We start from the raw sequence: 57,671 nt of genomic DNA on the forward strand, positions 1-57,671 counted from the left end.
TAAGGTGTAAACTTAGGAACCGCCGTATACCGAACGGTACGTACGGTGGTGTGGAAGGTCGGCTACTCAACTAATGAGTAACCTCCTATCCGATTTATGCAAGGGGTTTTGTAATGGGAAGAGTTAATTATGGATGATCGATAAAATTGAAAGTTTAAAAAAGGAAGATTATGACACGGGTTTACGGGCTACATTAGAGAATCTGCTGCTTTTACTGAATGACAAATTGTATATATTGGAAAAAGATAGAGCATGATGCGGCATCCTTTAACCAAGCTATAACCTTTTTTTTCTCCGTACTATTGTAAAATAAAGGGTGTGTATAAAGGAAAGAGGTGGGTGCGAGAGAAGCGGTTTAAGAAAGGAATCATGTTATTCATTGTATGCAGTCTTGTGATCTCTTCCGTGCTGATGGACGGTGCGCCGAAAGTGCAGGCGGACACCGACACCTTTTCCGGCGGAGACGGCAGCGCGGAAAATCCGTATCAAATTGGCACAGCCGGGCAACTGAACGAGGTACGCAATCATCTGGACGCTCATTTCAGGCTGGTCGCTGATCTTGATCTCAGTGACTATGCGGATGGTGAGGGCTGGGAACCGATTGGGACGGGGGATGCTCCTTTTACCGGAACCTTGCACGGCGGCGGGCACACGATTGCCAACCTGACAATTAACAGAGACGAGGATTATCAAGGTCTATTCGGCTATGTGGAGGGGGGAACCATCCGGAATCTGATCTTGGCAGAGGCCAGCGTCGACACGATGACAGACGATGATCCGGTGGGCAAGACGTATGTCGGGTTGTTAGCCGGAAGAATAAGCAGTGCGGGAAGTGTCGCCAATGTGGACGTGTCGGGGGACGTGAGCGGACATGAACATGTCGGCGGGCTGATCGGCTCTCTCGGAGAGGATGGCCGCGTTAGCCATGCGACCGCAGATGTCGAAGTGAGGGGCTGGGAAAACTTTACCGGCGGGCTGATTGGTAATAATGCCGGTGAGGTCTCCTATTCCCGCGCCTTTGGGAAGGTCGAAGGGAGAATCAGTCCTGTCCCCTCGATGGGAGGCCTTGGTGTAACGGGAGGTTTGATCGGTCGGAATCAGGTGGATGGGCGCGTTTCGGATTCCTATGCTACGGGTGACGTGTACGTACATGGTGTTAATATAGCGAACGGTGGGCTGATCGGTAGGAACGATGGAGAAGTGACGCGGTCCTACGCAACCGGTGATATCCTCAGTGAATCTCACGCCGGCGGGCTGATTGGCCAAAACGAAGGAAGCGTGACCGATGTGTATGCGACAGGATCATTGACAGATTCTTTATACTATGCTAGCGGCCTGATTTCTTTAAATAGAGGAACAGTGTTACGTGCCTATGCCACTGGGGAGGTAGCTGGAAGCTCTGTTAGCGGCCTGGCAGCCAACTTCGGCGGGTCGATTGAGCATTCCTTCTATTTTCAGGCATGGGATAATGGGCATGGTACGCATGTGAGTGAGGAGGACATGAAACAGAAAGAGACTTATACAGAGGCAGACTGGGATTTTGAGACGGTTTGGGCGCTGGATGAGGGTTACAACGACGGTTTTCCCCATTTGCGTGTCGCTGTGACGTATGATGGCAATGGGCACACGGGCGGTGTGCTCCCGACGGACGGCAAACGTTACGCCATGGGAGAGTCAGTCACTGTACAGGGTCACGATGATCTGGTGAGAGAGGGCTATACGTTCGATGGTTGGACGACCAGCATGGATGGGAGCGGAACGGTTTATAGGGAAGGAGATACGTTCCCGATTACGGAGCATACGGTGCTGTATGCGCAATGGTCGGACGTGGTTTCCGAAGTAGACAGCCTGACCGATATTCGTGTCGGAGCTGGAACGGCGTTAGCTGATATTGGGTTGCCACAAGAGGTGGAAGTGACCTTAGCGAGCGGAAGTACGATGAAGCTGGCTGTCACGTGGGATGACGGTGATCCAGAATATGATCGGCACCGTGCCGGAACATATACGTTTACGGGCACATTGGATCTGCCAGAAGGAGTAGAAAACCCGGATCATCTCACGGCGATGGTGGATGTTCGCGTCGAGCGAGGCAGTGACGGAGGTGGCGGCAGCAGTGGAGGCGGTGGTTCTCCTAGTCCTGCCCCGAGACCAACTACCGAGGAAGTTCCCGTCGTGGTGGATGGAGTGGAAGATGCTAAAGAGCTGTCGGAGTTGTTCGTGATTCGGACGACAGAACCGAATGGAACGAGTAGCGATGAGCTGGAGCTGTCGGAGGCGTTCATCGCCTCATTGCTAGAACAAAGGGATCATTCTGAGCCGATTCGCTTTCTTCTACCAGATGGAAAAGATGTGTCCCAGGTGACCATCACGGTGACAGAAGGGGCGGGGGCATTGTTAGAGGAAGCGAATGTCGATGTGGAGTTCATTACGTCCTATCTGGGCATTTTTCTCCCTTCTTCCTCGATGGCGGATTTCACTGAAGACCTTCGTTTTGAGCTAAAGCCAATGCAGGAGGAAGAGCTTATGGAACAAGTGAGGAAGAAAGCTTTGCAGGAGGGCGTCAGCGATGATCCAGACGTCAAGCTTCTCTTCATGCCGGTGACGGTGACGACGAATGTTCAAGGACGTAGCGTCGGCCTGACGCTGCCGGTACCGGAAGTGGCCGAGGCAAACCGGGAAGACATTGTCGTATTTATCGAACATAGTGATGGAGAACAGCTGCTTGTTCCGGCGAGCTTCGTCCCTTATGCGGGGGAGGAGGCGGAAGAAGCGCTCACCTTTGAGGTCGATAAGTTCAGCACCTTCACAGCCGTCCAGCTGGCAGGCTGGTCGGAGCGCATTGTGGATGAGCAAGAGAAGGTGAAGCCGCCGTATATTGAAGGCTATCCCGATGGGACATTCCGCCCGAATGAAGCGGTCACGAGGGCGCAAATGGCGGCGATGCTCGGCCGGCATCTCGGTATAGATGAAAAAAGTGGAGGTACAGGGTACATCGACGTTTCTGACACTCATTGGGCATACGAGGAAATTGCCGTGGTCGAGCGGGAAGGGATTATGCACGGGCATACAAACGGTCAATTCCGTCCCGAGGAAGCAATCAGCCGGGCGCAAATGGCCGTGATCGCCTATCGCTGGCTGACAGAGCGAGAGATAGAGTGCTGCCAGGAAGCGGCGGACGGAGACGGTGCCCCGTACCGGGATGTAGACCCGAACCATTGGGCGAAGGAAGAGATTGAAGCAATCCGCGAGTGGGGACTGATGGAAGGATTCGGCGACAATTCCTTCCTCCCGGCGGAGACGTTGACAAGAGCCCAAGCCGTCACAGTGTTGAACCGTCTCTTTGAGCGGGATACGACCGACGTCGGTACGACTCCGAGCTTTTCTGATGTGCCAGTGAGCCATTGGGCATTCAATAACATTGAAGCGGCTGCAAGGAATGAATAAACAACTGGCATCTGTTTGTAGACAGAGCGAGTTTATCCGCTTGTTCAGTGAAACGTGTTTAAAAAGTTTATTGTAGAACGAAGAAACAGAAAAAGGGAGTGCTCAAAGGAAAACAGCTTTGGGCGCTTCCTTTTTTGAATGAATTGGAGGGGCAGCCTCATTTACGCCGAGACTCGCTCCGTGAAAGGCTTTAGCGTTATTTCTTTAGAAATGATTGGCAGTTCTTTGAACTTATCCTCTATCTTTGTTAAAATGATGATGTTGAAAAAACATAACTGGTACAAGCTGGACATAAGGTAATGATAGACAGCAGGCAGGATGTAACGTTGGTGTGGAAAATAGGCATTACACGTTTAGTGGTGTGGTGCTTTTTGTTTTCAAGAGCTGAGGAGAAGCGGTTTTTGAAACGGAATGGGAGTTGGTGAAGGTGAAAAGAAAACAGTCGTTGATTGTATGTGTTGCTTTAGTGGCCCTGGGGGCGTATCTCTTTTTCTTTCTGTCTGATCAAGGTGGAATGTCAAATGCGGTCTCGCCAACCGGTGGCAGTGAGGAAGCAGCTAGTTCTGTTGAGCTAACAGACAAAGAACTGCTTGAGAAATTTGAAAAGGCGCTGACAATTATTCAGGAACAGTATGTCGAGGAAGTAAGTGATCAGCAATTAATCGAGGGTGCAATTGAGGGGATGCTGCGGACGCTTGAAGATCCTTACTCTGTCTATATGGATCAGGAGACAGCCAATCAATTTGTTGAGTCACTTGGTTCTCATTTTGAAGGAATTGGCGCCGAAGTGAGCATGACAGACGGAAAGGTGACGATTGTCGCGCCATTCCGGGAATCTCCGGCTGAACGGGCCGGATTGCAGCCAAATGACAAGATTATTGAAATTGACGGTGAGTCAATTGAAGGTCTTTCCTTGTATGAGGCTGTATTAAAAATCCGCGGTGAGCAGGGGACGACGGTTCGGCTGACGATTGAACGGGCCGGTTCAAGTGAACTGATCGAGGTGCCGGTTGAACGTGATGAAATTCCGATTGAAACAGTCCGCTCGGAAATCATTGAACAGAACGGAAAGAAAGTCGGTCTGCTTGAAATCACTTCTTTTTCCGAGGATACAGCGGAACGCTTTAAGGAAAGTTTAAGCAGTCTTGAAGCGGAAGGAATTGATGGACTGCTGATTGATGTACGCGGGAATCCGGGCGGTTACTTGGATGCGGTCGAAGAAATTGGTGACTTGGTCATTCCGAATGAACAGCCGATTGTGCAAATTGAAAACCGTAATGGGGAGAAAGTTCGCTATGTGTCTTCTCTCAAGGAACCGAAGCCATATCCGATTGTCGGGATTACGGATGGCGCTTCTGCCTCGGCATCAGAAATTCTGGCGGCAGCCTTAATTGAAGGGGGCGGTTATGACGTTGTCGGAGAAACAACCTTTGGAAAAGGAACGGTTCAGCAGACGATCCGTTTAGGAGATGGCAGTGAGCTAAAGCTTTCTTTATTCAGATGGCTGACAAGTGATGGGAATGATATTAACGGCGAAGGGGTTAAGCCTACTGTTGAAGTGCGACAGCCGGACTATTTTTATACAACTCCTTTGACGCTGGAAGAACCGTTGACTGCGGATATGATGAATGAGCAAATCAAGAGCGCCCAGATCATGCTGAAAGGTCTAGGCTTTGAAACTGGGCGAACGGACGGCTATTTTGATGGGCAGACAAAGCAGGCAGTCCTCGCTTTTCAACAGACGCATGAGCTAGAAGCGACGGGTGATTTAACGAAAGAAACAGCCGATTTGCTGCAGCAGCAGATTTTAGAAAATGTACGGGAGCGTGAAAATGATCGCCAGCTCCAAACAGCAATTGAATTAGTGCTGGAGCAGGCTGGCACTTCACGATAATCGTGCAAATGACTTATCGGCTATTAAAGGAAGACAGACAGTCTTTGTCGAAATAAGAAGGAGATATAATAAAAGCCTTCGAAGAATTGACAATGGCTGGTTCACTACTCGCCTAGAGAGGAGAACCTTACTCCTCTCTAGGCTTTTAAAAGATGGAGCAACTTTTTTGGTGTAAAAAACGATACAGCTGGTTTCTTATTTACGATTCAGAAGGCTGAAGGAGAACCGACTATGATGGACATAATGAGCAGCTTGGGTTGGCTCATCCTTTCGTTTCTAGCTAACCCACTTTTATATCTTGGTTTTATCATCATTGCTTTCATATCTGCTGGCAGGGTGAAGCGGGAACGCGAATCTTTTCATACGCGCGTCTATTCGAAACGTGCGGATTGGACAATCCCATTACTTCCAGCTTTGCTTATGGGAGTCGCGCTTTCCCTCATTACCGGCTTAGTCGGCGTTGTCGTGACGATCGAATGGCTGCTTTTGGTGGCGGCTCTATACGTACTCACCGCATTGACTTGCCAGCTGCGCTGGATCAGCCCGGCTTTCGTGCTCGGCCTGTGCCTTCTTTTCTACGGGATGGAACCGTGGCTCGGCGAAAGTTCGATGCTTGCCGGCGTTTATGAACGAATTACGCTCATTCCTCTTTTCGCTCTAGCCGGCTTAGCGTCCTTATTTGTTATAGCAGAAGGGATTCTGATTCGGACGAATGGGGCGCGCTTTTCTTCGCCGAAGCTACGAAGAAGCAAGCGGGGGAAATGGGTCGGTTTCCATGAGGCAAAGCGGCTTTGGGTCGTACCGGTTCTCTTTTTTATCCCTGATGGACTTCTCCCTTCCTTTTCTTATTGGCCTGTGCTGCAAATCGGCGATGGAGGCTGGCAACCTGTTCTTCTTCCACTTTTATTCGGCTTTCAACAGCGGATAAAGGCGACATTGCCGCATATTCCAATTAGGCAGCACGGCAACCGGCTATTCTTTTTCGGTCTCATTTTAGGCGGCCTTGCAGCGGCGAGCTACTACAGCCCGTATGTGGCGGTTGTCCTTGGTGCTGCGGTCATCGCCGGTCGTGAGCTGATCTGGCTTCTGGCAAAGGAAAAGGACGAAAAACAGCCTGATTTCTTCTCGGCGAAAGAAAAAGGCTGTGTCGTTCTTGGCGTTCTTCCTGGCAGTCCGGCTGAGAAAATGAATCTTGAAATTGGAGAAATCATTGTAAAAGTAAACGGACAGCCGGTTTCAACCGATGAGAACTTTTATGAGGCTCTCCAGCAAAACTCGGCTTTTTGTAAGCTGGAGATTCTTACCCATGAAGGAGAGCTTCGCTTTGCTCAAGGCGCGATCTATGATGGCGGACACCACCAGCTCGGTGTCCTGCTCGTAAAAGACGACATCCAGCTTCAGGATTCTATTATTTAAGGCGTGTTCTTCGAGTTATGAAAACGGACGTTTTTCAGTGGCCTCACCGAAGCAGCCCTTCTTTTTCTGTGGAAATCAAACAGAAAGGAAGAGCTGCTTTTTTCTTTTTTTGACAAAGTCCTCCCCTCAATGAGTCGAAATTTGGATAAATTTAGAGACTTAAGCACTATTGTGGCAAAGAATTATGTTGAAAAATCTCGGAACCTTTTGTTTTTCTTTGAAAATGATGGTATGTTAATAGAAAAAGTGAAACTTTTCTGATAGGAGAGAAGTCACTGGTACAACTGATGGGGAGATACCTGAACGCACGGAGGTGACATTTGACTTCGGTGAGGGGGAGTAGGGTCAACAAATCGCAAGGAAAAAGGAATGGGTGAAGTGACGAATGGATAAGATGTCTATTTTAGGCGTAATAGTTGGTGTAGCAGCTGTGATAATTAGTATGGTCTTTAAAGGGACCAGCTTGATGGTCCTGATTAACCCAGCTGCTATAACGATTATTTTAGTTGGGACGGCGGCGGCGATTTTAATCGGTTTTCCGTCGGAGGATGTAAAGCGGATTCCAAAGCTATTTAAAGTGATTTTTCAAAGACAGCAGATTCCAAACACGTCTGAACTGATTACGCTATTTGTGAGTCTTAGCGCAATGGCGCGAAAAGAAGGGCTGCTCGCCCTGGAAAATGAAATTGAGCAAATTGAGGAACCGTTTTTAAAGCAGGGAATGAAGATGGTGGTTGATGGGTTGGACCCGGATTTCATTCGCGATACGATGGAGGTCGAGCTTGAAGTGATGGAAGAGCGTCATGCCTCGGGGGCGGCGATTTTCACTCAGGCAGGGACGTATGCGCCGACTCTCGGTGTTCTCGGCGCCGTGATGGGCTTAATTGCTGCTCTCGGTGATTTGAATGATATTGAGGCGCTCGGCTACGCGATTTCGGCGGCATTTGTCGCTACGCTGTTCGGTATTTTTACGGGCTATGTGCTTTGGCATCCATTTGCGAATAAATTAAAGCGTAAATCGAAGCTGGAGTTAACGCAGAAAAGTTTGATGATTGAAGGTGTTCTCTCTATTCAGGCCGGGATTTCGCCACGTGCTTTGGAAGACAAGCTGCTCGTGTACTTGTCATTGGATGAAAAAGCAAAACGGGGAGAAGCAGTCAACCAGGGGGAGAGTGTAAATGGCTAAAAGGCGAAAAAAGCATCATGAAGAGCATATTGATGAGACGTGGCTGATTCCGTATGCGGACATGCTGACATTGCTTCTCGCTCTTTTCATCGTCTTATTTGCTGTCAGTTCGGTTGATGCGGAAAGGTATGAACAGATGATGATTACGTTCAATGAAACCTTTCAAGGAGGAAGAGGCTTGCTGGAGCAGCCTGTCCCGTCACCTGTTAACTCCGGGATGGAAGAAGTAAGGCAGGGGGTTTCCGGAGAAGAAGGTCGGGCTGTGTCAACGGAACGGCGGGAACTGGAAGAGCTGAAGCGGCAAATTGATCTCTACATAGAAGAAAACGACCTCAGCTCGGAGCTGCAAACGAGCTTGTCGGCGGACGGTCTGCTGTTGACGATTCTTGACCAGGCTCTGTTTCATTCCGGCAGCGCGGAAATTCGTGAGGATGCGCTCAATGTGGTCGAGCAAATTTCAGATTTGCTTATTTCAGATCCACCGCGCCGCATTGTCGTCGCCGGTCATACGGATAACGTGCCGATTCAAAATGCAAAGTACCGGTCCAATTGGGATTTAAGTGCTGATAGAGCGTTGAATTTCACGAAAATCCTGCTTGAGAATGAAGAGCTTGATCCAAGCCTGTTAAGCGCCACCGGCTATAGTGAATACCAGCCGGTTGCCTCGAATGATACGCCGGAGGGCAGAGAGAGAAACCGCAGGGTGGAAGTGTTAATCCTGCCGAATGAAAGTCTTAGTGAGAGGTAAAAGAAGGCGAAGTATGGTACGATAGAAAGCGGATCGTGTAAACGAACTGAGTAAGAGGTAAAGGGGTAGGACAAACGAATGATCGATGTAGGACTGGCACTTTTCGCCCCGTTTCTCTTAATGGTTGTGGTGACCCGGATAACGTTTAGTTTGCTGGGAGCTTGTATCGTGACTTTTATGGTGCTCTTTGTCGTCCTTGACAGCCATGCCCAGCCGTGGCCAATCATGATTCTGACACTGCTGTCATTTGCCGGGGGCTTTGCCGTAGCGAAAAAAAGGTTGAAACGAATACAAGGAATGTAGAAGCAAGCCTAAAACAAAAGGGTGATAGTTCCCTTTTGTTTTAGGCTATTTTAATAGGTAAGAATGTTACGCGGATGGCGTAAAGACTCCTCGCTTCATGGCTTCACCCGCCACCCACTCATAATGAAGCTGCAGAAAAAGTATGATTTTCACTTTTTCAGCAGCTTCTATTTGAAAATCCTGACAAAAAAATAAGCACATTCGTTCGCTTTGTTTGTGTTTTTTTAAAGTGGCTATGGTATAATTATGTTTGTTCTCATAGAGGAATCTGTTTTCTTTTAAGAGGAAAAGGAAAGGAAAATAACGATATTGTTTAAAGATTCGGCAACAGTGCTATGCTGAGAAGATAGAGATTCGGAGGAGGTTATATCGTTGGAGCGATCGTTTGAACTTGTGTCCCCGTATGAGCCGCAGGGTGATCAGCCCCGGGCGATTGCGGAAATCGTTGAAGGGCTGCAAAGAGGCGAAAGGCATCAAACTTTACTCGGTGCGACGGGGACAGGGAAGACGTTTACGATGTCGAATGTGATCCAGGCAGTGAATAAACCAACGCTTGTGATGGCTCATAATAAAACACTTGCCGGGCAGCTTTACAGTGAGTTTAAAGAATTCTTCCCGAATAATGCAGTTGAATACTTTGTCAGTTATTACGATTACTATCAGCCGGAGGCCTATGTGCCAAGCTCTGATACGTTTATAGAAAAGGATGCCAGCATCAATGATGAAATTGATAAGCTGCGTCACTCGGCGACAAGCGCCTTATTTGAGCGGAGAGATGTGATTATTATCGCCAGTGTCTCGTGCATTTACGGGTTAGGGTCGCCGGAAGAATATCGTGATCTCGTCGTCTCTCTCCGCGTCGGAATGGAGATGGACCGCAATGAGCTTTTGCGTAATCTCGTCGATATCCAATATGATCGAAATGACATCAACTTCGTCCGCGGAACTTTCCGCGTTCGCGGCGATGTTGTTGAGATCTTTCCCGCCTCTCGCGATGAACAGTGCATCCGGGTCGAGTTTTTTGGTGATGAAATTGACCGGATGACCGAAGTCGATGCTCTGACGGGCGAGATTAAGGGAGAGCGTAATCATGTCGCGATTTTCCCGGCTTCCCACTTCGTTACGCGGGAAGAAAAGCTGAAAAAAGCAATCGCCAATATCGAAGTCGAGCTGGAGGAAAGACTGAAGGAGCTGAAGGACCAAGGGAAGCTGTTGGAGGCACAGCGGCTTGAACAGCGTACGCGCTATGATCTTGAGATGATGAGTGAAATGGGTTTTTGCTCAGGGATTGAGAATTACTCCCGCCATCTTACATTGCGTGAAGCCGGTGCAACGCCGTACACGTTGCTCGATTTCTTTCCTGACGACTTTCTCCTTATCGCCGACGAGTCTCATGTCACCTTGCCACAGGTGCGCGGGATGTTTAACGGAGACAGGGCGAGGAAACAGGTTTTAGTCGATCACGGCTTCCGTCTGCCTTCCGCCCTGGATAATCGTCCGCTCCGGTTTGAAGAGTTTGAAGCGAAAGTCCATCAGGCTGTTTATGTCTCGGCGACTCCGGGTCCTTACGAGCTGGAGCATACACCGAAAATGGTCGAGCAGATCATCCGGCCGACAGGATTGCTTGATCCGACGATTGATGTCAGACCGATCGAAGGACAAATAGATGATTTGATTGAGGAAATTCACTTGCGCACAGCGCGTAATGAACGGGTGCTTGTGACAACGTTAACAAAGAAAATGTCGGAAGACTTAACCGATTATTTGAAAGAAATCGGCATCCGGGTCCGCTATCTTCACTCGGAAGTGAAGACGCTTGAGCGGATTGAAATTATTCGTCAGCTCCGGCTCGGCTCGTTTGACGTGCTGGTCGGAATTAACCTGTTGCGGGAAGGGCTTGATATTCCTGAAGTATCGCTCGTCGCGATTCTTGACGCGGACAAGGAAGGCTTTCTCCGGGCCGAGCGTTCCCTCATTCAAACGATTGGACGGGCGGCGCGAAATGAAAACGGTCATGTCATCATGTATGCCGATAAAATCACGAATTCGATGCGGATTGCCATCGATGAGACGGCGAGACGCCGGACCATTCAGGAAGAGCATAATCGCAAGCACGGCATTACGCCGAAAACGATTCAGAAGAGCATCCCGGATGTGATTCAGGCGACAATGGTCGCGGAGGATGCAGAAGCAAAAAGCTATGGCGCACCAGCTGCAGCCTCATTAAGCAAAAAAGACAGAAAAGCAATGATCGAACGAATGGAACAGGAAATGAAAGAAGCAGCGCGTAATCTTAATTTTGAACGGGCGGCTGAGCTTCGTGACCTTGTTCTTGAATTGAAAGCGGAAGGGTGAGGACCTTGGCATTAGAAAAGATCGTCGTAAAAGGAGCACGCTCTCATAATTTAAAAAACATTGATGTGACCATTCCGCGGGATAAACTTGTCGTATTGACAGGACTGTCGGGCTCAGGAAAGTCCTCTTTGGCTTTTGATACGATTTACGCCGAAGGGCAGAGACGGTATGTCGAGTCGCTCTCGGCGTACGCGCGCCAGTTTTTGGGCCAGATGGATAAGCCGGATGTCGATGCGATTGAAGGCTTGTCTCCGGCCATTTCGATTGACCAGAAAACAACAAGCCGCAACCCGCGTTCAACTGTTGGCACAGTGACGGAGATTTTTGATTATTTGCGTCTGCTGTATGCGCGGATTGGGCGTCCGGTTTGTCCGAAGCACGGGATTGAGATTTCTTCGCAAACGATTCAGCAAATGGTTGATCGTCTGATTGAATACCCTGAACGGACGAAGATGCAAATTCTCGCTCCGCTCGTGTCCGGCCGGAAAGGAACCCATGTCAAAGTGTTGGAGGAAATGAAGAAGCAGGGCTATGTCCGGGTCCGGGTTGACGGAGAAATGCGTGAGATTGCCGAAGATATTGAATTGGAAAAAAATAAAAAACACAGCATTGAAGTTGTCATTGACCGGATCGTGATTAAAGAAGGAATCGAAACCCGGCTTGCTGACTCATTGGAGGCCGCCCTCGCTTTGGCTGATGGCCGGGTGCTCGTTGATGTGATTGATGACGAAGAACTGTTATTTAGTCAGCATCACGCCTGCCCGGAATGCGGGTTTTCGATACCGGAGCTTCAACCGCGGATGTTTTCATTTAACAGCCCGTTTGGCGCTTGTCCTTCATGTGACGGACTTGGTGTGAAGCTGGAAGTTGATCCAGAGCTTGTTGTACCGGATCGGACTAAGACGTTGCGTGAGCATGCGATTGCCGCGTGGGAGCCGACAAGCTCGCAATATTATCCACAGCTGCTTGCGGCGGTTGCCGAGCACTACGGGATTGACCTCGATACTCCGGTTGAGCAGATTCCCGAGGCGCAATTTGAAAAAATTTTATACGGCAGCGGCAAAGAGAAGATTTATTTCCGCTATGAAAATGAATTTGGACAAGTGCGTGAGAATATGATCGTTTTTGAAGGCGTGATTCCGAATATTGCCCGGCGCTATCACGAAACAAGCTCTGATTATATTCGCGAGCTGATGGAAGCCTATATGACGCAGAAACACTGTCCGACTTGTAAAGGGTATCGTTTAAAGCGCGAAGCTTTGGCAGTGTTTATCGGCGGGAAGCATATCGGCCAAGTCTCTTCGCTCTCTGTAAAGGATGCGATGCGCTTCTTCGAGAGCCTGGAGCTGACTGAAAAAGAAACGGCAATTGCCCGTCTTATTTTAAAGGAAATTAATGACCGGCTTGGCTTTCTCGTGAATGTCGGTCTTGATTATTTGTCTCTCGGACGGGCGGCGGGAACATTATCAGGCGGCGAAGCGCAACGGATCCGCCTCGCGACGCAAATCGGTTCCTCTTTAATGGGTGTGCTTTATATTCTTGATGAGCCGTCCATCGGCTTGCACCAGCGTGATAATGACCGCCTAATTAAAACGCTTGAGCATATGCGTGACCTTGGCAATACGCTGATCGTCGTCGAGCATGATGAAGATACGATGATGGCCGCCGATTATATTATTGACATTGGGCCGGGAGCCGGGATTCACGGCGGTTACATTACAGCCGCAGGAACGCCGGCTGAAATTCAGGAAAATGATCAGTCATTAACGGGACAATATTTGTCGGGGAAGAAATTCATTCCCGTTCCAGCTTCACGCCGACCGTCGAATGGCCGGAGCTTCACGGTGAAAAAAGCAAGTGCAAACAATTTGCAAAATGTAACGGTCTCTTTTCCCCTTGGTCAGTTTATCGCCGTTACCGGTGTTTCCGGCTCGGGCAAGAGCACGTTAATTAATGAGATTGTCTATAAATCGTTGGCGCAAAAGCTGCACCGTGCGAAGGATAAGCCTGGTGAGCACAAGGAGATTGTCGACCTTGAGGAAATCGACAAGGTGATTGATATTGACCAGTCGCCGATCGGACGGACGCCGCGCTCCAATCCGGCGACGTATACAAGCGTATTTGACGATATTCGCGATGTGTTCGCGATGACGAACGAAGCGAAGGTACGGGGCTACAAAAAGGGCCGCTTCAGTTTCAATGTGAAAGGTGGCCGCTGTGAAGCGTGCCGCGGCGACGGGATTATTAAAATCGAAATGCACTTTTTACCGGATGTCTATGTTCCTTGTGAAGTATGCGGCGGCAAACGCTATAATCGCGAAACATTGGAAATCAAGTATAAAGGAAAAACGATTGCCGATGTCCTGGAAATGACCGTCGAGGAGGCCGTCGAGTTTTTCGCCAACATTCCGAAGATCAAGCGTAAAATCCAGACGCTCGTCGATGTCGGACTTGGCTACGTCCGCCTTGGTCAGCCGGCGACGACGCTCTCCGGCGGGGAAGCCCAGCGGGTTAAACTCGCTTCCCAGCTTCATAAGCGGGCGACGGGACGGACGATTTATATTCTCGATGAGCCGACGACGGGACTGCACGTCGATGATATTGACCGGCTGTTGAAGGTGTTGCAGCGTCTCGTGGATAACGGCGATACGGTGCTTGTGATTGAGCACAATCTGGATGTGATTAAAACGGTTGATCATATCATCGACCTCGGACCGGAAGGCGGCGATAAAGGAGGACAAATTGTCGCTGAGGGGACACCGGAACAGGTGGCTGAGGTCAAGGGTTCTTATACAGGGCGCTATTTGAAGCCGATTCTTGAACGTGACCGCGCAAGAATGGAAGAGCGGATAAAAGAAAAGGAATTACAGAGTCAACAGTAGTATAAACTAGAGTGACTTGTAAGAAGTTGTTTTTGATGGCTGCCAGACGGGTATGTCGAACAATGAAGAAACTATGTAAAGTTTTGCCCGGTTGTTGAAACCTGTTGCCTTTTTCGTCCGTATAACAATGGTAGAGTGGGATGTTACTGATAGCTGTCTGATTTCACCAATTAAGGAGTGAGTCGAATCATGGAAGAACGTAAAATGATTTTGAAAATGATTGAGGATGGAAAGATTACAGCAGAAGAAGGTCTCAAGCTGTTGGAAGCCATTGATAAGGGAGAGAAGGAGCAGCAGGAGACGGGTGTCTCCACGAAAGTGAACTGGGATGAAGGAGAGAGCTACCGGAAGCGGGCCCGTCAGACGACGACTTCTGCCGCCAATATGTTCACTTCCTTTATCGAAAGCACGATTCAGAAGATTAAGGATGTTGATCTGGACTTCAACTTTGGGCCGGCGATTGAGATTGACCACATTTTTCAGCATCGCGAAAGCTCGCCGACAGCGCTCGATATTTCGCTGGAGAACGGTTCATTGTCTTTCCAGCCATGGGATGAACCCGATGTGCGGATTGAGTGCCAGGCAAAGGTTTACCGGGTGAAGGACAGCGAAGAGGCACGACGCTTTTTCTTACAGCAGTCAACGTTCCGGGTGAATGAAAATAAGCTGATGTTCCATACGAAAACAAAATCGATGAAGGTGCAGGCGACTGTCTATGTGCCGCGGACAACCTTCGACCATATTAAGCTGTATACGTTTAACGGTCAAATAAATGGAAAGGGAATCGACGCTGACACATTGGATGTCAATGCGATGAATGGCGCGATTTCCTTTGAACAGGTCCAGGCGAAAAAGGTGATCGCCGAAACGGTTAATGGGGCAATTGAATATAAGGATACGACGATTGATGTCATTGATGTAAAAACAATTAACGGAGGCATCACCTTAGCCGGTACGATTCAAGATCTCGACGCGGAAACCGTCAACGGCTCGATCACGTATGAAATGGCAGGGCTGACTGAATCAGGCTACGCGGATTTGAAGGCGACGACCGGCAGCGTTCATTTGTTCGTGCCGAAGAAGCTTCGGGTCGAAGGAAAGCTAAAAACGAATGTTGGCAGCTTCGCCGTTGGGCTTGCAGACTATGAAGTGCTGGAGGAGAAAAAAGAGTTTGCCCAGAAAACATTAAGCTTTATCGGCAATCAGGACTCTTCTCCGCGTGTCAAAATCAATGCGCTGACAAATACAGGATCCATTCATGTGAAGGATTTATACGAATGAGGTGAGGAAAGTGAAGAAGCGACTTTATCGATCGCAGTACGACCGGAAAATTGCCGGTGTCTGCGGGGGATTGGCGGAATATTTCTCGATTGACGCGACGATTATCCGGCTGATCGCTGTGTTTTTATTAATTGTGACGGTTGGTTTTCCAATGGTGATCGGCTATGTGATTGCCGCCGCGATCATCCCGAATGACGAGGACGTGAATCAGGCGTGAGGTGGTTAGCCGGTCTGTTACTCAATGCTGTTATTTTAATTGGGATCTCCTATCTGTTCGACGGCTTTGAGCTTTCCGGTTTTACAGCAGCGATTATCGCCAGTTTTCTCTTGTCAATTGTTAATGCGATTGTCAAGCCGATCCTCATTGTGCTTACGCTGCCGATTACGATTTTGACACTCGGTTTGTTTTTATTCGTAATCAGCGCATTCACCTTGTTGTTAACCGCTGCTTTGATGGGCGATGCCTTTACGGTTAGCGGCTTGGGGACGGCTATTATAGCGGCTGTTCTGATCGCGTTAATCCAGTCATTCGTCGTGAAGCCGATCCAAAAAGGATAGGGACGACAACGTGGCAGCTCACCTATTCCTGCTTTCCGTTTCAGCTTACATGCCAAGTTGAAGGCCTGGGCCAAAAGGGACAACGAACCTTTTGGTCCAGGCTCTTTGCTTTTTAGACCAATGGACTTTTCGGATTTCTGTCAGGTTTTGTGCTAATATATAGGATGTATAAGATAGGAAAACGGTTAGGAAGCTTACGTGAAAGCGAGGGAACTAGCAGTGGATAAGGTAACCGCAAATAATTTACTGGAGGATTTTCAATTCGAGCTTTTAGCTGGTGAAGAAGGGATTTATCGCCCGATTACGACGAGCGATATTTCACGGCCGGGAATTGAGATGGCCGGGTACTTCACCTACTATCCGGCAAGACGTCTTCAATTGCTTGGACGGACGGAGCTTGGCTTCTTTAAGCAGTTGAGCGATCAAGAAAAAGAGAACCGGATGGAAAAGCTCTGTACATATGACACACCGGGGATTGTCATTTCCCGTGATTTGGAAGCGCCGAAAGAGCTGCTCCAGGCAGCCGAGGAGTTTGGTGTGCCGATTTTGCGTTCCAGCATGCCGACAACGCGATTAAGTAGTATTATTACAACCTATCTTGAAAGTAAGCTGGCGCCGATGACGGCGGTTCACGGTGTGTTAGTCGATATTTATGGAATCGGCGTCCTGATTACTGGAAATAGCGGCGTCGGAAAAAGCGAAACCGCCCTTGATTTAGTCAGAAGGGGGCATCGTCTCGTCGCTGATGATTCAGTCGAGATTCGCCAGGAGAATGAAGGGACATTGGTCGGGCGTTCTCCGGATTTGATCAAGCATTTGCTTGAAATTAGAGGACTCGGTATTATTAATGTCATGACGTTGTTCGGCGCAGGGGCGGTACGGCCTTATAAGCGGATCACCCTCTGTATTCATCTCGAGCTGTGGGATCAGAACAAAGCCTATGACCGCTTGGGGCTTGAAGAAGAAAAAATGAGGATTATCGATACTGAAGTGACGAAGCTGACGGTGCCTGTCCGTCCTGGACGAAACTTAGCCGTTATTATTGAAGTCGCGGCGATGAATTTCCGTTTGAAGCGGCTTGGCTTTGATGCGGCACAGGAGTTTTCCGAACGGTTAACGGGCGTTATTGAGGCCGGCGATCATGATGAATTTAAATAAAATGAGGTGGCAAGATGGAGGAAACAATTGAACCATTAAGTAGGATTTTTCTTGAATTAGGTCCGATTCGGATTTACTGGTACGGGGTGATTATCGGTGTCGGCGTCCTGCTTGGCTATTTACTGGCAGCGAGGGAATCCGTTAAGCGGGGAATGCCGAAGGAAACATTCGCCGATCTGCTTCTTTATGCGATTCCGATTTCGATTATTTCGGCCCGGATTTATTATGTCATCTTCCGCTGGGAGCAGTTTGCCGACGATCCGATTCGCGTTTTCTATATATGGGAAGGCGGAATTGCGATTCACGGAGCGCTGATCGGCGGGGTGCTGACAGCTTATTTCTTCACAAAAAAACACAACCTCTCCTTTTGGCAGCTCGCTGATGTTGCGGCACCTAGCATTCTGCTCGGGCAGGCCATTGGCCGCTGGGGGAACTTTATGAACCAGGAGGTGTACGGCGGCCCCGTCACGAGAGAATTTCTTGAAGGCCTGCTGTTGCCGGAGTTTATTATTAATCAAATGTATATTGATGGTACTTATTATCATCCAACCTTTCTTTATGAATCATTGTGGAGTCTGGCGGGCGTTGTCCTGCTTTTATATTTACGGCGTCTCAACCTGCTTCAAGGGGAAATCTTTTTCACGTACGTCATCTGGTATTCAGTCGGCCGCTTTGTGATCGAAGGAATCCGGTTAGACTATTTGCTGATTGGCGGCGTGCTCAGAACCGCTCAGGTTATTTCGGTCGTCCTGATCGTCGGTGCGGTCATTCTTTGGATTTATCGCCGGAAACAGGCGGACACTCCGCGCTATCACGATCCGGCTCTTCCACCTAAGCAGCAGCGGAAAGGACGCTCAAAAAAGAAGAAGAAATAACTGGAGAGAAAAGAGTGGAGGAGAGACAAATGGGTGTAGTAAAGAGAGGCTTGCGCGTCGGGTTGGAAACGACTTGGACATTAGGCAAGATTATATTCCCGATTACGCTGATCGTGACGATTTTAGGCCATACGCCGGTTCTTGATTGGATCGCGCGACTACTGGCGCCGGTAATGGGCTGGATCGGCTTGCCGGGCGAGGCGGCGATTCCGCTTGTCCTGGGGAATATTTTAAATTTATACGCTGGAATCGGCGCGATTTTGACGATGGACTTAACCGTCAAGGAAGTCTTCATTCTTGCTGTGATGCTTTCATTCTCACATAATTTGCTCGTAGAGTCGGCAGTAGCCGCCAAAGTCGGGGTGCGGATGTCGGTCATCCTTGCCGTGCGCATCGGGCTGGCAATCGTCGCTGCGTTTGTCATCAATCTTTTCTGGCAGGGCGGCCAGGAAATGGCCCAATACGGCTTTGTATCCGCTGCTCAGCAGCCGGAGCTCAACAGCTGGCTGGCGATTGGCTGGGACGGCGTCACAAGCGCGGCGCTCGGGATTTTTCAGCTTGCGTTAATCGTCATCCCGTTAATGGTTGTGATTCAGGTGATGAAGGAGCGGAACTGGATTAAAGTGATGGCGAAAGCGATGAGGCCGTTAACGAAGCTGCTGCGCGTGCAGGAAAATACGTCAACAACATTAGTCTCCGGCCTGACGATCGGCTTGGCATTCGGAGCCGGCGTGATCATTCAAGCCGCTAAAGAAGACGGGATTTCCAAAAAAGATATGTATTTGATCGTCATCTTTCTTGTCGCCTGTCATGCCGTCGTTGAAGATACATTAATCTTCATTCCGCTCGGTATTCCAGTATGGCCGCTCTTGATTATCCGCATCGTTACCGCGATTTTGCTGACGCTGGCGATTTCCGTCATTTGGGACCGGGTTGAGAAAAAACAAAAGCTGGAGAGAAAGGAAACGAGCTATGAATATTGAGACACTACTCTTTGATTTAGACGGCACGTTAATTAATACAAATGAACTGATTATCGCTTCATTTCTTCATACGCTTGACAAATATAAGCCAGGCGAATATACACGCGAGCATGCGATTGACTTTATCGGTCCCCCTTTAATTGACAGCTTCCGCAAAGTTGATGCCGAGCGGGTTGATGAGATGATTGCGACGTACCGCGCCTTCAATCATGAAAAGCATGATGAACTGGTCGAGGAATACGAAGGCGTGTATGAAACGGTCGAACGCCTTCACGAGCAAGGCTATAAGCTGGCGATCGTGACGACGAAAATTAGAAAGACTGCTTTGATGGGACTGAAGCTGACAGGGCTTGACCAATTTTTTGACGTCGTCATCGGTCTCGATGATGTGACAAAAGCGAAGCCGGATCCCGAGCCTTTGGAAAAAGCGTTAGCCGCCCTTGGCGCAAGCAAGGAAACGGCGATGATGATCGGTGACAGCCACTATGACGTGCAGGCCGGTAAGAACCTCGGCATTCCAACGGCGATCGTCGGCTGGTCGATTAAAGGAGAGGAAAACATTCGCTCTTATCAGCCTGACTATATTTTATCGAATATGCGCGATCTGCTGGCGATCATTGGAGCGGACGAATCATGAGCAGAAAAACAGAGCGTTTTCCTGTTGAAACGGCGAATTCACTCTGGCATATTTACAAAACGGTTCCTTTTTGGAAAGTCATGAAAAATTTCATCATTATCCAGCTGGCCCGTTATACGCCCTGGCCTCGTCTGAAAAACTGGCTCTATCGAACATTTTTGAAGATGAAAGTCGGTGAGGAAACAGCGGTCGCGTTAATGGTGATGATGGATATTATGTTTCCCGAGAAGATTTCAATCGGGCGCAACACGATTATCGGCTACAATACGACAATTTTGGCCCATGAGTATCTCATTAAAGAGTATCGCCTCGGTGATGTGGTGATCGGTGATGAGGTGATGATCGGGGCAAATACAACGATCCTGCCCGGCGTGACCATCGGCAGCGGCGCAATCGTCTCGGCGGGAACGCTCGTTCATAAAGATGTGGCTCCAGGCACTTTTGTTGGCGGCAATCCGATGAGAGTGATTCGCAGCGTGACAAGTCAGCCGGAGGAAGAACGGTAATCATATAACTTTACTTTTGTAAGTGGGGCTGTGTAAAATGAACGTGGACGCTGGAGATAAAGTGGGGAAGAGAGATGAGTAAACAAAATGAGCAGCTGCTGATGATCGCTTGGCTCTTGTCTTTGATTGCCACGCTTGGCAGTTTGTATTTTTCTGAGATTGTTGGCTATATACCATGTGAATTGTGCTGGACTCAGCGGATTTTTATGTACCCCATCCCGATTATTCTCGGGGTTGCGCTGATTAGAAAAGAGACCGCTGCTGCTTTTTATGTGCTGCCGTTGGCCGTGATTGGCATGGGCTTCTCGATTTATCATTATTTGCTGCAAAAGGTTGATGCGTTGGGCCAGACCGATTCCTGCGGCCTTGTTCCGTGTGCAATGGAGTATATTAATTATGCCGGTTTTATTACGATTCCATTTCTTGCCTTAACCGCTTTTGTGGGAATCACGATTTGTATGGTTATGTTAGTGAAGAGGAGAGGAAAGTAAATGAAGAAGCTTTTGGTTTACGGCGGAATTGTTGTCGTTTTATTCGCCGCTTTGGTTATCGTCACTTCAATGAAATCGCAGCAGGCGTCAGAAGGAAATCCATTTGGAAAAGAACGCCTTGACCCGAGTACGATAAAGCAGCTCGATGACCCGCTGTATCAAAATATCATTTTGCCGGACGAGCTGCAGGCCAGCCTTGAGAATGGGGAAGACAAAACGATTTATTTCTATTCGCCGACTTGTCCGGCTTGTCAACAGACGAGCCCTGTGCTTGTTCCGACAGCGGAAGAAATAGGCGTAAATCTTGAACTGCTTAACGTGCTTGAATTTGAAGAGGCGTGGGCGGACTTTGGCATTAACGTGACGCCGACCGTGATTCACTTTGAAAATGGGGAAGAAGAATCACGGCTCGAAAGCTCGCAAACGAAAGAAGAATACGAGCAGTGGCTCAGTGAGCGTGCTGACAGCGCATCATAAGCACATAAAGGTTGCACCACGGGCGAAGTATGCCTAAGGGGCAGCCTTTTTCTGTTGCGGTTTTTGGAAGGGGCAGTGGTTTTGTGCTGGGCAGAGCTTGAGACAAAGCTAGCGGTTGACCTATTGGCAATGGCTTTTCTTGCCACTCACACCGGACTTTAAAAGATCGTGGCGGTTCTGCACATTGCTTCAAAATTGAAAAACGAAGAGCGTGTTTTTCTATTAAGTAAACGTTTGTTTAATGGGAGGTGGGGGTTGGATGATTGTTGTGAGTTCATGTTTGGCGGGGCAGCCGGTTCGTTATAATGGGACGGACAGCTTACATAAAGAGATTAGAAGATTAGTCAGTGAAAAGAAGGCGCTGGCCCTTTGTCCGGAGCTTCTTGGAGGCTTTGACACTCCACGCGATCCGGCGGAAATTGTCGGCGGAGACGGGAATGATGTTCTTGCCGGGCGGGCGAAGGTAGTTGAGAAATCAGGCCGGGATGTGACGGCCCAATACATTGCAGGCGCACAAAGGACATTCCGTGTCGTGAAAGAGCTGCGGGCGAAAGCGGTGATTTTGAAAGAAAGCAGTCCTTCCTGCGGCAGCGCGCTGATTTATGACGGACAATTCCGTGATCGGCGTATCGCTGGCAGCGGGGTGACGACCGCCTTATTGCGGCGGCACGGTATCGAGGTTCTTTCGGAAGCTGACGCGGCGCAATGGTTGCGCGAACAAAGTAAAAAGGTTTAGCAGATCAAACGAGCGGGGTATAAGCGTAAGAGAAGGTAGCATGCTGCATGTGATACGAAAAGGAGGACGGAAGTATGGTGAATGTCGGATTGTATGTACGGTTGGAAGCCAAGCCTGAAAAGGAGGGCGAGATTGAAACGTTTCTGCGTGGAAGTTTGCCGATTATTCAAAGCGAAGAAGAAACGGTGGCATGGTTCGCCTTGCGCCTCGGACCGACGACATACGGGATCTTTAACGCCTTTCCCGATGATGCGGGTCGACAAAGGCATTTATCGGGACTTGTTGCCGAAGAATTGATGAGAAACGCCCCCGATTTCTTCACACAGCCGCCAACGATTGAAAGTGTCGATGTTCTCGCTGTCAAGCTGCCCCAGCAATAATAGTCTGCAAGTCACGCCAGCCCATACCGAAGAGGCAGATCTCTTCGGTATGGGCTTTGCTTTTAGGTTAAAGCCCGGTCTAAGAAACCAATAATAATTCAGAATAGTAAATTATTAATAGTCAAATTAAATATTTTATGTAATAATGATATTAATATACAAGTTAATGATTTAATAATATCATGCTGCTAAAAAAGATACCGAGGAGTGAAAGGAAATGAGGAAGCAAAAGCTGGTCATCAACGGAGAGCGGTTACGAAAGTCGTTAGAGCAGTTTGCCGATTTTGGGAGGACGGAAGGAAATGGAGTGACCCGGTTGGCGTTATCTGAAGAGGATCGACTGGCGCGCGATCATTTTGTTTCATGCTGTAAGGAGCTGGGCATGGAGGTCAAAGTTGATGACATGGGAAACATTTATGCGACGCTTGCCGGAGTCGAGGATAAACCGCCGATTGTGATCGGTTCCCATCTTGATTCGGTGAAAAAGGGTGGTCGCTTTGATGGCGTGCTTGGTGTGCTAGCCGGTTTGGAAATCGTTCGGACGTTAGTTGACCATCAGGTGAAGCCACAAGTTCCAATTACAATTGTCAATATGACCAATGAAGAGGGGGCGCGCTTTGAACCGTCGATGATGGCATCAGGCGTTCTTTCCGGTAAATTTGATAAAGCGGCGATGATGGAAAAGCGGGACACGGACGGCGTTACCTTTAGAGAAGCGCTCGATGAAATCGGCTATGCCGGTGATGAAAGAAACCGGCTCAGGGAAGCGGCGGCTTTTCTCGAGCTTCATATTGAACAGGGGCCTGTACTTGAAAGCGAGGGACTGCCGGTCGGGGTGGTGGAATGTGTCTTGGGGATGGTCTGCTATGAAATTGAAGTGAGCGGAGAATCAGATCATGCCGGGACGACGCCGATGGGGATGAGAAAGGATGCTCTTTTTGCAGCAAATCATTTCATTACAAAGGCGCGGCAGCAATTAAATCAACTTGATCCGGAGCTCGTCTATACGATGGGGAGGATGAATGTTTGGCCGAATATTCATACGGTCATCCCGAATAAGGTTGTATTTACGCTGGAGGCAAGGCATAAGGATGCAGAGGAGATTCGCCGGGTCGAGGAGATCGTACAGGGAATTGCGACAATGGAGGATCATGAAGGCTGCGAAGTCAGCGTAACGAAGCTATGGAGCCGGGATACCGTCTGGTTTGATGAGGAAATATGCAATCAGCTTGAGCAATCAGTCAAGTCGCTCGACTATCCGTACAAGCGAATGGTGAGCGGAGCTGGTCACGACGCGCAATTTCTCGCCAGCTACATCCCGTCAGCGATGGTTTTTGTTCGCAGTAAGAATGGGAAAAGCCATTGTGAGGAGGAGCTGACAACATGGGAAGATTGTGAAAAGGGCGTCAATGTATTGCTCGAAACAGTGATGACAATGCTCGAAAAAAAGGCCTAATAATCCAGACTTCACTGCCTTAGCGGGGTGTGCCAAAAGGAAACAAATCCTTTTGACACACTCCTTTTTTTCATTTGCCGAGATAGTCGTTTCTTCTTTCGAGGAAAAGAGGGGAAATTGACTGAAATGTGATAAAATTGGGGGAGATTTTTTGTTGACGGGCTACGAGGAGAAGAGTACACTATGAATATGCTTTATCTTGGTAGCATATTAGCGAACTAAAGTAAAATATAATGATAGACGTAAAGAAAGTGAAATGGGGGTTCAGTAATGTCAAAGCCGTTTATGTTTGAAAAGCCGCTAGGAATGCGGGATACGTTACCTGAAATGTATGAGACGAAAAAGCAAATACGGACACAGCTGGAAGCAGAAATGGAAGCATGGGGCTATCAACTGATTGAGACGCCGACGTTGGAATATTATGAGACCGTTGGTGTCGCTTCGGCGATTTTGGATCAGCAGCTTTTTAAACTGCTTGATCAGCAGGGAAATACGCTGGTCCTTCGGCCGGATATGACTGCGCCGATTGCCAGACTGGTCGCTTCTAGCTTAAAGCAGGCCGCCTACCCATTGCGCCTCGCCTATCAATCAAATGTTTACCGTGCCCAGCAGCATGAGGGAGGGAAGCCTGCCGAATTTGAACAGCTTGGAGTGGAGCTGATCGGCGATGGCACAGTCAGCGCTGACGGAGAAGTCATTGCGCTAATGATCGCTTCGTTAAAGCGGGCCGGCTTGTCACATTTTAAGGTAGCGATCGGGCATATTGGCTATGTGAACGCTCTTTTGCTTGATATTGTCGGCAATGCTGAACGGGCCGATACGTTACGCAGATTTCTGTATGAAAAAAATTATGTCGGCTTTCGTGAGCATGTGAAAAACCTGCCATTATCGTCGATTGACCAGCGTCGGCTTCTCGGTTTGCTGAAGCTGCGCGGCGGCAAAGATACACTTGACTCAGCGAAAGAGTTAATTTCGACCGAGCAGGGAATGTCGGCATTGGCCGAGCTGGAGGAATTGTGGAATGTTCTGGAAAGCTACGGCATTGAGGATTTCGTCAAGCTTGATTTAAACCTCGTCCTGCATATGAGCTATTATACGGGAGCGGTTTTTGAAGGCTATGGCAGCAAGCTCGGTGTCCCGCTTTGCAGTGGCGGACGATATGATGAGCTGCTTGGCAAGTTTAAGCGGCCGGGGCAGGCGACCGGATTTGGTCTGAGACTGGACTTGCTGGTCGAAGCAATCGGAAAAACTGCGCCAAAGCCAAAGCAAACATGTATTATGTTCAGCAAGGAAAGACGGGCCGAGGCTTTTCAGGAGGCGGCGCGATTACGGGAGATGGGCGAAGCGGTCATTCTGCAGGATATAGCCGGCGTCGTCGATGTCGACCGGATGTCTGAGCAGTTTGCTGATGTGCTCTATTATATTGGAAAGGCAAAGAGAGGAGAGGCGTAACATGTCAGAATGGTTAACGGTAGCAATGCCGAAAGGGCGGATTTTTGAAGAAGCGGTGGACTTGCTGCGGAAAGCGGGCTACAATCTCCCGGCCGAGTTCGATGATTCGCGCAAGCTGATCGTCGATGTACCGGAAGAAAAGCTCCGCTTCATTCTGGCGAAGCCAATGGACGTCCCGACTTATGTCGAGCACGGCGTCGCCGATGTCGGTGTTGCCGGGAAAGACGTCATGATCGAGGAAGAGCGCGACGTCTACGAAGTGCTTGATCTTGGAATCAGCGCCTGCTATTTAGCTGTTGCCGGGCTTCCAGGCTATGAAAAGTCGGATATCAATCCAAAGGTTGCGTCCAAATATCCGAATTTAGCGACGCAGTACTTCAAGGAGCAGGGTGAGCAGGTGGAGATTATTAAGCTTAACGGCTCAATTGAGCTGGCCCCGTTAATTGGTCTTGCTGACCGGATTGTCGATATTGTTTCGACAGGGCAAACATTAAGAGAGAACGGTCTCGTCGAACTGGAAACGATTGTCCCGATCACCTCGCGTTTAATTGTGAATCCGGTCAGCTACCGGATGGAGGATGAACGGATTGATCAAATGGTCGAGCGCCTATCCCGCTTAATTGAGGAGGAAGAGGAATGAGAATGGTCAAGGTCGAGGCATCGGTCAGCCTCAGACGCGATTTGGATACAGGAACAGAAATGCAGCGTGATGCTGTCGATAACATTATTACGCAAGTGATCGAGCAGGGAGATCACGCGCTTTATACGCTGACAAAAACGCTGGACGGAGCGGAGCTTGACCAGCTGCGCGTGACAGAAGCGGAAATGGAAGCGGCTTATGCGCAAATGGATGAGGAACTGATCGGAGCACTTCGTGAAGCGATGACCAACATTCGCGACTTTCATCAGCGGCAGCTGCGGCAATCATGGCTGACGACGAAAGAGGATGGCACGATTCTCGGCCAGCAAATAACGGCACTGGATTCAGTTGGCGTCTATGTGCCGGGTGGGAAAGCGGCGTATCCGTCTTCGATTATGATGAATGTCATCCCAGCCCAGGTTGCAGGGGTGAAACGGATCGTCATGGTATCGCCGCCGCAGGCTGATGGAAGCTTGCCGGCCGGTGTGCTTGTAACCGCAAGTGAATTGGGCGTGGAGGAAATTTACAAGGTTGGCGGCGCCCAGGCGGTCGCTGCGCTTGCCTACGGAACGGAAAGCATCACACCGGTTGATAAAATTACCGGACCAGGCAATATTTACGTCGCCTTGGCAAAGCGGGCGGTATTCGGCAAGGTCGATATCGATATGATCGCCGGCCCGAGCGAAATTGTCGTACTGGCGGATGAGACAGGCGACCCGGGGTATATTGCCGCCGATCTGCTCTCACAGGCCGAGCATGATGAACGAGCTTCGGCCGTGCTCGTGACGACCTCAAACGAGCTGGCGGAACAAGTTTCAGTAGAAGTCGAAAAACAGCTGGCGCTTTTGCCACGGAAAGACATTGCTGCCGCCTCGATTCGCGATTACGGCGTCATTTATGTAGCGCGGGACATCGCCGAAGCCATTCATGTCGTCAATGAGCTTGCGCCTGAGCATTTGGAGCTGTTGACGAAGGAGCCGATGAACCTTGTCGGTAAAATCCGTCATGCCGGAGCGATATTTGTCGGCTCGTATAGTTCGGAACCGGTCGGAGACTATTTCGCCGGACCGAATCACGTCCTGCCGACGAACGGCACGGCGCGCTTTTCCAGTCCGTTAAATGTTGATGATTTCATTAAAAAATCAAGTATTATTGCCTACAGTAAAGAAGCCTTGGAGGCGAACGGTTCGAAAATTTCCGCCCTCGCCCGCTTGGAAGGACTCGAAGCTCACGCCAGAGCAATTGATATCAGGTTGGAGGGAAACAAATGACAGAGCGACGCGCACAAATTGAACGCAATACAGGTGAAACGCAAATCAAGCTCGATTTTACAATTGACGGAGAAGGAAAATCTGAGCTTGAGACGGGGGTTCCGTTTTTAACACATATGCTCGACTTGTTCACAAAGCATGGTCATTACAACCTAATGGTGGAAGCGAATGGGGACACGGATGTCGATGACCATCATACAACAGAAGATATCGGCATCGTCCTCGGACAGGCGATCAAGGAAGCGCTCGGCGATAAAAAAGGGATTCGCCGTTATGGCAACGCCTTTGTGCCAATGGATGAAACGTTAGCCCAGGTTGTCGTTGATTTAAGCAATCGTCCTCATTTGGAGTTTCGCGCTGAATTTCCAAAAGAGAAGGTAGGGACATTTGATACGGAGCTCGTCCATGAATTTATGTGGAAGCTGGCGCTTGAGGCGCGGATGAACCTTCATGTCATCGTGCATTATGGCTTTAATACGCATCATATGATTGAAGCGGTATTCAAAGCATTGGCACGCGCTCTCGATGAAGCAACAAGTATAGACGAACGGGTGAAAGGCGTCCCGTCAACGAAGGGATTGTTATAAAACATGATTGGCATCGTCGATTACGGAATGGGAAATTTGCATAGTGTCAGCAAAGCGCTCGAACGGCTTGAACTGCCGTATGTCTTAACGGATGATAGTGATGTTTTACAAAAAACGGACGGGTTGCTGCTGCCTGGAGTCGGGGCTTTTCCTGATGCGATGGCGACATTGAATCAAATGGGACTTAGCTCCTTTTTACGGGAATGGGCCGAGGCTGGCAAGCCGCTGCTTGGTATTTGTCTTGGCATGCAGCTTTTATTTGAAGAAAGTGATGAACACGGACTGACGGAAGGGCTAAAGCTGCTGCCGGGACGTGTGGAGCGCTTCAGCGGGCAGACGGCTGATGGCGCAAGCTACAAAGTGCCGCATATGGGGTGGAACAAGCTGACGTTTCAGCAGCCGGGCCATCCGCTGCTCAGAAATGTCGAAGAAGGCCATGTCTATTTTGTCCATTCATATGTCGTCAAGGAAGGAAGCCGCGATGTGCTCATTGCGACGAGTGAGTATGACGGAACCGTTCCGGCGGTCGTCGGACGGGACAACGTCCTCGGCACTCAATTTCATCCGGAAAAAAGCAGCCATGTCGGGATGAGCATTCTTCGCAATTTTGGTGAGCTAGTCGCACAAGGAGGCAGAAAAAGTGAGTAAGTTTGTCATTTATCCAGCAATTGATATGCGTGACGGGAAGTGCGTTCGACTGAAGCAGGGAGATTATAATGAGGAAACCGTCTATGGCGATTCTCCGTTCGCGATGGCGCAGCAGTTTGTCGAAGAGGGAGCGGAATGGATTCATATGGTCGATCTGGACGGGGCCAAGGCAAAAAAAAGAATTAATCATGAGTATGTTCTTCGGGTCGCCAAAGAGCTAGACGTCCGGGTCCAGGTTGGCGGCGGCATCCGCACAGCGGACGATGTCGCTTATTATCTCGACCAAGGAGTCGACCGTGTCATTCTTGGCAGTGTCGCCGTCAACGATCCGGCATTTACGAAAGAGATGCTCGCTACATATGGAGGAGAACGGATTGCGATCGGTCTCGATGCGCGCGACGGCTATGTCGCGACGGAAGGCTGGCTGGAAACGTCATCTGTTAAAGCTGAGACGCTGGCGCAGGAGCTGGCCCGCTTCGGAGCAGAGGTGTTTATTTTTACCGACATTTCACGTGACGGAATGCTATCAGGGCCGAACACAGAAGCGATTACGGCGCTCGCTGAAGCAACAGGAAAGCAGGTCATCGCTTCCGGAGGTGTCAGCTCATTAGCGGATTTAACGGAGCTTCGTCAACGTTCGAAGCGAGGAGTGAGCGGCGCGATTGTCGGAAAGGCGCTCTACACGAATCAGTTTACGCTTGCCGAGGCGTTGAAAGGGGAGGAGTAGAATGCTGACAAAACGTATTATTCCTTGCCTTGATGTAAAAGAAGGACGCGTTGTGAAAGGCGTGCAGTTCGTCGATCTTCGCGATGCCGGCGATCCGGTCGAGCTGGCGGCGTTTTACGATCAGGAAGGCGCCGATGAACTCGTTTTTCTTGATATTTCCGCCTCGCATGAAGGCCGGGAAACGATGATTGAAGTCGTCGAGCAGGTGGCGGGAACGCTGGCGATTCCATTTACGGTCGGCGGCGGGATCAACTCTCTTGCCGATATGAAGCGCGTGCTGCGCGCCGGCGCCGATAAAGTGTCGCTTAATACAGCGGCTGTCAAGCGTCCGGAGCTGATTCGCGAGGGTGCGGACTTTTTTGGTTCGCAATGTATCGTCGTCGCGATTGATGCGAAGTACGATCCAGATCTCGGTTCGTGGCGGATTTACACCCACGGTGGACGGACACCGACTGACTGGGAGGTCGTCGCCTGGGCGCAGGAAGCCGTCCGGCTTGGTGCGGGAGAAATTTTGCTGACAAGCATGGATCAGGACGGAGCGAAGACCGGCTTTGATCAGGCATTAACGAAAACAGTCAGTGAAGCTGTGACCGTTCCTGTGATTGCCTCCGGCGGGGCAGGAAAAAAGGAAGACTTCGCCGCTGTTTTTCAGGAAGCGAAGGCGGACGCAGCGCTGGCAGCTTCGATTTTTCATTATAAAGAAACATCAGTCGCCCAGGTCAAGGGGTACTTAAAAGAGCAGGGAGTGAGCATACGATGACAAAACAAGAGATCAACTTTGATGAGAACGGCCTCGTTCCGGCAATCGTCCAGGATGCCCAAAGCAAGGAAGTGCTGACGTTAGCTTATATGAACAAGGAGTCGCTTGAGAAATCGCTTGAGACGAGGGAGACATGGTTCTATTCACGCTCGCGCCAGGAGCTGTGGCACAAAGGAGCAACGTCCGGCAACACGCAGAAAATTGTGGATATCCGCTTTGACTGCGATGCCGACGCGCTTGTCGTTCTTGTAGATCCGGCCGGTCCGGCCTGCCATAAAGGAGTGTACTCGTGCTTTAGTGACTCCTTGCTGACGGAGGAAAAGAACGAGACAAGCCAAGACCGCTTTGCGATTATTAATGAGCTGGAGCAGGTTATCGCCAAACGGGAAGCGGAAATGCCAGAGGGCGCTTACACGACGTATTTATTTGAAAAAGGCGTCGACAAAATCCTGAAAAAAGTAGGAGAAGAAGCGGGCGAAGTGATTATCGCCGCGAAAAACCGTGATCACGAAGAGTTGAAATGGGAAGTCGCCGACCTCCTCTATCACCTTCTCGTCCTTCTGCGCGAACAAAAACTCCCCCTCGACCAAGTCCTAAGCGTCCTCGAAGAACGCCACAGTAGCTCATAAAAAAGCCCGGTTTTGGCTTTTTTATGAGCGAACCCTCCAGCGAAGCCTGCCCCAACAGTTCTTCACCAGTGCTCTTCTGGTGAAGACGGGCAGAGCGGAGCGAGGGAGAGCCCGGTTTAGGCTTTTTTTATGAGCGGACCCCTCCTCCAGCGAAGCCTGCCCCAATAGTTCTTTACCAGTGCTCTTCTGGTGAAGACGGGCAGAGCGAAGCGGGGGAGAGCCCGGTTTAGGCTTTTTTTATGAGCTAAGAAAGTATAAAACTTTCAGGTAGATTCGAGGAAGGGCGTCGGCTTCGCGTGTTACACGGATGGCAGGCTTGGCTAAGTTGGGGAAAGACAAAAATAACGAGGAGAAAATCAATGAGACGAAAGCTGATAATCTCATCTTTAATCGTATGTCTCTTCTTGTTTTACGTGTTTCTTCATCAACGCGATCCGCACGAAGGGGACATCTATCGAATAACGGAACCGTGGACGATGCAGGTGACGGATGTTCTTGCCATCGAGCAGATCGATGATGACTGGTTTGTCTTTTTTCGAACGAGCGACTTTCTCCATCTTGGGAGATTAGAAAAGAACCTGTTCGGGACGTGGGATCTAGTTGACTTTCATCAAGGTGAGGCTTTGTTGGGGAGTATTCCAATCGAAGAGACAGATTCAAATGTCGTGTTAGGGGGCGCGGGCTATTCAGATGCCGGCTCAAATGAAAATAAGTCTTTTTTCTTTGGGATGATTGACAATCCTGCTGTCAATAAAGTGATTGTCGAACAAAATGAGAACCTGTATGAAATCACTGATTTTATCACCGGAACTCATCAGACACGTCTTTTTTTACGAATGACCGACGAAGAGCTCCTGTCTTTTTCAATAACCGCGTACGATCATGATGGTACGATTGTTCATTCCTACCCACAGTAGCGGGCAAGTAAGCACAGGAAATTTGATTAATATGAATAGTCTTTGCCAAAAACATGAACTGCTGCAGCTCATGTTTTTTTATTTTACAATTCGTCATTTTTTTCGGAAGCTTTTTGATAGACGTGTTATCGAACAACATAGTACTGTTCATTGTTAAAATGATGTATACTAGGTGGTATGATGAGAAGCTGGAGGACCATAACTTCATGGATGTAACACCACAAAATGAACAAAACAAACGCAAGGTCGTTCCATTGTATCAAAACGGCGATTATTTTTTTCAACGCGGACTTGAGGCCTACCGCAAAAATCATTTGCAAAAAGCAGTCAGGCTTTTTGAACGAGCGGTAAAGCTCACAGCTCAGGAGCCTGTCTTTCGCATTCAGCTCGCAGCTGTGCTTTCAGAGCTCGGCGAATATGAGCGTTCCAATGATATTTTGCATGATGTCCTGAATGAAAAAGGGGACAAATTAGCGGAATGTTATTTTTTCATGGCCAATAATTACGCTTATTTAGGTCTGTTTGAACAGGCGGAACGCGCCACTTTGCGCTATTTAGAGCTTCATCCGAATGAGCGTTTCTCTGCGGATGCGTATGAACTGCTTGATTTGCTGCAGTTTGAACGGGAAGAGGACGATGATTGGGAGGAGTTGGACGCACAGGAGGATGAGCTGGTTGCCAGACATGAGTATGCCCACAGACTGCTGCGTAAAGGGGAAGTCCAATCGTCCATTCCGATCCTGCAAGCGATTGTTAACGATCATCCAACCTGCTGGGCCGCTCACAACCATTTGGCGGAGGCCTTGTTCAGACAGGGGGAGCAGCGGGCATTTGCGATATGCGAAGCTGTATTGGAAAAGGATAAAGGAAATTTGATCGCCATTTGCAACCTTGCATTGTTTTATACCGAAAAAGGGGATGCTAAGCAGGCAGACCATTATATACGCACGTTAAAAAATGTCTATCCTCTTCAGGAAGATCACTATATCAAAATAGCCGAAACGTTATGCGCGGTCGGCCACTATCAGGAGGCCTATGAGAGGCTGAAGGAATTACAGCAATGGCAGCTGGAACAGAGGCCGGCGCTTCTCTTTTGTTATGCGGTCGCGCTTGCTCATGTCGGTGAGGAAAAAAAGGCGAAGCAGCTGATTGAACGGGCTGCGAGGCTTTCGTGTCGGCAAGCGGAGCGGTTTTTACAATCTAAGCTGTCGCTTAGTGAGCTACGGTATCAGATTTGGGCTGAATAACTGAGCAGGAAGTTAGACAAAGGGCCGCTTTTTGGCTACGATATGACTGGATAAAGATAAAAGTGAGTACAAGCTGGAAAAGGAGTGAAGAACCATGACTGAAGAAAAAGTATATGATGTCATTATCGCCGGGGCGGGACCGGCAGGAATGACGGCGGCCGTCTATACGTCACGCGCCAACCTGTCAACCCTCATGCTTGAGCGTGGTGTGCCGGGCGGACAAATGGCAAACACAGAGGATGTAGAAAACTATCCGGGCTTTGACCATATTCTCGGTCCGGAGCTTTCCAATAAAATGTTCGAGCATGCGAAGAAATTCGGCGCCGAATATGGGTATGGCGACATTAAAGAAATCGTCGATCAAGGGGAATGGAAGCTCGTGAAAGCGGGAAGCAAGGAATACAAAGCCCGTGCCGTCATCGTTGCTACCGGCGCGGAATACAAAAAGCTCGGCGTTCCCGGGGAACAGGAATTAGGTGGACGCGGGGTATCCTATTGTGCGGTGTGTGATGGTGCATTCTTTAAAGGAAAAGAGCTTGTCGTCGTCGGCGGCGGCGATTCCGCCGTTGAGGAAGCGGTCTATTTAACGCGCTTTGCCTCAAAGGTAACGGTTGTTCACCGTCGCGATCAGCTGCGTGCGCAAAAGATTCTTCAAGACCGCGCCTTTCAAAATGAAAAAATTGATTTCATCTGGAATCATGTCGTCAAGGAAATCAACGCGGAAAATGGCAAGGTCGGCAGCGTGACGCTTGAGAGTACAGAAACAGGAGAACAGCGCGAATTTAAAACGGATGGCGTCTTTATTTATATTGGATTGCTGCCGTTAAACAGCAGCGTGCTTTCCTTGGGAATCACTAACGACGAAGGCTATATCGTGACAAATGAAGAGATGGAAACGAAGGTGCCGGGGATTTTTGCCGCTGGCGATATCCGGGAAAAATCATTACGGCAAATTGTGACGGCGACAGGAGACGGTAGTTTGGCGGCGCAAAATGTCCAGCATTATCTGGAAAGCCTTGAAGATAAGCTGAACGCTTGATCAAGATAAGAAACGTCATTCGTTCTTAATGCTTCTGTAACACATGTGAAATAAAAAAGGGTTACTATAGGATTAAGTAATTGACCCCCTTTTTTATATAATTGTTGCACGGACCTTTGCGTCCGTGCCCTTTTTTTAACTTCATTTCCTCCAGTTTCCTTGCTGCGCAAATAAGTAAGGGCTTACATCATGCTGTTGCTTGTCACCTCAGTGCGTGTACCTTCCACATCCGGTGTAACTTTCACTTTTTCTTCTCACAGTGTATAGCTTAGGAATTGTGAGACGTTTGGATTAATTGTATAATAAGTGGATAGGAGAACTGAGGTGAATGGATTGCAACGAGTAGCAAACTGTATCTTGACATCAGGAAATAAAGCCCTGTTATTACAAAAGCCGAGACGCGGCTGGTGGGTCGCTCCAGGCGGGAAAATGGAACAGGGAGAATCAATAAAGGAAGCAGCAGAGCGCGAGTTTCGTGAGGAAACAGGTATTTCGCTGAAAGATTGCCAATTGCGGGCTGTGCTGACGATGATCATCATGGATAATGACAAGCCGGTTAAGGAGTGGATGATGTTTACCTTTCAGGCCACCAACTATTCCGGCGAACTCCTTGCAACATCTCCTGAAGGAAAGCTTGCCTGGAAGGAAATCGGAGAAGTGAGCAATCTGCCGATGGCTGAAGGGGATAAGCATATCTTTCATCACATTTTAAAGGAAAAAGGGATGATGTTTGGCACGTTCTATTATACGAAGGATTTTGATTTACTATCTTATCGCTTAGAGCCTGAATATACATAAAAAAGGGATGGGGGGGAGCAAACGATGAAAGCGGAAAATGAAGAAATTCAAATTGTCATTATTACAGGTATGTCAGGGGCCGGAAAGACTGTAGCGATGCAAAGCTTTGAGGATCTTGGCTATTTCTGTGTTGATAATTTGCCCCCGGCGCTTATTCCAAAATTTGTCGAACTGATTGACGGCTCAAACGGAAAAATGAATAAAGTCGCTCTCGTCATCGATTTGCGCGGCAGAAAGTTTTTCGACCATCTTTTTGAAGCGATTGATTCCATTACGCAGCCGCCTGATATGAATCTGAAGGTGCAGATTGTTTATTTGGATGCGAAGGATGCGAAGCTCGTCCAGCGTTACAAGGAAACGAGACGCTCTCATCCACTTGCTCCGAACGGTCTTCCACTTGAAGGGATTCAGCTTGAGCGGGAAATGCTGGAGGAATTGAAAGGGCGAAGTCAGCAGATTATTGATACGACTGATTTGAAGCCGATTCAATTGCGCGAGCGTATTATTCAGCGCTTTTGTTCAACGGAGCGCCATCCTTTTTCGGTAAACATTATGTCATTTGGTTTTAAATACGGGATTCCGATTGACGCTGATCTCGTCTTCGATGTTCGCTTTCTGCCCAACCCTCATTACATCGACCATATGCGTCCGAAAACGGGGCTGGAGGAGGAGGTTTCCTCCTATGTGATGAAGTGGTCGGAAACGCAAACATTCGTGGAAAAACTGACCGATCTTCTTTCGTTTATGCTCCCGCAGTATAAGCGGGAAGGGAAAAGCCAGGTCGTCATTGGAATTGGCTGCACTGGCGGCAAGCATCGCTCGGTGACACTTGCGGAGTATTTCGGTAAAGCCTTCTCTGAAGAATATATGCTCCATGTCAGTCATCGGGATATTGACAAAGGGAAGGAAAGGATTACGTGAAAAAAAAGAATATTGTTGTCATTGGGGGAGGAACGGGCCTGTCCGTGTTGCTGAGAGGACTGAAAACATTCCCTGTTTCGATTACGGCGATTGTCACAGTCGCCGACGATGGCGGAAGCTCAGGCAGGCTGCGCAAGGAATTAGATATTCCGCCGCCGGGGGATGTCCGCAACGTTCTTGTCGCGTTAGCGGAAGTTGAGCCTTTAGTCGAGCAGCTCTTTCAACACCGGTTTGAAAACGGAAATGGCTTATCAGGTCATTCACTTGGAAATTTGCTTCTGGCCGGGATGACGTCGATTACAGGCGATTTTGCTCGGGGGATATCAGAGCTTTCTAAGGTGTTAAACGTCAGGGGAAAAGTCTATCCTGCGGCCAATCGCAGCATCGTTCTTCACGCTGAAATGGAGGACGGAAGCATTGTCACGGGGGAATCACAAATTCCGCGGGTTCACAAGAAAATCAAGCGTGTTTTTCTGACACCTGAGGAAGTGGAACCGTTGCAGGAGAGTATCCAGGCGATTGAGGAAGCAGACTTGATTGTCCTCGGACCAGGAAGCTTGTACACAAGCGTCCTGCCAAATTTACTCGTTCCGGGAATTTCGCAGGCGATCCGAAAGGCAAAAGCAAGAAAAGTGTATATATGCAATGTCATGACCCAGGAAGGTGAGACGGACGGTTATTCCGCTGCTGATCATTTGCAGGCGATTGTCGACCATTGCGGAGAGGGGCTTGTCGAAGACATTCTTGTCCACAGCTCACCCGTTTCATCCGCTTTGCAGGTAAGGTATGCGGAGGAAGGCGCGAGCCAGGTTGTCGTGGATCAGAACCGGTTACGTCATATGGGGGTCGAAATTATAGCAGACCGGTTTGTCCTGGAGTGGCATCATATGCTGCGGCATGATGCTGTGAAAGTATCCCATGCCCTGCTAAATCTTTCATCATAAAGTACGTATCAAGAGGTTGGCTGCTCGGAAGGTAGCAAAGCTGCCGCCCTCGGCCGAAAGGAGTGAGTACTGTGTCTTTTGCCGCGACCACAAAAAAAGAATTAACGCAGCTTGAACAAGAGGATTGTTGTGCAAAAGCGGAGCTGGCCGCACTCATTCGGATGAACGGGTCGCTTTCCTTTAATCAAAAGAAGCTCGTCTTAGATGTCACAACGGAAAATGCCGCGATTGCCAGACGGATTTATGTCTTGATCAAAAGACTGTATGCTGAAATCTTTGTAGAGCTGCTCGTTCGTAAGAAAATGAGACTGAAAAAAAATAACGTCTACCTTGTACGGATGAAGCATGAGGCGAAAATGCTTTTAGAGGACTTGGGTATTTTAGAGGAAGGATTCGTCATTGTCCGGACGATTTCAAAGGAAATTACGAAATCTCCATGCTGCAAGCGCGCCTATTTGCGGGGAGCTTTTCTCGCGGGAGGCTCGATCAATCATCCGGAAACGTCCTCTTATCATCTTGAGATCTTCTCTCTCTACGGCGAGCATAATCAGTCATTATGTGAATTGATGAACGAATATCAATTAAATGCCAAAACGTTGGAACGTAAAAAGGGGTTCATCACGTATATAAAAGAGAGCGAAAAAATTACAGAGTTTCTCAGTATTATTGGGGCCCATCAAGCGTTGCTCTATTTTGAGGATGTCCGAATTATGAAGGATATGCGAAATTCAGTTAATCGGCTTGTCAATTGTGAAACCGCTAATCTGAACAAAACGGTCGGAGCGGCGTTGCGGCAGGTTGAGAACATTCGCTTTCTGGAGCGTGAAATTGGCTTAAGTCAGCTTCCGCCGAAGCTGAGGGAGATTGCCGAGCTTCGCGTGGCGCATCAGGATGTAACGCTTAAGGAGCTCGGTGAAATGGTCGAAAGCGGGAAGGTGAGCAAGTCGGGTGTCAATCACCGCCTGCGCAAAATCGATGAAATTGCCGATAAACTTCGAAATGGGCAACCGTTTACAGCAAAAAAATAAACGAATAAAGCTAAGGAGGAATACAATTATGGTAAAAAAAGAGGTAGTTGTTAAGAAAAAAACAGGATTGCAGGCCAGACCGGCTGCATTGTTCGTACAGGAAGCGAACCGTTTTAATTCAGATGTTTACATTGAAAGAGAGAGCAAGAAAGTTAACGCGAAAAGTATTATGGGCTTAATGAGCCTTGCCGTTGGCCACGGAGCGAAAATTACGCTTGTGACGGAGGGCAGAGACGAGGAAGAAGCATTGGAAGCGTTGGTCGCTTTCATTGAATCAGAATAAAGCAGTCATCATCGTGACTTTAGGGGCCGGGCAAAAGGGAAAACAACCTTTTGTCTGAGCCCCTTTTATTTTACTGATTATGATACGGCAACTTTCAAGCAGGGACAGTCGTTCTATTCAAGGGGGGATAAGATGAACCGTTTAATGTACGCGATGCTTTTGGTGATGACGGTCACGTTAGCTGCCTGTTCCTACGATTTTGAGCAGGGGATTGAAAATGGCGATGTGATCAACGTACACGGAGATGTCTATAACGTTGCTGTTTTGCAGACGTTTTTAACAAATGTCGAGGGGAAGACGCCTGACCAGGTGCGGATTGTTGAATATACAAATGAAGGGGATCCACTATTATATGATCTTGAGTATGACGGAGAGAAAATAAAGGTTGAAGTCGATCGTTCCGAGGATCAATACAGAGGCTCGGGGCCGGTGAAAGCAGAAATGAGCTGTAATGGCATCATTCGGGAGGAGCGCGGTAATGAGGAAGCTTTCTATCTGTTAAGCGGCTGTCAGTCAGGTGCGGACGTTGTCATCGTGAAGCTGCGGAGAATGATCAACTAGCTGGGGCGATGCTCGCTCGCATGTCTTCTTCGTTTTTCTTCAAGCAAAATTATGGTATTTTTAAAAGGTTGAAGAATGTTGAACGAGGAGAGAGCAGCCTATGAGGAAAAGAAGTCTTCCACTTACTTATCAGATGATGTTATTTTCCAGTGGCTTACTATGCCTAACGCTGCTTGTGATGGGGCTGGTGATCGGCTATGGTCAAGCTGTTCAGACGAAAGAAGCACTCGCCAGCAAAGCAAGCTTAAGTGCGAGTCACTTTGCGAGAATGCCGCTCGTCGCAGAGGCGCTCGAAGCCGGCGAAGCGAGTGAGGAGCTGCGGAATTTGGCAAAAAGCATACGCGAAAGTCATCAGCTGCAATATATCGTCATCGTTGACATGGAGGGAGTCCGTTTGACCCATCCAGTGGAAGAACGGATTGGTCAGCATTTCGTCGGCGGTGATGTCGGAGATGTCCTCGAAGGAAAGACCTATACGTCGGAAGCGGTTGGGACGTTGGGTCCATCGATGCGGGCTTTTGAGCCGGTGTTTCATCAAGGCCGGCAAATCGGCGCCGTTTCGGTCGGCATTTCCACAGAATTCATTGATGGAGCTGTATGGGAAAGCATTCGCAGCACTTTTTTCGGGACGGCGATCAGTTTGATGCTTGGTCTGCTCGGCTCCTATGTCTTGGCAAGCAGGCTGAAGCAAACTTTATTCAATCTTGAACCGTGGGAGATTGCCAAAATGATGCAGGAGCGCGAGGCGATGCTGGAAAGTGTCGGGGAAGGAATCGTGGCGGTCAATGCCGATCAGACAATCATTATCACAAACCGGGCAGCCGAACAATTATTACGAACGGCAGGCTATCAAGGAAGCTTGACGGGAGAGCCGATCAGTAGGGTGTGGCCCGCTCTTACCCTTGAGCCGCAAATTATAAACAAGGAAGCCGTCTACGATCAGGTTGTTCAGCTCGGGCAGTTTGACATGATGACGAGCTCGGTGCCGGTAATTGTCGACGGGGAATGCGTCGGTGCATTGGTCACTTTCCGTGACCGCAATGAGCTTGATGCGGTGATGAAGCAGCTCTCCGGGGTAGAGTCCTACGCTCATACGTTAAGGATGCAGACACATGAATTTATGAATAAGCTTCATATTATTAGCGCGATGGTTTATACGGAATCCTATGATGAGTTGAAAGAATATGTTGAACATTTGTCGCAAAATTACCAGAAGGAAACAGGGCGGATCTCGGCCCATATTGACGATGTGGCGATTGCCGGCTTTGTATTCAGTCAAATGGAGCGGCTGGAGCGTGCCAATATTAGCATCGAGCTGCGTGGAGCGAGAAAGTGGCCGACACTGGACGATCCCGTGATGGTTGACCGCTGGATTACCATTATAGGAAACAGCCTTGAAAACGCGGTCGAAGCGATGGTTGGCCAAGAGGAGAAGCAAGTTGAGCTGACATTTGAAGTTGAAAACGGAGAAATGGTTTATCAGCTTCGGGACAATGGTCGCGGCTTTCCGCAGGAGAGCCTGCCTGTGCTGCTGGAAAAAGGAGTCTCGACGAAGGGAATGAACAGAGGATACGGACTGTCGATCATGATCAAGGCGATCCAGGCGGCAGCCGGCAATTATCATGTCGCTTCAGAACCGGGAGTCGGAACGACCTTTCGCGTCAGCCTGCCAATCACGTCACATAATCAGAAAACAGGGGATGAGCAGCATGATTAAAATTGTAGCCGTTGAAGATGATCCACTTGTCGCTAAATTTCACCGTAAATATGTTGAAAAGGTTGATGGCTTTTCATGGCTTGGCAGCGCCTCAACAATTGAAGAGGGTGAGCAGCTGGTCAAGAAGCCGGAAGTCGATCTTGTCTTACTTGACATTTATATTCATGACCAAAACGGCCTCGATCTCTTGAAAAAAATCAGAGCGCAAAATGTGAATGTCGATGTCATTCTGATCACATCAGCGAATGACCAGCAATCTGTGCAGACAGGCTACCGTTACGGCGTCATCGACTACTTAATCAAACCGTTCACATTTGAGCGCTTTCAGGAAGCGCTGCTGCATTACAAGGATGAGATGGCCGTGTCTTCTGCTCATTTCCGGCAGGAAGAGGTTGACCGTTTCTTTTATCCGCGTCAGCCGGGACAGCCGAAAAGCAGCTATGTTCTTCCGAAAGGCATTACGAAGGAAACATGTATCCGGATTTTGCAGGCGATGGCAGCGCAGGAGGGCTGGAAGTCGGCAACTGAACTAAGCGACATGATAGGCGTTTCCCATGTGTCCTTGCGTAAATACTTGCGCTACTTCGAGCAGCAGAACTGGATTCAAAAGGATGTCGTCTATCACAGCTTCGGTCGCCCGCTTCAGCAATACCGCCTTGCTGAAAGTGGAAAAAAAGTGTTGGAACAATCTGATTTCATTTAGTTAAAAAAACTATACAAAAGTTGTAAGATTTAAGAAAATAACTGTAAGCGATTTCATGAAAGGGAGATAAGAATGAACAATTTGCTTACGTCAACATGGGAAAATCTTTGGAAACAACATCAACGTACGAAAAACCTGTTAAACATATTTGCTTTGCATAAACATGCGGGCAGCAATGCGGCGGCGGCCGGACAGGGAGGCACGGATGAGTCTCTCGGCGGAAGGGAGCCGCGTCCCCCTTCGGAAAAGCCGTCGCGTCCGTACTCGCAGGCGCAGCTTATCGGTCTTTTGCTTGGTCCTGCTTTGTTTCTTGTCACGATGCTGTTTTTTCATCCGGAAGGGTTGGCGCCTGAAGGGAAGGCTGTTCTCGCCGTTACGCTTTGGATTGCAACATGGTGGATTACAGAAGCGATTCCAATTCCGGCTACGTCCTTATTACCGTTAATTTTATTGCCGATTATGGGAGCGATGGAGGGCAATGCAGTAGCGTCTTCCTACGGTGATGACATCATTTTCTTATTTCTTGGTGGTTTCTTTATCGCTACGGCGATGGAGAAATGGAATCTTCATAAACGGATGGCTCTGTTTATTATCGCCGTCATCGGCACGAGCACACAACGGATTTTGCTTGGCTTTATGGTCGCGACCGGATTTTTGTCGATGTGGGTCTCGAACACGGCTGCCGTCATGATGATGATTCCGATGGGCCTGGCGATCACAGCCCAGGTCGCCGATGTCCTGAAAGGGAAGCCGGATGAAAAAGAACTGCCGAAATTTGAGAAGTCGCTTATTTTCAGTATCGGCTACGCTGGAACGATTGGCGGACTCGGTACGTTAATCGGCACACCGCCGAATATCATCCTTGCCGGTCAATTAGAGCAGCTGTTTGGGATAACGCTTTCATTTGCAACGTGGATGTTATTTGCTGTTCCGGTCGTCATTGTCATGCTTATTTTCACTTGGCTCTATTTAAGCAAATCCGCTTTTAAAGTGAAGCTGACTCAGCTGCCTGGCGGAAAAGAATTAATTCAACAGGAAAGACAGAAGCTTGGCAAAATTAAATATGAAGAACAAATGGTCAGCGCTGTCTTTATCTTTGCGGCTTTTATGTGGATTTCACGCAGTTTTCTCTGGTCGGAAGGCGGAATTTATGTGATTCCAGGCCTTTCGGACGGGATGATCGCCGTCCTTGCTGCGGTCTTGCTCTTTACGATTCCAACCCGCTTAAGCGGAGGGCGCCTCTTATCGTGGAAAGATTCACGCGATATTCCGTGGGGAGTGCTGCTCCTGTTTGGCGGAGGGCTCGCCATTGCATCTGGGTTCAGGGAGACCGGGTTATCAGACTGGATGGGTGAACAGCTGACCGTGCTTGATGGCCTGCACTTAATCGTTATTATTACAGCGGCGACGTTGCTAATTATGTTTATGACGGAAATCACGTCCAACACAGCAACGGCAACGATGATTCTCCCTGTCGTGGCAGCATTGGCTCTCGCGTTAAATATTCATCCATTCGCGCTGATGATTCCATGTGCGATGGCGGCCAACTGTGCGTTTATGCTGCCCGTCGGAACACCGCCGAATGCGATCATCTTCGGAACCGGAAAGCTGAGAATAATCGAAATGGCGCGGACCGGCTTCATCATCAACCTCGTCGGCTCGGCCCTAATTGTTGCCAGCGTCTATTATTTAGTCCCACTCGTCTGGGGCATCGACCTCACCACCATCCCGGCGGAACTTCTGCAAGGCTGATCTCAAAAGGTGATTTTCCTTTTGAGATCGGCCGTAAGCAGCGAGAGTCGTCTTCGCAAGGGTTTTGAAGCACGCAGGAAAGCGGGTTTCTTTCCTGCGTGCTGAGCGAAGAACGAAACCGCTGCCAGCCTTGAATCGGCTGAAGAAGAGGAAAAGGAAACTCAAAAGGTGCTTTTCCTTTTGAGATCAGCCGTAAGCAGCGAGGTCGAAGAGTCAAGCCCTGACTACTAATCAAAAAGGGAAGTTCCGCACTCGGAACTTCCCTTTTTGAATTATTTTGTTGTTGCCGGGATGACCTGGTCGATCAAGCCGTATTCTTTTGCTTTTTCAGCGATCATGAAGTTGTCGCGGTCCGTATCCTTCTCGATGACTTCAATCGGTTGACCCGTACGCTCAGAAAGAATCTGGTTAAGTTTTTCGCGCATTTCGATAATGCGGCGGGCGTGAATTTCAATATCGGACGCTTGACCTTGTGTACCGCCTAATGGCTGGTGAATCATAATTTCACTGTTAGGCAGCGCAAAGCGTTTACCTTTCTGGCCGGCGGCAAGCAGGAAAGCACCCATTGAAGCGGCCATTCCGATACAAATTGTAGATACATCAGGCTTAATGTATTGCATCGTATCATAAATCGCCATTCCGGCTGTGATCGAGCCGCCTGGGCTGTTAATGTAAAGCGAAATATCTTTTTCAGGATCCTCGGCCTGTAAGAACAGGAGCTGGGCGACAATCGAGTTGGCGACATTATCGTCGATTCCGCTTCCAAGCATAATAATACGATCTTTTAATAAGCGGGAATAGATGTCATAAGCACGCTCTCCGCGGTTCGTCTGTTCAATAACTGTTGGGATTAAGTTCATTACTAGTTCCTCCTTAATGTTTGATCATCATGTGCAACTTCTATGTACATCATACCTAAATGGTCAAAGAAGGTCAAATGAGAACACTTCTTTTCTTCATAACTATTCCCTATCAAGCTAAATAAACCCTCCTTTCATGTTATCCGTTTTTTGAATTTCTCAAACAGCAAACGTTCCGAATACAAAAACTAAAAAACAGCCAAGCGGTTCACGCATCGTCGGAAGATGTATTGCATATTGATAAGAAAACGCTTTCGTTGGAAAATGTGCTATAATAAAAACGGGAGGAGGTTTGGCATGGAATTTGGACTTTTTCAGCAGCAGTCAACAAGCCTCGTGATGACTCAGGAGTTGAGTCAGGCGATTCGTTTATTGCAATATTCAGCCGCGGACCTGACGGCGTTCCTTCAGGAGCAGGCGCTTGAAAACCCGTTACTGGACGTGCAGGAGCAGCCTGATGAAAAAGTGGTGAAAGAAGAGTTTTCTGATGTGCACGCCTACCCGGTCTATGAGCAATCAGGCCGCGAGGAAAGAATGTCACCGCTTGATTATGCCGTCATCGACCGCAGAAGTTTAAATGATCATTTACTCGCCCAACTCACCGAGTTGCGCCTATCTCACCAAACGAAGAAGCTAATTACTTATTTTATTTATAGTTTAAGAGAGGATGGTTATTTTTCACGGCCTTTTGAAGAAATTTGTCAAGAGGCGCAAATAACCGTTGAACAAGGAGAAGAATTGCTGGAGATTCTGCAACGTTTTGAGCCGGCCGGGGTCGGCGCGAGAAATTTGCAGGAATGTCTGCTGCTGCAGCTGGAGCGGCTGCCGAAGCGTCAACCGTTAGCTGAAAAAATCGTCGAGCTGTATATGGACGAATTCGCCAGGCGAAAATGGAAAGACGTCTCGCTTGCCCTTCATGTAACATTACATGATATCCAGAAGGTCAATGACCTGATCCGAACACTTGATCCAAGACCAGGCTTGCAATTTAGTGCAGAACCGATTCCATTTGTGACGCCAGAAATCAAAATTTTCCGAGAACAGGACCGGCTCCATGTTCAGCTTAATGATGAGCTTATTCCAACGATTCGTCTCAATACCCACTATGAACGATTGTTGCTCAGCTCAAAGGATCGAACCGCTTCAGAATACGCGAAGGAAAAGGTGCAGCAAGTACACTGGCTGATCCGAAGCATTCAGCAGCGGCAGCAGACGATTATCAAAGTTGGTGAGGCGATCGCGAGGCACCAGGTTGAGTATTTTCTGTATAATGGTGTGCTGAAGCCATTGACGTTAAAGCAAATCGCCGACGAAATTGGCGTGCATGAATCAACGGTGAGCCGGGCGACTACGAATAAATATGCGGAAACGCCGCGGGGAGTCATTGAACTGAAAGCTCTATTCTCCTCCGCCGTGAAAACAAGCGTCGGCGACAGCGCGTCGAGCCAATCGATTAAAGAGCATATGAAGCAATTAATTGCGAAAGAAAATAAGCAAAAGCCGCTTTCAGATGCTAAAATAGTAGCGGAGCTTAAAGCGCAGGAAGGGATAACGGTTTCCAGAAGAGCAATCGCCAAATACCGTGATGAGCTGGGAATTCCGTCTTCATCTAAACGAAAGCGTTTTGAGTAAATGAATAAAAAGGGAGATCAGGACGGATGCTAGAGGTAGAGCTGTTGTCTAAAACGGATTGCCCGCTTTGTGATAAAGCAGAGACGGTGCTGGAGGAGCTGAAGCGGGACATTCCGTTTACGCTGACAATTATTGATATTTATCAGGACGATCAGTTGTTGGAAAAGTATCAAATTATGATCCCGGTCGTCCGGATTGGAGCCGAAGAAGTCGATTTTGGCCAGATTTCAAAGGAGAAGGTAAGGAAGCGTTTGCTTGAAAGGGAAGGAAGCTAAGAAAAACGCTGCGCGCTTTTCTTAAAAAAATTCGAGTGAAATATAACTTGTCGCCTGACCTTATCCTTGTTAAAATAAAAGCGTAGATAAGGATCTGGTCTTTTTTTGGCTATATCGGGACAGAAAAAGTCTATGAGGGACATATTATGTCCAACTAGGAGTGTGGCAGATGCAAGGATTATTGGATATCCAAAAGAAATTATTGCCGGATCTGCTTGATGTGATGGTAAAGCGCTATCGGATTCTCCATTATATTAAGCTGATGCAACCAATTGGAAGGCGCAGTCTATCTACAAATCTTCAGCTATCAGAGCGGGTGCTAAGAGGCGAGGTAACGTTTCTGAAAGAGCAGGGCCTTGTGCACTTTGCGACCTCGGGAATGAGTGTGACCGAAGAAGGCGAGCAGCTTTTCAGTCAGCTTGAAGATGTGATGAAGGAGCTTTTAGGATTAAGGCATTTGGAAGTGAGCCTTTCCCAACAGCTCGGCGTAAAGCAGGTGCTTGTTGTCGCCGGAGATAGCGACGAGGATTCCTGGGTGAAGCGTGAAATGGGGCGGGCCTGTATCGGCGAATTAAAAGCAAGGCTAAGGCCAAAGGATGTCGTTGCCGTAATGGGAGGGACAACATTGGCGGCCGTCGCGGAAATGATGACGCCCGATACGCAAACGCGTGAAGTTGTGTTTGTGCCGGCTCGTGGCGGGCTTGGTGAACAGGTTGAGAATCAGGCCAATACGATCAGTGCCGAGTTTGCGAGCCGCGCCAAGGCGCAGTACCGCCTGCTGCATGTGCCTGATCAGCTAAGTGAAGAGGCGTATACATCGCTTGTATTAGAACCGTCCGTGCAGGATATCCTAAAGCTGATAAAGTCTGCTAGCACGGTTATCCACGGCATCGGTGATGCTCAAATGATGGCGGAGCGTCGGGATTCTTCCGGTTCGTTTATCGATAAGCTGAAACGGGAAGAGGCGGTAGCAGAAGCATTTGGCTACTACTTTAACCGGGCCGGTCAGCCGATTCATAAGCAACGAACGATCGGTCTCCAGCTGGATGATTTAGGTGAGCACAAATATGTCATCTCTGTTGCCGGTGGGCGTTCAAAGGCAGAAGCGATTGCGGCTTATATGAAGTACCGGCCGAGCGATGTCCTCATTACAGATGAAGCAGCAGCCAGATCACTGCTACGTGTCCCGGGGAATGAATGAAGAATACAGGGCTTCCTATAGCATGGCTGGAAACTGTCTGATGCATGCGGATGAACTGTAGAAGGTGGATGGAATGGCAATTGACTTTCCAGCACCGAAAATAAACTGAGTAGCCTTAAACTTTTAGGAGGAATGTAAGATGACAACAAAAATTGGAATTAATGGTTTCGGCCGGATTGGTCGTAATGTCTTCCGTGCAGCGTTGAAAAACCCGAATGTAGAAGTAGTGGCGATCAATGATTTAACCGATGCGAAGATGCTAGCTCACTTGTTAAAGTATGATTCTGTACACGGAAAGCTCGACGCTGACGTGTCGGTGCAGGAAAATGCGTTAATTGTGAACGGGCAGGAAATCAACGTTTCTGCTGAACGCGACCCGGCTAAGCTTGCCTGGAATGAGCGCGGAGTGGAAATTGTTGTTGAATCGACAGGCTTCTTCACGAAGCGGGCTGATGCGGCAAAACATATTGAAGCAGGAGCGAAGAAGGTCATTATTTCTGCACCGGCTTCCGATGAAGATATTACAATTGTTATGGGAGTAAATGAAGAAAAATATGATGCGGCCAGCCACCATGTCATTTCTAATGCTTCTTGTACAACAAACTGCCTTGCGCCGTTTGCGAAAGTACTTAATGATAAATTTGGCATCAAGCGCGGCATGATGACAACTGTTCACTCGTATACGAATGACCAGCAAATTCTTGATTTGCCGCATAAAGACTACCGTCGTGCGCGTGCCGCAGCGGAAAATATTATTCCAACGACGACAGGCGCTGCGAAAGCCGTTGCTCTCGTATTGCCTGAGCTTAAAGGAAAGCTGAATGGCGGTGCCATGCGTGTACCGACGCCTAACGTTTCACTAGTTGATTTAGTAGCGGAACTGAATCAGGATGTGACAGTGGAAGAAGTTAACGCCGCATTCCAGGCAGCTGCGGAAGGTCCGTTAAAAGGCATTCTTGCTTACAGTGAAGAGCCGCTTGTTTCAGGGGACTACAATGGCAATCCGGCATCTTCGACAATCGATGCTCTTTCCACGATGGTGATGGAAGGTAACATGGTCAAGGTCATCTCTTGGTATGATAACGAATCAGGCTATTCACACCGCGTGATTGATCTTGTTGAATATATGGCGAAGCAAGGTCTATAATCAAGTAGACGGATGCAGAGAGGAGAAAAATAATTCTGCCTCTCTTTTTCCGCTGTTTGTAGAATGTTTTGGTGAATAAGGAGGTTAGCGGCTTGAACAAAATAACGTTGCATGATTTGGAACTGAAAGGAAAAAAGGTCTTCTGCCGAGTAGACTTTAACGTCCCGATGAAAGATGGGGTCATTACAGATGAAACCCGGATCCGGGCTGCCCTTCCGACGATCGAATACTTAATCGGACAAGGAGCGCGGGTTTTGCTCGCCTCGCATCTTGGTCGTCCAAAAGGAGAAGTGGTGGAAGAACTGCGGCTTGCCCCTGTCGCCACACGCTTGGGAGAATTGCTTGGAAAAGACGTTAAGATGGTTACGGAAGCTTATGGACCGGTTGCGCAGGAAGCGGCAGCGGCGTTACAGGACGGCGAAGTCGCTCTTCTTGAGAACGTCCGCTTTTACCCGGGAGAAGAGAAAAACGATCCTGAACTGGCAAAAGCCTTTGCCGAACTGGCGGACCTGTATGTCAATGACGCGTTTGGCGCGGCACACCGGGCTCATGCTTCGACAGAAGGGATTGCTCATCATCTTCAGGCGGCGGCTGGATTTTTAATGGAAAAGGAGCTGGATGTGCTTGGCAAAGCGCTGTCCGATCCGGAGCGGCCATTTACCGCAATTATCGGCGGAGCTAAAGTGAAAGATAAAATTGGCGTGATTGATCATTTGCTTGATAAAGTCGACAATTTGATCATCGGCGGCGGTCTTGCTTATACATTTGTGAAAGCGTGCGGCCATGAAGTCGGAAAATCGTTGCTGGAAGAAGATAAAATTGACCTTGCCGCATCATTTATGGAAAAAGCGAAGGCGAACGGGGTACAGTTTCATTTACCGCTTGATGTCACCGTAGCCGATGATTTTTCAGATGATGCGAACAAAAAAGTGGTGGATATCGATTCCATTCCCGCCGATTGGGAAGCATTGGATATCGGGCCGAAAACGATTGATACATATCGTAAGGTCATCGAACAGTCGAAGCTCGTCATTTGGAATGGCCCGATGGGCGTCTTTGAGCTTGACTCATTTGCAAAAGGAACGAAAGGTGTTGCTGAGGCGCTTGCGGCGAGCACGGACACGTATTCGGTTATCGGCGGTGGCGATTCAGCCGCCGCGGTGGAAAAGTTTAAGCTTGCTGATAAAATGAGCCACATTTCCACAGGTGGCGGTGCGTCATTGGAATTTATGGAAGGCAAGCAGCTTCCAGGTGTTGTCGCATTAACGGATAAATAAGCAGGAAAGAATTAAAAGAGGTGAAATAATGCGTAAAGCAATTATTGCAGGAAACTGGAAAATGAACAAAACGCTCGGCGAAGCAAAGCAATTTGTGCAGGAAGTAAAAGAAAGCATTCCTTCAGCAGCAGCGGTTGATGCAGTCGTCTGTGCGCCGGCCCTTTTTTTAGAAAGCCTGGTGAAGGAAGCAGCTGGAACGGATTTAAAAGTCGGTGCACAAAATGTCCACTTTGAAGAAAGCGGCGCGTTCACAGGAGAAATCAGCCCTGTCGCTTTGGCTGATATGAATGTCGACTATGTCATTATCGGCCACTCGGAGCGGCGTGAAATGTTTGCGGAAACGGATGAAACCGTCAATAAAAAGGTGAAAGCCGCTTTTGCCCATCAGCTGACTCCGATTATGTGCTGCGGCGAGACGGATGCCGAACGTGAAGCAGGAAAAACAAATGACGTTGTCAAATCTCAAGTAGAGGCTGGCCTAGACGGTCTCAATGAGGAGCAAATCAAACAAACGGTGATTGCTTATGAGCCAATCTGGGCGATCGGTACCGGGAAATCGTCCTCTGCTGATGATGCGAATGAAGTGTGCCGCTATATTCGTCAAGTGGTAGCTGAACAGTTTTCCGCAGAAGCGGCGCAGGCGATCAGAATACAGTATGGCGGAAGTGTAAAACCTGCTAATATAAAAGAGTATATGGCTCAATCTGACATTGATGGGGCACTTGTTGGCGGGGCGAGCCTGGAACCTGCATCGTTTGTCGCGTTAGTGGAGGCGGCTCAATGAGTAGGAAGCCGGTAGCTTTGATTATCCTTGATGGTTTTGCGATCCGTGATGAAGTTATTGGCAACGCGGTGGCGCAGGCCCGGAAGCCGAATTTCGACCGTTATTGGGAGCAGTATCCGCATGCGACGCTGGAAGCCCAGGGCGAGGCGGTTGGATTGCCGCAAGGACAGATGGGAAATTCCGAGGTTGGTCATTTAAACATCGGTGCCGGCCGGATCGTCTACCAGAGCTTAACGCGGGTTAATCTCTCCATTCGGGAAGGTGAGTTTTTTGAAAATGAAACCTTTTTGAATGCGATGAACCATGTGAAAGCAAAGAAAAGTGCATTACATATTTATGGCTTGCTTTCTGACGGGGGCATTCATAGCCATATTGATCACTTGTTTGCTTTGCTTGAGCTGGCGAAAAGAGAACAAGTCGACAACGTCTATATTCACGGTTTTCTTGATGGACGTGATGTTGGACAAACATCGGCCGAAGTCTACGTGCGCGGTCTTCAGGAAAAGCTCGATGAGCTTGGCCTTGGCGAAATCGCTTCGCTGCACGGCCGCTATTATGCGATGGACCGCGATAAGCGCTGGGAGCGCGTTAACAAATCGTACCGCGCGATGGTGTATGGCGAAGGGCCAACCTACAGTGCTCCGCTTGAAGTGATCACGGATAATTACAAGAATGGCATTTTTGATGAATTTATCATTCCATCGGTCATCACCCGCGAAAATGGCGCGCCGGTCGCGACGATTCAGGATGATGATGCGGTCATCTTTTTTAACTTCCGCCCTGACCGCGCGATTCAAATGTCCCAAGTATTTACGAACGATGATTTCCGCGGCTTTGACCGCGGGGAGAAGCAGCCGAAGCGGCTTCATTATGTCTGCCTGACCCATTTCAGCGAGACGGTCGATGGCTTTGTTGCGTTTAAACCGACGAACCTCGATAATACGCTAGGTGAAGTGCTCGCGCAGCAGAAGTTTACCCAGCTGCGAATTGCCGAGACGGAAAAATATCCGCATGTCACTTTCTTTTTCAGTGGAGGACGTGAGGAGCCGTTTCCGGGAGAGGATCGGATTTTAATTGACTCTCCAAAGGTGGCGACGTATGATTTGCAGCCGGAGATGAGCGCCTATGAAGTAACGGAGGCGCTGCTTGCCGATATTGAGGCTGACCGCCATGACGCGATTATTTTAAACTTTGCCAACCCTGATATGGTCGGACATTCCGGGATGCTCGAACCGACAATAAAAGCGGTCGAAACCGTTGATGAATGTTTGGGTCGGATCGTCGACGCGATTCTGGCGAAAGGTGGCGCGGCCATTATCACGGCGGATCATGGTAACGCTGACGAAGTTGTGACATTGGATGGGAAGCCGATGACTGCCCATACGACGAATCACGTGCCGGTTATTGTGACCGAAAAAGGAGTAACGTTACGTACGGATGGGATTTTAGCCGACCTGGCTCCAACGGTGCTGAAGCTGTTGCAGGCTGAACAGCCGCCTGAAATGACAGGGAAGCCATTATTTTAATTTGATAAACTAAAAAAGCGATGAGCGGCCTCACTACAGGTTTCGCGCCTGAGGAGACCGGGGCCCTTTTCTGTAAGCGGGTAGTGAAGCACGCCATCGCCATTTGAAACCGCCCCATATTTTACTAAAGGAGTGAATGTAATATGACAATGATTACAGATGTATATGCTCGTGAAGTACTTGATTCCCGCGGGAATCCGACAGTAGAGGTGGAAGTTTATTTAGAATCGGGAGCAATGGGCCGTGCGCTCGTACCAAGTGGTGCCTCGACTGGTGAGTATGAAGCCGTTGAACTGCGTGACGGGGGCGAGCGTTATATGGGCAAAGGCGTCCTGCAAGCGGTTGATAATGTCAATGAAATCATTGCCCCTGAGCTGATCGGCTTTGACGCGCTTGATCAGGTTGGGATCGACCAGATGATGATCGAGCTTGATGGAACGGATAATAAAGGCAAGCTTGGAGCAAACGCAATCCTCGGTGTGTCAATGGCTGTCGCTCATGCTGCCGCTGATGCGCTTGGACTGCCGTTGTACGTCTATTTGGGTGGATTCAATGCGAAGCAGCTTCCGGTGCCGATGATGAATATCATCAATGGCGGGGAGCATGCCGATAACAATGTTGATATCCAGGAATTCATGGTAATGCCGGTAGGTGCGCCAAACTTCCGTGAAGCATTGCGGATGGGAGCGGAAATTTTCCATAACCTGAAGGCTGTACTGAAGAGCAAAGGCTACAACACGGCAGTCGGCGATGAAGGCGGATTTGCGCCGAACCTTTCATCAAACGAAGAAGCCCTGTCAACGATTATTGAAGCGATCGAAAAAGCAGGCTATAAGCCGGGTGAGGAAGTCAAGCTGGCGATGGACGTCGCGTCTTCTGAGCTGTTTAATAAAGAAGACGGGAAATACCACCTGGCTGGAGAAGGAAAGGTGCTTTCTTCCGAGGAAATGGTGTCCTTCTACGAAGAGCTTGTCGCGAAATATCCGATCATTTCAATCGAGGATGGATTGGATGAAAACGACTGGGAAGGCCATAAGCTGCTGACAGACCGCCTTGGCAAAAAAGTTCAGCTCGTCGGTGACGATTTGTTTGTGACGAATACGGCGAAGCTTTCAGAAGGCATTGAAAAAGGGGTCGGCAATTCGATTCTTATTAAGGTGAACCAAATCGGAACGTTGACAGAAACCTTTGAAGCGATTGAAATGGCGAAGCGCGCCGGCTACACGGCTGTCATCTCTCACCGTTCTGGTGAAACAGAAGATGCGACGATTGCGGATATCGCCGTCGCGACAAACGCCGGTCAAATTAAGACGGGTGCGCCATCACGGACAGACCGCGTCGCGAAGTACAATCAGCTGCTCCGCATTGAGGACGAGCTTGCCAACGTAGCAACCTACGGCGGCATTAACGCGTTTTATAACTTGAAAAAATAAAAATGTGAATAAACGCATGAGGTCAAGTGCAAAACACTGATCTCATGCGTTTTTTTTGAACGATAAGAAAGGATAGAATAATTCGTGGAAGGGCGATGGCTTCGGGCGTTACGGCCGTCTGAAAGAACCCCGATTTCAGACGGCCTTAAATGATTGTAACGGCTCCGCACGCCGCTGATAAGAAAAGCCGCTGTGCGGTTTTCTTATCGGCTTTTTAGTCTCCGCTTAGCGGCTCTGTCTTGCTTAGCAATGACAAAGTAGATAAAGATTAACAAAAAAAAGACTAAACCTGAACAGGTACGGCTGACAATTGGGATCCATTCCATCTCATCACCTCATTTATAGGTTTGTGTAATCTTTTACAAATAATACATATTAACAATGAGGTGGAGCAAAATAGGTTCATACATTAATTGAAAGTAGGGAATAGAAATGGATAACGTGATGTTATCTCGGATGTTATTTGGATCTTCAATGGCGTTTCATATTATCTTTGCTACGTTGACTGTTGGGGTGTCTCTTATGATTTTCTTCGCTGAAATTATGAGGGCAATAAAAAAAGAACAGGATTATGCTATTCTTGCCAAGCGTTGGACGAAAGGGTTGGCTATTTTACTTGGTGTGGCGATCCCAACAGGGACGATTGTTGCTGTTATGCTGTCTTTGCTATGGCCTGGTTATATGGAGATTGTCGGACAGGTTGTGGCATTGCCTTTTCAAATTGAGATTTTTGCTTTCTTTTTGGAATCTCTATTTTTGGCTATTTATGTGTATGCGGCTGATCGCCTGACAGCGGCGATGCGCCTGATCAGCTCGTTTTTTGTCGCTTTAGGAGCGGTGGCATCAGCTATTTTAATAACAAGCGTACATTCCTGGATGAACACACCAAGGGGGTTCGAGCTCATTAATGGGCAAGTAACGAATGTCGATCCCTTGGCTGCCGCGTTATCTCCAAGCTTCTTTCCTACAGCGATGCATGTGGTCAGCACGGCCTATATGGCCGGGGCGTTTGTGCTGGCGGCTGTAGCCGCCTTTAAAATGTTGAAGCCAGATTTACCTGAGCGGGAGATGCAATACCATAAAAAAGGACTAACGATCACACTGATGTTTGCTTTTGCGATGTCTGCCTGGACTGCCTCAACTGGTCATGATACGACGGTTATGTTATATGAAGAGATCCCAATAAAACTCGCTGCGGCAGAAGGGCTTTTTGATACGCAAAGAGGGGCAAGCTTAACAATATTTGGGACCCCTAGTCCAGAAGCAAATGAAGTAATTGGTGGAATAGAGATCCCATATTTACTAAGCTGGTTGGCAACCTATGATGTCAATGCTGAAATAGTGGGCTTAAATGACTTTCCGCGTGAAGAGTGGCCGCCTTTATTTGTTCATACATTGTTCAATTTAATGGTTTTCATCGGATTTGGCTTATTAGCTGTCGCAGGTATTACTCTTCTTTGGATGTTTATAAAACGAAAGCAGAAATTTTCGGTACCAAGATGGATGCTCGCCTCAATTGTCGCGGCTGGCCCACTTGCGATAGTGGGAATTGAGATAGGATGGATTTTTAGTTGTACTGGGAGACAGCCCTGGACAATTTTTCGTGTTCAAACTACAGCTGAAGCGGCTACAAGCTCTGGTAATTTAGGTACGTTATTTGTATTGTTCGTATTTCTATATTTCGTGTTACTTGTAATCACCGGAACCGTCATGTATTTCTATTTCAAGCGCAATCCTTTAAAACAAGATATGGCGATGTATGAAGCGACATAAGGGGTAAAAAAATGGAGAATATAGATATTGCAATTTTAATCATGTGGTTTATCTTTTTTATCTACGCAATTGCAGGGTCAATTGATTTTGGAACAGGCTTCTATGCGATGTATTACCAAAGAAAAGGAAATGATGAAGCGACGACCCTTGCCAATAATTATTTATCTCCGGCCTGGAAGGTAACCAATGTCTTTTTAGTGTTACTTGTTGTCTCCTTTGTCGGTTTCTTTCCCGGGGCTGCACCCTCTCTCGGCACTTTAATGATCGTACCTTTTTGTCTCGTCTTGCTGCTGCTGACGATCAGGAGTGCGTTTATGGTATTTGCGTATAGTACAGAACGCTTTTCAGGACTGTTGACACTCGTTTCCGGAATCAGTGGGTTATTAATTCCGGCGATCCTCGTCAGTATAATTCCAGCGGCCCTTGGTGGATTTTTTACATACTCCGGTAACCTCCAATATATATTAATTAATCAACTGTTTAGCAGCCCTGCTTTCTACTCTCATATTGCTTTTGCTATTGTGACACAGTTGTTTATTGCTGCTTTGTTTATGAGCGATTATGCAAAGGAAGGAGGCCGTGTGAGAACGCACGATGTTTATCGCAGGAATGCGATCTTTCTTGGCCCCCTTACTCTCGTGTTTGCGATTATAACCATCTTAACGTTAATACCGGAGGCAAGGTGGATGTTTGATAAATTTCTTGATTTATGGTGGATTTATACGCTGTCTTTAATTGCCTTTGCAATTGGTTACAGCGCTCTATGGTGGCCCTCCAAAAGAGTAGATATCGGTCAATCTCGTTTTGCGTTTATTTTTATTATCATTCAATTTGGGCTGGCTACAATCGCTTATGGTTCAGCAATATTACCTTATTTTCTCTATCCTGACTTAACGATCTATGACGCCTTTACCAATGAGTTGATGTTCAGGTTTTTATTAATTGGCTTTATCATTGGGATGAGTATACTAATCCCGGTATTCATTTGGTTCTGGCGTTTGTTCCTTAAAGATAAAAAATATATTACAGCATCAGAGCATGACTAAGTAGTTGATCTGTTGAGTAGTTGTCACTAATAAAAAGCAATCATTTTCAACTTGCTCTCTCGTTCCTGCCTGTGGTACATTAATAGAAGCGTAAACTGGGCTTGGAGGTGTTCGATTATGCAATTAGTTGCAACGATTTTACTGATTATCGTATCAATTAGCTTAATTGCTGTCGTCCTGTTGCAATCTGGAAGAAGTGCAGGTCTTTCCGGCGCGATCTCAGGTGGGGCTGAACAGTTAATTGGAAAACAAAAAGCACGCGGCATTGATGCCGTTTTAAGTAAAGCGACAGTTGTTTTAGCTGTGTTATTCTTCTTACTGACGATTACCGTCGCTTACTTTATGTAATTGAGACGACAGGATGTTTCAAAGGGGGGTTCGTTCACTTTGAAGCATCTTTTTTGTTTGTCTGAGAGGGCTGGCACATAACTGCCAGCAGCAGTGGTCCCTTTTTCAATTGTCCGGGTTATTCTGTCGCATGTCGCTCCTGCGCAGAAGACGAAAAACGATTGTTTATCTCGCGATTAGGGTACAATAGAAGAAATGAGGTCACGTAGAAAAAGGTGAGAGGGATGATCGGTTGTCTTTGCCTGCATGGCTTTACTGGGGAACCATGGGAGGTCGAGCCTGTGGCGGACTATTTTCTTGAACAGAAAAAATGGCTCGTCTACACGCCAACCTTGCCGGGACACGGACCGGCTGGCAACTTAAAGGATGTCACCTATAAACAATGGGTGTATGCGGCGGAGGTCGCGGTTCAGGAATTGCTCAGCCGCTGTGAAAAAGTGTTTGTGATCGGCTTTTCGATGGGTGGGATACTCGCCTGTTATATTGCGGCCAAGTATCCGATCAACAAGCTTGTTCTGCTGAGCGCGGCAGCTTATTACATTAACCCGCTGCAGCTGCTGCACGAGCTGAAGGATGTCGTCCGTCTGAGCTTGCGCGGCGAGCTCGAGGAGGATGAGCATTATCAGCTTTATCGAAAAAAGATTATCGATACGCCGATGACGGCGGTTTTTCAATTTATACAGGCTGTCAAGAGCATCCGCCCGTATATTAGCCGTGTTCAAATCCCGACATTGATCATTCAGGGGGGCCTGGATGAAGTCGTGCCGCAAAAAAGCGCCAAATTTTTGTACGATACGATCCAATCAAAACAGAAGGAAATCCAATTCCTTCCTGAAGCGAGGCATATGATTTGCCACGGCTTTGAACAGAAACAGCTAATAAACAACATCGAAGTATTTTTGTGTGGAGAGGAAGATGAAGATGAAAGTGGTTGCTCCTAAACCATTTACATTTGAAGGAGGAAAAAGAGCCGTTCTGCTGTTGCACGGTTTTACCGGGACGACGGCGGATGTGAGAATGCTCGGAAGGTTTTTACAAAAAGAAGGCTACACATGCCATGCTCCCTTATATGAGGGACACGGGGTGCCGCCGGAGCAGCTCGTGCGGACCGGACCTGAGGACTGGTGGGAAAACGTAAAGGCAGGCTATCAGTTTTTAAAAGAGAGCGGCCACGATGAAATTGCCGTGGTCGGTCTCTCGCTTGGAGGGGTATTCTCCTTGAAAATCGGTTACACTTTTCCTATAAAGGGTATTGTCCCAATGTGTGCACCGATGAGACCGAAAACAGAGGATGCTTTATACAAAGGTGTCTTGGCCTACGCCAGGGAGTATAAAAAGCGCGAGCAAAAGTCGGATGAACAGATTCAGGCTGAAATGGAAGCCTTTGAGAAGACACCGATGGATACGCTTTTAGGGCTCCAGCAGCTGATAAAAGAGGTCAAGGAGCATCTTGATCATATTTACTCGCCTGTCTTCGTCGTGCAGGCCCGTCATGATCAAATGATTGATGTGGACAGTGCGGAGATTATTTATGAAGGCGTCGAGACCGACGAGAAAACATTAAAATGGTATGAGAATTCGACCCATGTCATTACGTTAGATAAAGAAAAAGAACAGCTTCATCAGGACGTGTATCATTTTTTAGAGGGACTTGATTGGACAGTCTAATATGATGCGAGCCTAAGCTGTTCGAATACGAAAGGAGTTTTCCTTATGAATGAAGCCAAAATCCAGCAATTATTAACATACTTTCGCGAGACAGCAGAAAAGCCGCTATCAACAAGTGAAATCGAGGAAGCTTTTGGCGTTACGGAAAGTGATGAGTTTAAAGAGCTGATCAAAGCGCTCAATGAAATGGAGAGCCGCGGACTGATCGTTCGCACCCGCAGCAACCGCTACGGGGTTCCGGAGAAAATGAACCTGATCCGTGGCCGGGTACAGGGGAATGCAAAAGGATTTGCTTTTGTCATACCGGAGGA

56 protein-coding genes (1 of these 56 running past the window's edge) are annotated in these 57,671 nt (G+C 48.4%); 55 read left to right on the top strand and 1 reads right to left on the bottom strand.

Annotated elements, in window-relative coordinates; genetic code table 11:
* The first annotated feature begins 339 nt into the window (after window positions 1-339).
* The 41 genes from ABMB67_RS17810 to ABMB67_RS18010 all read left to right on the top strand — a co-directional run bounded on the left by ABMB67_RS17810 (window position 340) and on the right by ABMB67_RS18010 (window position 42,390).
* A complete protein-coding gene (locus tag ABMB67_RS17810) occupies window positions 340-3,444 on the top strand; it encodes an S-layer homology domain-containing protein (RefSeq protein ID WP_354572911.1) in 3,105 nt (1,034 codons plus the stop codon).
* A 421-nt stretch (window positions 3,445-3,865) separates the two neighbouring features.
* The gene (locus ABMB67_RS17815; RefSeq protein ID WP_390189131.1) at window positions 3,866-5,338 is read left to right on the top strand and encodes a S41 family peptidase; all 1,473 of its coding nucleotides are present in this window, start codon (window positions 3,866-3,868) and stop codon (window positions 5,336-5,338) included.
* Between the two features lie 231 nt (window positions 5,339-5,569).
* On the top strand, window positions 5,570-6,754 hold the full coding sequence (locus ABMB67_RS17820; protein WP_354572912.1) for a PDZ domain-containing protein: 1,185 nt from the start codon (window positions 5,570-5,572) through the stop codon (window positions 6,752-6,754).
* Window positions 6,755-7,139: 385 nt separating this feature from the next.
* Window positions 7,140-7,940, top strand: a complete 801-nt coding sequence (motA, locus tag ABMB67_RS17825; RefSeq protein ID WP_251223401.1) for a flagellar motor stator protein MotA — start codon at window positions 7,140-7,142, stop codon at window positions 7,938-7,940.
* Entirely contained in the window at window positions 7,933-8,688 is a 756-nt protein-coding gene (gene motB, locus ABMB67_RS17830; protein ID WP_354572913.1) for a flagellar motor protein MotB, read from the top strand. The genes motA and motB overlap by 8 nt, the downstream gene beginning before the upstream one ends.
* 78 nt (window positions 8,689-8,766) lie before the next feature.
* Entirely contained in the window at window positions 8,767-8,991 is a 225-nt protein-coding gene (locus ABMB67_RS17835) for a DUF2198 family protein (RefSeq protein ID WP_251223399.1), read from the top strand.
* A 372-nt stretch (window positions 8,992-9,363) separates the two neighbouring features.
* Entirely contained in the window at window positions 9,364-11,346 is a 1,983-nt protein-coding gene (gene uvrB, locus ABMB67_RS17840) for an excinuclease ABC subunit UvrB (RefSeq protein ID WP_251223398.1), read from the top strand.
* Window positions 11,347-11,351: 5 nt separating this feature from the next.
* Entirely contained in the window at window positions 11,352-14,228 is a 2,877-nt protein-coding gene (gene uvrA / locus ABMB67_RS17845) for an excinuclease ABC subunit UvrA (RefSeq protein ID WP_354572914.1), read from the top strand.
* 189 nt (window positions 14,229-14,417) lie between these two features.
* Window positions 14,418-15,509: a DUF4097 family beta strand repeat-containing protein gene (locus tag ABMB67_RS17850; RefSeq protein WP_251223396.1), complete on the top strand. Its 1,092-nt coding sequence runs from the start codon at window positions 14,418-14,420 to the stop codon at window positions 15,507-15,509.
* 10 nt (window positions 15,510-15,519) lie between these two features.
* Complete coding sequence (locus tag ABMB67_RS17855) at window positions 15,520-15,726, top strand: PspC domain-containing protein (RefSeq protein WP_251223395.1); 207 nt, start codon at window positions 15,520-15,522, stop codon at window positions 15,724-15,726.
* Window positions 15,723-16,067 (top strand): phage holin family protein, encoded by a 345-nt coding sequence (locus ABMB67_RS17860; protein WP_354572915.1) that lies wholly within the window; start codon window positions 15,723-15,725, stop codon window positions 16,065-16,067. Before ABMB67_RS17855 ends, ABMB67_RS17860 begins: the two co-directional genes overlap by 4 nt.
* A 219-nt stretch (window positions 16,068-16,286) precedes the next feature.
* A complete protein-coding gene (hprK, locus tag ABMB67_RS17865) occupies window positions 16,287-17,225 on the top strand; it encodes an HPr(Ser) kinase/phosphatase (RefSeq protein WP_251223434.1) in 939 nt (312 codons plus the stop codon).
* Window positions 17,226-17,239: 14 nt separating this feature from the next.
* Entirely contained in the window at window positions 17,240-18,100 is an 861-nt protein-coding gene (lgt, locus tag ABMB67_RS17870; protein WP_251223393.1) for a prolipoprotein diacylglyceryl transferase, read from the top strand.
* Window positions 18,101-18,129: 29 nt separating this feature from the next.
* On the top strand, window positions 18,130-19,083 hold the full coding sequence (locus ABMB67_RS17875) for a nucleoside recognition domain-containing protein (RefSeq protein ID WP_251223392.1): 954 nt from the start codon (window positions 18,130-18,132) through the stop codon (window positions 19,081-19,083).
* Window positions 19,073-19,720, top strand: a complete 648-nt coding sequence (ppaX, locus tag ABMB67_RS17880; protein WP_251223391.1) for a pyrophosphatase PpaX — start codon at window positions 19,073-19,075, stop codon at window positions 19,718-19,720. Before ABMB67_RS17875 ends, ppaX begins: the two co-directional genes overlap by 11 nt.
* Window positions 19,717-20,226 (top strand): acyltransferase, encoded by a 510-nt coding sequence (locus ABMB67_RS17885; RefSeq protein ID WP_354572916.1) that lies wholly within the window; start codon window positions 19,717-19,719, stop codon window positions 20,224-20,226. The genes ppaX and ABMB67_RS17885 overlap by 4 nt, the downstream gene beginning before the upstream one ends.
* A gap of 74 nt (window positions 20,227-20,300) precedes the next feature.
* Window positions 20,301-20,717 carry a disulfide oxidoreductase gene (locus tag ABMB67_RS17890; RefSeq protein WP_251223389.1) on the top strand — a complete coding sequence of 139 codons (417 nt, stop codon included), beginning with the start codon at window positions 20,301-20,303 and terminating at the stop codon, window positions 20,715-20,717.
* On the top strand, window positions 20,718-21,194 hold the full coding sequence (locus tag ABMB67_RS17895; RefSeq protein WP_354572917.1) for a thioredoxin family protein: 477 nt from the start codon (window positions 20,718-20,720) through the stop codon (window positions 21,192-21,194).
* 259 nt (window positions 21,195-21,453) lie between these two features.
* Window positions 21,454-21,930, top strand: a complete 477-nt coding sequence (locus tag ABMB67_RS17900) for a 2-thiouracil desulfurase family protein (protein ID WP_354572918.1) — start codon at window positions 21,454-21,456, stop codon at window positions 21,928-21,930.
* A gap of 74 nt (window positions 21,931-22,004) precedes the next feature.
* A complete protein-coding gene (locus tag ABMB67_RS17905; protein WP_251223386.1) occupies window positions 22,005-22,310 on the top strand; it encodes a putative quinol monooxygenase in 306 nt (101 codons plus the stop codon).
* 217 nt (window positions 22,311-22,527) lie between these two features.
* Complete coding sequence (locus tag ABMB67_RS17910) at window positions 22,528-23,766, top strand: Zn-dependent hydrolase (protein ID WP_251223385.1); 1,239 nt, start codon at window positions 22,528-22,530, stop codon at window positions 23,764-23,766.
* Between the two features lie 270 nt (window positions 23,767-24,036).
* A complete protein-coding gene (locus ABMB67_RS17915) occupies window positions 24,037-25,218 on the top strand; it encodes an ATP phosphoribosyltransferase regulatory subunit (protein WP_251223384.1) in 1,182 nt (393 codons plus the stop codon).
* A gap of 1 nt (window position 25,219) precedes the next feature.
* Complete coding sequence (gene hisG / locus ABMB67_RS17920) at window positions 25,220-25,858, top strand: ATP phosphoribosyltransferase (RefSeq protein WP_251223383.1); 639 nt, start codon at window positions 25,220-25,222, stop codon at window positions 25,856-25,858.
* Window positions 25,855-27,129, top strand: a complete 1,275-nt coding sequence (gene hisD / locus ABMB67_RS17925) for a histidinol dehydrogenase (RefSeq protein ID WP_251223382.1) — start codon at window positions 25,855-25,857, stop codon at window positions 27,127-27,129. Before hisG ends, hisD begins: the two co-directional genes overlap by 4 nt.
* Window positions 27,126-27,716: an imidazoleglycerol-phosphate dehydratase HisB gene (hisB, locus tag ABMB67_RS17930; RefSeq protein WP_251223381.1), complete on the top strand. Its 591-nt coding sequence runs from the start codon at window positions 27,126-27,128 to the stop codon at window positions 27,714-27,716. The genes hisD and hisB overlap by 4 nt, the downstream gene beginning before the upstream one ends.
* Before the next feature lie 3 nt (window positions 27,717-27,719).
* Window positions 27,720-28,364 (top strand): imidazole glycerol phosphate synthase subunit HisH, encoded by a 645-nt coding sequence (gene hisH, locus ABMB67_RS17935; protein ID WP_251223380.1) that lies wholly within the window; start codon window positions 27,720-27,722, stop codon window positions 28,362-28,364.
* A complete protein-coding gene (gene hisA, locus ABMB67_RS17940) occupies window positions 28,357-29,091 on the top strand; it encodes a 1-(5-phosphoribosyl)-5-[(5-phosphoribosylamino)methylideneamino]imidazole-4-carboxamide isomerase (RefSeq protein WP_251223379.1) in 735 nt (244 codons plus the stop codon). Before hisH ends, hisA begins: the two co-directional genes overlap by 8 nt.
* Before the next feature lies 1 nt (window position 29,092).
* Complete coding sequence (gene hisF / locus ABMB67_RS17945; RefSeq protein ID WP_354572919.1) at window positions 29,093-29,851, top strand: imidazole glycerol phosphate synthase subunit HisF; 759 nt, start codon at window positions 29,093-29,095, stop codon at window positions 29,849-29,851.
* On the top strand, window positions 29,848-30,480 hold the full coding sequence (gene hisIE / locus ABMB67_RS17950; RefSeq protein WP_354572920.1) for a bifunctional phosphoribosyl-AMP cyclohydrolase/phosphoribosyl-ATP diphosphatase HisIE: 633 nt from the start codon (window positions 29,848-29,850) through the stop codon (window positions 30,478-30,480). The genes hisF and hisIE overlap by 4 nt, the downstream gene beginning before the upstream one ends.
* 359 nt (window positions 30,481-30,839) lie before the next feature.
* Window positions 30,840-31,397: a hypothetical protein gene (locus ABMB67_RS17955; protein WP_354572921.1), complete on the top strand. Its 558-nt coding sequence runs from the start codon at window positions 30,840-30,842 to the stop codon at window positions 31,395-31,397.
* A 206-nt stretch (window positions 31,398-31,603) separates the two neighbouring features.
* Complete coding sequence (locus ABMB67_RS17960; protein WP_354572922.1) at window positions 31,604-32,644, top strand: tetratricopeptide repeat protein; 1,041 nt, start codon at window positions 31,604-31,606, stop codon at window positions 32,642-32,644.
* 94 nt (window positions 32,645-32,738) lie between these two features.
* Window positions 32,739-33,683 carry a thioredoxin-disulfide reductase gene (gene trxB / locus ABMB67_RS17965; protein WP_354572923.1) on the top strand — a complete coding sequence of 315 codons (945 nt, stop codon included), beginning with the start codon at window positions 32,739-32,741 and terminating at the stop codon, window positions 33,681-33,683.
* Window positions 33,684-34,007: 324 nt separating this feature from the next.
* Window positions 34,008-34,481, top strand: coding sequence for an NUDIX hydrolase (locus ABMB67_RS17970; RefSeq protein ID WP_354572924.1), 474 nt, complete (start codon window positions 34,008-34,010; stop codon window positions 34,479-34,481).
* A gap of 24 nt (window positions 34,482-34,505) precedes the next feature.
* Complete coding sequence (rapZ, locus tag ABMB67_RS17975) at window positions 34,506-35,402, top strand: RNase adapter RapZ (RefSeq protein WP_251223373.1); 897 nt, start codon at window positions 34,506-34,508, stop codon at window positions 35,400-35,402.
* The gene (locus tag ABMB67_RS17980) at window positions 35,399-36,346 is read left to right on the top strand and encodes a gluconeogenesis factor YvcK family protein (RefSeq protein ID WP_251223372.1); all 948 of its coding nucleotides are present in this window, start codon (window positions 35,399-35,401) and stop codon (window positions 36,344-36,346) included. The genes rapZ and ABMB67_RS17980 overlap by 4 nt, the downstream gene beginning before the upstream one ends.
* Before the next feature lie 71 nt (window positions 36,347-36,417).
* Complete coding sequence (whiA, locus tag ABMB67_RS17985; RefSeq protein ID WP_251223371.1) at window positions 36,418-37,374, top strand: DNA-binding protein WhiA; 957 nt, start codon at window positions 36,418-36,420, stop codon at window positions 37,372-37,374.
* 28 nt (window positions 37,375-37,402) lie between these two features.
* Window positions 37,403-37,657 (top strand): HPr family phosphocarrier protein, encoded by a 255-nt coding sequence (locus tag ABMB67_RS17990; RefSeq protein ID WP_251223370.1) that lies wholly within the window; start codon window positions 37,403-37,405, stop codon window positions 37,655-37,657.
* Between the two features lie 132 nt (window positions 37,658-37,789).
* Window positions 37,790-38,218, top strand: coding sequence for a DUF4362 domain-containing protein (locus tag ABMB67_RS17995; RefSeq protein WP_354572925.1), 429 nt, complete (start codon window positions 37,790-37,792; stop codon window positions 38,216-38,218).
* A 100-nt stretch (window positions 38,219-38,318) separates the two neighbouring features.
* Window positions 38,319-39,935, top strand: a complete 1,617-nt coding sequence (locus tag ABMB67_RS18000; protein WP_354572926.1) for an ATP-binding protein — start codon at window positions 38,319-38,321, stop codon at window positions 39,933-39,935.
* Window positions 39,928-40,638: a response regulator gene (locus ABMB67_RS18005; RefSeq protein ID WP_354572927.1), complete on the top strand. Its 711-nt coding sequence runs from the start codon at window positions 39,928-39,930 to the stop codon at window positions 40,636-40,638. The genes ABMB67_RS18000 and ABMB67_RS18005 overlap by 8 nt, the downstream gene beginning before the upstream one ends.
* A 72-nt stretch (window positions 40,639-40,710) precedes the next feature.
* Window positions 40,711-42,390 carry an SLC13 family permease gene (locus tag ABMB67_RS18010; protein ID WP_354572928.1) on the top strand — a complete coding sequence of 560 codons (1,680 nt, stop codon included), beginning with the start codon at window positions 40,711-40,713 and terminating at the stop codon, window positions 42,388-42,390.
* A 272-nt stretch (window positions 42,391-42,662) separates the two neighbouring features.
* Here the strand turns inward: ABMB67_RS18010 and clpP are convergent, their stop codons facing one another.
* Window positions 42,663-43,250, bottom strand: a complete 588-nt coding sequence (clpP, locus tag ABMB67_RS18015; RefSeq protein WP_251223365.1) for an ATP-dependent Clp endopeptidase proteolytic subunit ClpP — start codon at window positions 43,248-43,250, stop codon at window positions 42,663-42,665.
* Window positions 43,251-43,547: 297 nt separating this feature from the next.
* On the opposite strand from clpP, the gene rpoN reads away from it, so the two are divergent.
* The 14 genes from rpoN to rnr all read left to right on the top strand — a co-directional run.
* Window positions 43,548-44,882 carry an RNA polymerase factor sigma-54 gene (gene rpoN / locus ABMB67_RS18020; protein ID WP_354572929.1) on the top strand — a complete coding sequence of 445 codons (1,335 nt, stop codon included), beginning with the start codon at window positions 43,548-43,550 and terminating at the stop codon, window positions 44,880-44,882.
* A 26-nt stretch (window positions 44,883-44,908) separates the two neighbouring features.
* The gene (locus ABMB67_RS18025; protein ID WP_251223363.1) at window positions 44,909-45,157 is read left to right on the top strand and encodes a glutaredoxin family protein; all 249 of its coding nucleotides are present in this window, start codon (window positions 44,909-44,911) and stop codon (window positions 45,155-45,157) included.
* A gap of 169 nt (window positions 45,158-45,326) precedes the next feature.
* Window positions 45,327-46,358: a sugar-binding transcriptional regulator gene (locus tag ABMB67_RS18030; RefSeq protein ID WP_354572930.1), complete on the top strand. Its 1,032-nt coding sequence runs from the start codon at window positions 45,327-45,329 to the stop codon at window positions 46,356-46,358.
* 139 nt (window positions 46,359-46,497) lie between these two features.
* Window positions 46,498-47,505, top strand: a complete 1,008-nt coding sequence (gap, locus tag ABMB67_RS18035; RefSeq protein ID WP_251223361.1) for a type I glyceraldehyde-3-phosphate dehydrogenase — start codon at window positions 46,498-46,500, stop codon at window positions 47,503-47,505.
* Window positions 47,506-47,597: 92 nt separating this feature from the next.
* Window positions 47,598-48,782, top strand: a complete 1,185-nt coding sequence (locus ABMB67_RS18040) for a phosphoglycerate kinase (protein ID WP_251223360.1) — start codon at window positions 47,598-47,600, stop codon at window positions 48,780-48,782.
* A 28-nt stretch (window positions 48,783-48,810) separates the two neighbouring features.
* A complete protein-coding gene (gene tpiA, locus ABMB67_RS18045; RefSeq protein WP_251223359.1) occupies window positions 48,811-49,566 on the top strand; it encodes a triose-phosphate isomerase in 756 nt (251 codons plus the stop codon).
* Window positions 49,563-51,092, top strand: a complete 1,530-nt coding sequence (gpmI, locus tag ABMB67_RS18050; RefSeq protein WP_354572931.1) for a 2,3-bisphosphoglycerate-independent phosphoglycerate mutase — start codon at window positions 49,563-49,565, stop codon at window positions 51,090-51,092. The genes tpiA and gpmI overlap by 4 nt, the downstream gene beginning before the upstream one ends.
* A gap of 143 nt (window positions 51,093-51,235) precedes the next feature.
* Window positions 51,236-52,525, top strand: coding sequence for a phosphopyruvate hydratase (eno, locus tag ABMB67_RS18055; protein ID WP_251223357.1), 1,290 nt, complete (start codon window positions 51,236-51,238; stop codon window positions 52,523-52,525).
* 432 nt (window positions 52,526-52,957) lie between these two features.
* The gene (locus tag ABMB67_RS18060) at window positions 52,958-54,298 is read left to right on the top strand and encodes a cytochrome ubiquinol oxidase subunit I (protein ID WP_354572932.1); all 1,341 of its coding nucleotides are present in this window, start codon (window positions 52,958-52,960) and stop codon (window positions 54,296-54,298) included.
* An 11-nt stretch (window positions 54,299-54,309) separates the two neighbouring features.
* Window positions 54,310-55,344 (top strand): cytochrome d ubiquinol oxidase subunit II, encoded by a 1,035-nt coding sequence (locus ABMB67_RS18065; RefSeq protein WP_354572933.1) that lies wholly within the window; start codon window positions 54,310-54,312, stop codon window positions 55,342-55,344.
* Window positions 55,345-55,461: 117 nt separating this feature from the next.
* Window positions 55,462-55,692, top strand: a complete 231-nt coding sequence (gene secG / locus ABMB67_RS18070) for a preprotein translocase subunit SecG (protein WP_354572934.1) — start codon at window positions 55,462-55,464, stop codon at window positions 55,690-55,692.
* Between the two features lie 224 nt (window positions 55,693-55,916).
* Complete coding sequence (locus ABMB67_RS18075; protein ID WP_354572935.1) at window positions 55,917-56,633, top strand: alpha/beta hydrolase; 717 nt, start codon at window positions 55,917-55,919, stop codon at window positions 56,631-56,633.
* Complete coding sequence (locus ABMB67_RS18080; RefSeq protein WP_251223432.1) at window positions 56,614-57,360, top strand: alpha/beta hydrolase; 747 nt, start codon at window positions 56,614-56,616, stop codon at window positions 57,358-57,360. Before ABMB67_RS18075 ends, ABMB67_RS18080 begins: the two co-directional genes overlap by 20 nt.
* Before the next feature lie 45 nt (window positions 57,361-57,405).
* Window positions 57,406-57,671 carry the 5' portion of a ribonuclease R gene (rnr, locus tag ABMB67_RS18085; protein ID WP_354572936.1) on the top strand. Its footprint extends 2,044 nt past the window's final position, so the window shows 266 of its 2,310 coding nt (coding positions 1-266); its start codon is at window positions 57,406-57,408; its stop codon lies beyond the right edge, outside the window.

This window comes from Halalkalibacter oceani, from assembly GCF_040544555.1.
Lineage (GTDB): Bacteria > Bacillota > Bacilli > Bacillales > Bacillaceae_D > Halalkalibacter > Halalkalibacter oceani.

What these genes read in the sequence shown, in the direction of transcription:
- ABMB67_RS17820 (WP_354572912.1), top strand. Translation starts at nt 5,570, where the DNA reads ATGATGGACATAATGAGCAGCTTGGGTTGGCTCATCCTTTCGTTTCTA.
- motA (WP_251223401.1), top strand. Translation starts at nt 7,140, where the DNA reads ATGGATAAGATGTCTATTTTAGGCGTAATAGTTGGTGTAGCAGCTGTG.
- motB (WP_354572913.1), top strand. Translation starts at nt 7,933, where the DNA reads ATGGCTAAAAGGCGAAAAAAGCATCATGAAGAGCATATTGATGAGACG.
- ABMB67_RS17835 (WP_251223399.1), top strand. Translation starts at nt 8,767, where the DNA reads ATGATCGATGTAGGACTGGCACTTTTCGCCCCGTTTCTCTTAATGGTT.
- ABMB67_RS17850 (WP_251223396.1), top strand. Translation starts at nt 14,418, where the DNA reads ATGGAAGAACGTAAAATGATTTTGAAAATGATTGAGGATGGAAAGATT.
- lgt (WP_251223393.1), top strand. Translation starts at nt 17,240, where the DNA reads ATGGAGGAAACAATTGAACCATTAAGTAGGATTTTTCTTGAATTAGGT.
- ABMB67_RS17875 (WP_251223392.1), top strand. Translation starts at nt 18,130, where the DNA reads ATGGGTGTAGTAAAGAGAGGCTTGCGCGTCGGGTTGGAAACGACTTGG.
- ppaX (WP_251223391.1), top strand. Translation starts at nt 19,073, where the DNA reads ATGAATATTGAGACACTACTCTTTGATTTAGACGGCACGTTAATTAAT.
- ABMB67_RS17885 (WP_354572916.1), top strand. Translation starts at nt 19,717, where the DNA reads ATGAGCAGAAAAACAGAGCGTTTTCCTGTTGAAACGGCGAATTCACTC.
- ABMB67_RS17890 (WP_251223389.1), top strand. Translation starts at nt 20,301, where the DNA reads ATGAGTAAACAAAATGAGCAGCTGCTGATGATCGCTTGGCTCTTGTCT.
- ABMB67_RS17895 (WP_354572917.1), top strand. Translation starts at nt 20,718, where the DNA reads ATGAAGAAGCTTTTGGTTTACGGCGGAATTGTTGTCGTTTTATTCGCC.
- ABMB67_RS17900 (WP_354572918.1), top strand. Translation starts at nt 21,454, where the DNA reads ATGATTGTTGTGAGTTCATGTTTGGCGGGGCAGCCGGTTCGTTATAAT.
- ABMB67_RS17905 (WP_251223386.1), top strand. Translation starts at nt 22,005, where the DNA reads ATGGTGAATGTCGGATTGTATGTACGGTTGGAAGCCAAGCCTGAAAAG.
- ABMB67_RS17910 (WP_251223385.1), top strand. Translation starts at nt 22,528, where the DNA reads ATGAGGAAGCAAAAGCTGGTCATCAACGGAGAGCGGTTACGAAAGTCG.
- ABMB67_RS17915 (WP_251223384.1), top strand. Translation starts at nt 24,037, where the DNA reads ATGTCAAAGCCGTTTATGTTTGAAAAGCCGCTAGGAATGCGGGATACG.
- hisG (WP_251223383.1), top strand. Translation starts at nt 25,220, where the DNA reads ATGTCAGAATGGTTAACGGTAGCAATGCCGAAAGGGCGGATTTTTGAA.
- hisD (WP_251223382.1), top strand. Translation starts at nt 25,855, where the DNA reads ATGAGAATGGTCAAGGTCGAGGCATCGGTCAGCCTCAGACGCGATTTG.
- hisB (WP_251223381.1), top strand. Translation starts at nt 27,126, where the DNA reads ATGACAGAGCGACGCGCACAAATTGAACGCAATACAGGTGAAACGCAA.
- hisH (WP_251223380.1), top strand. Translation starts at nt 27,720, where the DNA reads ATGATTGGCATCGTCGATTACGGAATGGGAAATTTGCATAGTGTCAGC.
- hisF (WP_354572919.1), top strand. Translation starts at nt 29,093, where the DNA reads ATGCTGACAAAACGTATTATTCCTTGCCTTGATGTAAAAGAAGGACGC.
- hisIE (WP_354572920.1), top strand. Translation starts at nt 29,848, where the DNA reads ATGACAAAACAAGAGATCAACTTTGATGAGAACGGCCTCGTTCCGGCA.
- ABMB67_RS17955 (WP_354572921.1), top strand. Translation starts at nt 30,840, where the DNA reads ATGAGACGAAAGCTGATAATCTCATCTTTAATCGTATGTCTCTTCTTG.
- ABMB67_RS17960 (WP_354572922.1), top strand. Translation starts at nt 31,604, where the DNA reads ATGGATGTAACACCACAAAATGAACAAAACAAACGCAAGGTCGTTCCA.
- trxB (WP_354572923.1), top strand. Translation starts at nt 32,739, where the DNA reads ATGACTGAAGAAAAAGTATATGATGTCATTATCGCCGGGGCGGGACCG.
- rapZ (WP_251223373.1), top strand. Translation starts at nt 34,506, where the DNA reads ATGAAAGCGGAAAATGAAGAAATTCAAATTGTCATTATTACAGGTATG.
- ABMB67_RS17990 (WP_251223370.1), top strand. Translation starts at nt 37,403, where the DNA reads ATGGTAAAAAAAGAGGTAGTTGTTAAGAAAAAAACAGGATTGCAGGCC.
- ABMB67_RS17995 (WP_354572925.1), top strand. Translation starts at nt 37,790, where the DNA reads ATGAACCGTTTAATGTACGCGATGCTTTTGGTGATGACGGTCACGTTA.
- ABMB67_RS18000 (WP_354572926.1), top strand. Translation starts at nt 38,319, where the DNA reads ATGAGGAAAAGAAGTCTTCCACTTACTTATCAGATGATGTTATTTTCC.
- ABMB67_RS18005 (WP_354572927.1), top strand. Translation starts at nt 39,928, where the DNA reads ATGATTAAAATTGTAGCCGTTGAAGATGATCCACTTGTCGCTAAATTT.
- ABMB67_RS18010 (WP_354572928.1), top strand. Translation starts at nt 40,711, where the DNA reads ATGAACAATTTGCTTACGTCAACATGGGAAAATCTTTGGAAACAACAT.
- clpP (WP_251223365.1), bottom strand. Translation starts at nt 43,250, where the DNA reads ATGAACTTAATCCCAACAGTTATTGAACAGACGAACCGCGGAGAGCGT.
- rpoN (WP_354572929.1), top strand. Translation starts at nt 43,548, where the DNA reads ATGGAATTTGGACTTTTTCAGCAGCAGTCAACAAGCCTCGTGATGACT.
- ABMB67_RS18025 (WP_251223363.1), top strand. Translation starts at nt 44,909, where the DNA reads ATGCTAGAGGTAGAGCTGTTGTCTAAAACGGATTGCCCGCTTTGTGAT.
- ABMB67_RS18030 (WP_354572930.1), top strand. Translation starts at nt 45,327, where the DNA reads ATGCAAGGATTATTGGATATCCAAAAGAAATTATTGCCGGATCTGCTT.
- gap (WP_251223361.1), top strand. Translation starts at nt 46,498, where the DNA reads ATGACAACAAAAATTGGAATTAATGGTTTCGGCCGGATTGGTCGTAAT.
- tpiA (WP_251223359.1), top strand. Translation starts at nt 48,811, where the DNA reads ATGCGTAAAGCAATTATTGCAGGAAACTGGAAAATGAACAAAACGCTC.
- gpmI (WP_354572931.1), top strand. Translation starts at nt 49,563, where the DNA reads ATGAGTAGGAAGCCGGTAGCTTTGATTATCCTTGATGGTTTTGCGATC.
- eno (WP_251223357.1), top strand. Translation starts at nt 51,236, where the DNA reads ATGACAATGATTACAGATGTATATGCTCGTGAAGTACTTGATTCCCGC.
- ABMB67_RS18060 (WP_354572932.1), top strand. Translation starts at nt 52,958, where the DNA reads ATGGATAACGTGATGTTATCTCGGATGTTATTTGGATCTTCAATGGCG.
- ABMB67_RS18065 (WP_354572933.1), top strand. Translation starts at nt 54,310, where the DNA reads ATGGAGAATATAGATATTGCAATTTTAATCATGTGGTTTATCTTTTTT.
- secG (WP_354572934.1), top strand. Translation starts at nt 55,462, where the DNA reads ATGCAATTAGTTGCAACGATTTTACTGATTATCGTATCAATTAGCTTA.
- ABMB67_RS18075 (WP_354572935.1), top strand. Translation starts at nt 55,917, where the DNA reads ATGATCGGTTGTCTTTGCCTGCATGGCTTTACTGGGGAACCATGGGAG.
- ABMB67_RS18080 (WP_251223432.1), top strand. Translation starts at nt 56,614, where the DNA reads ATGAAAGTGGTTGCTCCTAAACCATTTACATTTGAAGGAGGAAAAAGA.